The sequence below is a fragment of the Aquitalea pelogenes genome (assembly GCF_001515305.1).
Lineage (GTDB): Bacteria > Pseudomonadota > Gammaproteobacteria > Burkholderiales > Chromobacteriaceae > Aquitalea > Aquitalea pelogenes.
On the sequence record NZ_LNQV01000028.1, the window covers coordinates 1 to 53,921 of the forward strand.

Consider the following 53,921-nt stretch of genomic DNA (forward strand, 5'->3'; position numbering starts at 1 on the left):
TCGCTGGCCAGCAGAATGCAGTTATCCGGCAGGTCGGACAGGGTGGTGGCTTGCAGGCTGGGGTCGATCTTGCCCAGCACGCGGCGGCCCACGTCACGCAGGTCGGCAGCGCGGGCGGCCAGCAGCTGGTTGCCCAGCGCAGCCAGACGGTCGGCCAGTCGCTCCACTGCCTGATGCCAGGACCAGGCCACGCCGTGGCCTTCCACCATCAACTGGCAGGACAGGGTGATCAGGTCGGTATCGCTCAGCAGTTCGGCCTGGGCCTTGAAAATGGCGGCTTCGGCATTGCCCAGGCGCTGGGCGGTGTCTTCGGCCAGCTTGGCCAGTTCGGCGCGGGTATCTGCCAGCGCGGCATGCAGTTTGTCACCGGCTTCGGCCAGGGCCAGCGGGTGGTCGGGAATGGCGGGCAGGCCGTGGGTCAGCACATGCACCTGACCGATGGCCAGGCCGGGGCTGGCGCTGATGCCGGCCACTTCCAGCGGGTGGCCCGGCGGCTGCCAGTTGTTTTCGCTACGCTGGGCCTGCGCTTTTTGTGCGGCCAGTGCGGCGTCGGTCTGTTCCTGCGCGGTCAGGCGGGTCATCACCCCTTGCAGCGCTTGCAGCAGGGCGGCAGCATCGCTGCCTTCGGCGGACACCACCAGGCGGTCGCCGCGTTGCAGGCCCAGTTGCAGCAGGGAAATCATGTTCTTGGCGTCAGCCACATGGTGGCCGTGACGCGCTTGCACCTGTGCCGCGTACTGGCGGGCGGTTTCACCCACGCGGTGGCCGGGCGGGCATGCAGGCCATTGGGGTAGTCCACCTGCCATTCAAACTGTTCGGCCAGATCACCAGCGGCTTGCTGCGGCGCAGCCGGTGCGGCAGCGGTATCGGACAGGGCGGCAATCAGGTCTTGCGGGTTGCTGGTGGCAAACAGCTGCTGCAGGCGGGGTTCGTCTTGCAGCAAGCGGGTAAGCCTGCGCAGCAGCTGGATGTGTTCGTCCGACTGGGCAGCAATGGCAAACAGCAGGTGGGTGGTTTGTCCCGGATTCCACTCCAGGCCCTGCGGAATCTGCAGGATGGCAATGCCGGTGCGCTTGATCAGGTGGCGGTCTTCCACCATGCCATGCGGAATGGAGACGCCATGACCCAGAAAGGTATTGGCCACGGCTTCACGTGCCAGCAGGCTGTCGATATAGGCGGCGTCGATACAGCCAGCGTTGGCCAGCAACTGGCCGGCCTGGCGGATGGCCTCTTCCTTGCTGGCCGGAGCGGTGGCAAGGCAAATCAGTTCCGGATGGATCAGATCGTGCGACATCGGGAGTGGTCTCCTGGTACTGTTATTTTGCTGCATTGCACCCAAAAAGGGGCTGTGCTGGCTATTGTCTGGCGTTGCGTTGATGGCATTGAAAACGATTACATAATTGCTGTCAATATTGATTGTTGACTATCTGGATCAAATTTTGCTCAAGTCAACAAGATGCATTGAAACCAAAGGCTTGCAATGGTTTTGGACTTGATGCACGATCACGACAATCTGACTGAAAACGATTGCAAAATGACGGTAGGCATCAAGGATGTAGCCCGCGCCGCAGGGGTATCGGTGGCAACGGTATCGCGTGCATTGGGCGGTGGCCCGGTCAGCGAGGAGCTGCGCAAGAAAGTGGAAGCAGCGGTGGCTGCCACCGGCTATCTGCCCAATCTGTCGGCGCGACGCTTGCGCTCGCAGCACAGCCACACCATCGGGCTGATTGTGTCCGATATCCGCAACCCCTTTTTCACGGCGGTCAGCCGCGCGGTAGAGGACGCCGCCTATGCGGTGGGGATGCGGGTGATTCTGTGCAATACCGACGAAAACCCGCAAAAAGAAGCCATGTACCTGCGGCTGATGCAGGAAGAACGGGTGACCGGGGTCATTTTTGCCCCCACCCGTGCCACCGCGCAAAAGCTGGACCCGCACCAGCTGGGCTTCCCGGTGGTACTGATAGACCGCGCGGCCCCGCCCGGCCAGACCGATGCCGTGGTGCTGGACAATGCCGAAGCCGCCAGCCTGCTGGTGGAACATTTGCTGGCGCAGGGCTATCGCCGTATCGGCGGTCTGTTCGGTAACACCAGTACCACCGGCGCCGAGCGCCACGCTGGCGTGGTGGCCGCCATGCAGCAGCATGGTTTGCAGGCGGAGGCGCGCTTTATTGCCCCCACGCCGGAGGCCGCAGAGCAGGCCGTGCGTGACTGGCTGCGCGAACCGGTTCAACCGGAAGCACTGATTGCCAGTAATGGCCTGGTATTGCTGGGCATGTTGCGCGGCGCGCGTGCGGCGGGCGTCAGCATTCCGGCGCAGCTGGCACTGGCCGGTTTTGACAATGACAACTGGACCGAGCTGGCCGGTCCCGGCCTGACGGTGATTGAACAGCCGGTGTACGACATTGGCCGCACCGCCATGAAGATGCTGCTGGAGCGACTGGAAGACCCGGCCCGCAGCGCACGCAAGGTGGTGCTGTCCGGACGCTTGATTGCCCGTGGTTCCACTGCGCAACCCATCGCGGCACATGCCGGGCAGCAGGGTGCCGAACCGCGCTGATCACAGGCCGTATCTGTCGCTACAAAGGACGTCAGCTGACGTCCTTTTTTCTTGCCGTCAGCGGCTGCCGGTGTGAACTGCTTGTCGTTCTGTCGCGGCAAAATGCCGTTCCAGTCCATCCAGCAGCAGCCGGGTCTTGGTGGGGTGCAAGCTGCGATTGGGCACCAGCGCATAAGTTTTCAACGGCGGCAGGGTCCAGTCGCCAAGTATGCTTTGCAACTGTCCGGCCGCCAGCGCCGCAGCGGCAAAATTGCGCGACACCAGGCATACACCGCGCCCGGCAATGGCCGCTTGCAAGCGCAGCCCGGCATTGGCTGTTTGCAGGTGCAAGCCCTGTTGCAGTGTGAATTCAGTGCCATCCGCATGCAGCAAGCGCCAGGGCAGGGCGCTGGCTGCACCCAGCAGCGGCCAACCTTGCAGTTCAGAAGGATGTTGTGGCCGGCCACGTGAGGCCAGCAAGGACGGTGCGGCAAACAGGCCCTGTTGCAAGGTGTACAGGCGCTTGCCCAGCAGGCTGGAATCCGGCAGCGGGTGGCTGGTCATGACGAAACTCAGGTCATGCCCGCTGCTGAGCGGGTCTGTCTGATTGCTGATGACATCCACCTCGATGTGCAAGTCAGGATGTGCCTGCATGATGTCGCACAGCACCGGGCTCAGGTGCAGGCTGGCGAACTCGTAAGGCGCGGCAATGCGCAAGGTGCCGCTGAGTGGTGCCTCGGCCAGGCCTTGCAGGTGGTCGGCCACATCTTCCAGCCGGGCAAACAGCGGGCTGATTTCCTCCAGTAAATGAAAGCCGGCCTCGGTGAGTCGCAGGCGACGGGTGCTGCGTTCCAGCAAGCGTGATCCCAGTTTCTGTTCCAGTCGAGTCAAGGCGGTGCTGACTGTTGATTTGGGCAGTTGCAGTCGTTCTGCCGCCCGACTGAAACTGCCCAGCTGCGCGACACAACTGAATAGATACCAGTCATTCCAATCATTTGTACGTGGCATTGAATAATGATTTCAATTTTGACGGTTTATTCAAAATAGCATGGTCTTTATAGTCAGCGCGATCCATCCCAGTCCAAAGCCTCCAGTCGAATGAATGCCTATCCCGTGCTGTTGCAAGCCCACCCCGAATGCGCCCCTGGCAGGTAAGACTGTTTGGCCTGACGCTGGGTCTGGTGACCGGGGCGGACTTTGTCGCCGTCAGCATGATGGGGGTGGCGGGAGGAGCCATTCAGGGTGGTGTGGCAGCGGCACCGCAAGAATACTTGTGGGCGCTTACCAGCTTTGCCGTGGGCGCGGTGCTGGTCAATCTGTTGCTGGGCCGCTTTGCCACCCTGATCAGTTACCGGCGTTATACCGAGTGGGCCTTGCTGCTGTTCATGGCGGGCAGTGTGGGCTGTGCGCTGGCGGAAGGAATCACCAGCCTGGCGGTGGCGCGCCTGTTTCAGGGCCTGGGTGGTGGCGGGCTGTTTACGGCCTCGCGCATCCTGCTGCAACTGGTGGCACAGCCCAGGGAGCGCAAGCCGCTGATGTATGGCTTCTTGCTTGGCTTGTTCAGCTTGTCCGGAATCTCCCCGTGGCTCTCGGCCCTGCTGGTGGAGGATTGGGGCTGGCAGGCCATTTTCTGGTTGCAGGCCGGTTTTGTCCCGCTGTTATTGCTACTGGTACAAATCAGCTATCCCCGGCATGCCGGTGCGCCCACCCGTGCCCAGGCCGGGGAACTGGACTGGTTGGCCGTGGCGGCGCTGGGGCTGGGGGCCTTGCTGGTATTGCATACGCTGGAAGATCTGCGCTTTTTGCGCTTTAGCGCCCGTCCCGGCATGTGGCTGGCCTTGCTGGCTGGTGTAGCCTTGCTGTTGCTGGCCTGGCGACGCCTCCATACCCACCCGGACCCCTGGTTGCAACTGCATGCCGTATTGCGACGGCGTTATCTGATGGGGCTGGCTTTTTATGCGCTTTATTACCTGTGCAACGGGATTTGGTCTTACCTGTTGTCAGCCATGCTGCAACACGGGCTGGGTTTCGACTTTGTCACCACCGGCTGGGCCATGAGCATGGGCAGCCTGGTGACGGTGGTGATGGCCTTGTCCTATTTGTATGCCAGTCGCTGGCTGACACGGCGTGACCATGTGCTGGCGCTGGGTTTTGGCCTGCTATTGCTCTGCTGTATGTGGCTGTCACACGTAGCCATGCCGGGCGCAGCGCTGGCCAGCGTACTGCCGGCCATTCTGTTGCACGGCCTGGTACCGGTGCTGTCAGTATTGCAGATTGCAGCCATGACCTATGCCGAGGTGCAGGCAGAGGATTTTGCCCATGCCTATCAGCTGAAAAACATCCTGCGTGAACTGGCCATGGCCATGGGAACCGGTTTGGCTGCCTTGCAGTTGCAAGCGGGAGAGGCAGTGGCCCGCATGAGCCTGCTGGACCGTCTGGACGCCCTCAGCCTGAGGCAATGGGGAATGGGGCTGGACCTGTCTGATCTTGCGCGTTTGTCAGCTCAGGTGACGCAGCAGGCGGTACTGATTGCCTGCGACCATGCCTTGCTGAGTTTGGCCATGTTGGCAGGACTGGCCATGGTGATGGCGCTGTGGCAAAGGGATTTGCGCTGATGCAGGGCAGTAAATGCAAACACCCCGCCAAGGCGGGGTGTTTGCGTGGAGATCAGGGGCGAATCGGCCCGGTCAGGCGGGTAAGGGTGTCGTCCTTGACAAAGCGGTGGTGCCAGACTGCCGCTGCAGCATGGAAAATGGCCAGCCACAGCAAGAGGTTGCCCAGCGCTTCGTGAATTTCTTTCAGGTTGTGCGCGGTTTCCTTGCCCAGTGAGAAGAACACCGGCAGCGTGCTACCCAGGAAAACCACGTCCTTGCCATTGCCCTGCACAATGGCAATGCCCAGTATCGGCAGGGCCAGCATCAGTGCATACAGCAACCAGTGTGCCGCGTGAGCCAGCAGCATGGCGGCCGGCTGCGGTGCCGGGGTGATGTCAGGTACGCGGTTGGCCAGTCGCCACAGCAGGCGCGGCAGGAACAGCAACAGCACGATGATGCCAGCCTGGAAATGGCCGGACTTCAGGAAGTCACGCAGCGGGCTGCCCTTGGGTGCAATATCCTTGAATTCGATGAAAACCAGTGCGGCAATCACTGCCAGTGCACTCAGCCAGTGCAGGGCACGTGCCAGACGGCCATAACTGTGTTGTGAATTTTTCAGCATGATGCTTCCTTTGTTCTGTGGGCATGCCCGAATCAATCAGTTTGCATGTTACGCCGTATTTATTAAATCAGACTTAATCATCGTCAGCAGTAGGGTGATGTAATGACTGGGCCTGGCGGATCACCGCGCATTTGTCTGCGGCTTGCCAGCCTTCGGGTTTCAGAATCTTGCCATCGGCACGACGCACCACCTTGCCATCAATCTGTTTGCGCAGATTGGCCTGATGAATGGCCTCGGTCATGGCTTCCAGCGGCATGCCCTGCGACAGCAGCAGCCCGGTCAGCACATTCAGCACGTCCACGCCTTCTGCAGTCAGCTCTGCCATGCGGCGTACTTGTTCCTGCTGGTCGCAGCCGGCCAGCTGTTTGAATTCCTGCAAGGCGTGCAGGAATTCAGCCATTTCTTCGTGCAGCATGGTTTCCCACATGGCCAGGGTGTTTGCTTGCAGTCCGGGTTGATCTGCGGCGGGAAGGTCGAAACGCTGCATGAATTCACGGCGGATGGCGTAGAGGTTGGTCATCTTGTTGTGTCTGTAATTTTAAAAATATCTATATATTGTGTTTTTTGTCCGGATTTGGCAATGAAAAAGCCCGCAAGGCGGGCGTCAGATTGTTGGCAAACTCGCTCTCGCTTTCTGAAAAGAAAGCGAGGCTCCCATCTTCAATTGGCAAGGCAAGGGCGGGGGGATTGGGAATAGATGGGAAGGCTGAGAAATCAATAACTTAGTCTGAAGGCCCGGCTTTGCCGGGTCCTGTGCAATCGAACCAGATTACTTTGTCAGCAGCCTGACGCCCGCAAAGCGGGCGTTAGCATTGTGGCGAGTCCCATGCGGCCTGCAGCAAGTGAAGCCGGTGCCGGGAGGATGAATTAGCCGTGCAGGGTAGCCAGCACCTCGAAATAGTCCGGGAAGGTTTTGGCAACGCATTTGGGGTCGTTGATGACGACCGGCACACCCAGCAGGGAAACCAGCGAGAAGCACATGGCCATGCGGTGATCGTCGTAAGTGTCGATCTCGGCGTCGGCCAGCAGCTGTGCAGGCGGGGTGATGCGGATGTAATCCTGACCTTCTTCAACGGTGGCTCCCAGCTTGCGCAGCTCGGTGGCCATGGCCGACAGCCGGTCGGTTTCCTTCACGCGCCAGCTTTCGATATTGCGCAAGGTGGTGGTGCCATCGGCAGCCAGTGCGGCCACGGCAATGGTCATCGCGGCGTCCGGAATGTGGTTCAGGTCGGCATCAATGGCCTTGAGCTTGCCAGTGGCTTTTGCCTCGATCCAGTTATCGCCCATGGTAATGGCCACGCCCATCTGGCGCAGGGTATCGGCAAACTTCACATCGCCCTGGATGCTCTGATTACCCACGCCTTCCACCCGTACCGGGCCACCCGCCAGCGCACCCGCAGCAAGGAAGTAGGACGCGCTGGAGGCATCACCTTCTACATGCACTTCACCCGGAGAAATATAGTGCTGGCCGCCCGGAATGACAAAACGCTGCCAGCCCTGGCGTTCCACCTGCACGCCAAAGCGTGCCATCAGGTTGAGGGTGATCTCGATATAGGGTTTGGAAATCAGCTCGCCTACCACCTCGATGGTGGTGGTTTCACCGGTCAGCGGCAGCGCCATCAAGAGGGCGGTCAGAAACTGGCTGGAGACATTGCCCTTCACCGGAATGACTTCCCCGGCGCGCAGGCTGGCCGGACGAATGGTCAGCGGCGGATAGCCCGGCTGCCCTGGTAGCTGATATCGGCACCGGCAATGCGCAGTGCATCCACCAGGTCGCCAATCGGGCGTTCGTGCATGCGGGCCACGCCGGACAGCTGATAATGGCCTTGCATCAGTGCCAGTGCTGCGGTCAGCGGCCGAAAAGCCGTGCCGGCATTGCCCAGGAACAGGTCGGCACTCTTGACCGGAAACTCGCCGCCCACGCCTTGCACGCGGAAGTCACGGCTGTCGCCGATCTGTTCCACCTGCACGCCCAGCAAGCCCAGGGCTGCCAGCATGTGGCGGATGTCATCCGAATCCAGCAGGTCGCGCACCAGCGTGCTGCCACTGGACAGTGCGGCCAGCAGCAAGGTGCGGTTGGAGATGCTTTTGGAGCCGGGGAGCTTGATGGTGCCGGCAAGGTGCGGTGTCGGAGTGAGGCGGAGCTGTTCCATGGCGGTGCGTCGTGTCTCTGTAGTGTCTGGGTAAGTTGTCCGGGTCTTGTCATCACGCACCCTGCCTGCAGGCAGTAGTGTGCGTTGCAGCCCACCACTCTAAAGGGCAGCGGGGTAACGTGCAAACTACAATCATGGCCGTTGGCGGCATTTTTTATCTATTCCGGCTAGAAAATCCGCCCGAAACCGTTCCTGAGTCGGGGGGGCTGCGGTAAAATCAGCATTTTGGCCATGCGCGCCTGTCGCGGCCTGCCTTGCGGATGCAAACCAAACCCATGTCTGTTCCTGTCATTACCATTGACGGCCCCTCTGCTTCCGGCAAGGGAACTGTCGCCGCCATCGTCGCCCAACGCCTGGGTTTCCACTATCTTGATTCCGGTTCCCTGTACCGCCTGCTTGCCCTGCATGCGCGCAAGCTGGGAGTGAACTGGGACGATGAAACCGCGCTGGCCCGCCTGGCTGCCGGTTTGCCTGCCGCATTCGAGCAAGGCGTGGTGTTGCTGGATGGCAACGATGTCAGTGCGGAAATTCGTGCCGAGGAAATAGGCATTGGCGCTTCCAAGGTGGCTGCGCTGCCGGCAGTACGTGCCGCCCTGTTGCAGCGCCAGCGTGATTTTGGCGTGGCGCCGGGCCTGGTGACGGACGGTCGCGACATGGGTTCGGTGGTGTTCCCGCAAGCCGCCGTCAAGATTTTCCTGACCGCCAGCGCGGACGAACGTGCAAGGCGCCGCTATAAGCAGTTGATCGGCAAGGGAGAATCTGCTAACCTCCCGCAGATTAAGCAGGACATTATCGATCGGGACACGCGTGACGCGGCCCGGCCGGTAGCGCCGCTGCGACAAGAGCCGGACGCCTTTCTGCTCGACACCACGGAGCTCACCATCGACCAGGCGGTTGATACAGTGCTTCGCCACTTCGGGCAGTACCAGGCCTCCGGCATATGATTTTTTAAAGGGGCAATTCCTGCTGCATTGCAAGATGCGCCCTGTGTTCAACCCTAACCCCGCACGCCGCAAGGTGTGCACCGAGAGTAAGCTTGATGACTACCCTCTCCATGGAAAACTTTGCCCAGCTGTTCGAAGAAAGCCTGACCCTTCACGACATGCGCGTGGGCGAGGTGATCACTGCCGAAGTCGTTGCAGTTGATTCCAACTTCGTAACTGTAAATGCCGGCCTGAAGTCCGAATCCCTGATTCCGGCCGAAGAATTCAAGAACGACGAAGGCGTTGTTGAAGTTGCTGTTGGCGACTTCGTGACTGTTGCCATCGACGCACTGGAAAACGGTTTTGGCGAAACCAAGCTGTCCCGTGAAAAAGCCAAGCGTCTGGCTGCATGGGTTGAGCTGGAAGAAGCGCTGGAAACCGGCAAGATCCTGTCCGGCCTGATCTCTGGCAAGGTCAAGGGTGGCCTGACCGTTATGGTCAACGGCATCCGCGCCTTCCTGCCGGGTTCCCTGGTTGACGTACGTCCGGTGAAAGACACCACCCCGTACGAAAACAAGAACATCGAATTCAAGGTTATCAAGCTGGATCGCAAGCGCAACAACGTGGTTGTTTCGCGTCGTTCCGTTCTGGAAGAAACCCTGGGCGAAGAGCGCAAGGCTCTGCTGGAAACCCTGAAAGAGGGCGCCGTTATCAAGGGTATCGTCAAGAACATCACCGACTACGGTGCGTTTGTTGACCTGGGCGGCATCGACGGCCTGCTGCACATCACCGACCTGGCATGGCGTCGTGTGAAGCACCCGTCCGAAGTTCTGGCTGTTGGCGACGAAGTAGAAGCCAAGGTCCTGAAGTTCGACCAGGAGAAGAACCGTGTATCCCTGGGTCTGAAGCAACTGGGCGAAGATCCGTGGGTTGGTCTGTCCCGTCGCTACCCGGCCAGCACCCGTCTGTTCGGCAAGGTAACCAACCTGACCGACTACGGCGCGTTCGTTGAAATCGAACAAGGCATCGAAGGCCTGGTACACGTGTCCGAAATGGACTGGACCAACAAGAACGTACACCCGTCCAAGGTAGTTCAGGTTGGTGACGAAGTTGAAGTCATGATCCTGGAAATCGACGAAGACCGTCGTCGTATCTCCCTGGGCATGAAGCAGTGCCTGGCCAACCCGTGGAACGAGTTTGCCGACAACTTCCACAAGGGCGACAAGCTGAAGGGCGCGATCAAGTCCATCACCGACTTCGGTGTGTTCGTTGGTCTGCCGGGCGGCATCGACGGCCTGGTTCACCTGTCCGACCTGTCCTGGAACGAAGCTGGCGAAGAAGCCGTACGCAAGTTCAAGAAGGGTGACGAAGTTGAAGCCGTTGTTCTGTCCATCGACGTGGAAAAAGAACGCATCTCCCTGGGCATCAAGCAACTGGAAGGTGATCCGTTCAACAACTACGTTGCCATGAACGACAAGGGCGCCATCGTCAAGGGTACCGTGAAGACTGTTGATGCCAAGGGCGCTGTTGTGGCTCTGGACATGGACGTTGAAGGTTACCTGCGCGCTTCCGAGCTGTCCCGTGACCGCGTGGAAGATGCCCGTACCCTGCTGAAGGATGGCGACGAAGTGGAAGCCGTGATCATTGCCGTGGATCGCAAGTCCCGCAATATCAGCCTGTCCATCAAGGCCAAGGATGCTCAGGAAGACAGCACCGCCATGAAGAACCTGTCGGTTGACAGCGCTTCTGCCGGTACGACCAACCTGGGTGCTCTGCTGAAGGCCAAGCTGTCCGGCTCCAACGAGTAATTGCATCATGACCAAGTCTGAGCTGATCGCACGGCTGGCAGAACGTCTTGCCGAGCGCAATTCTCAGTTGGTCTACAAAGATGCTGAGCTGGCCGTCAAAACCATTCTGGATGCGATGGCCAGCAACCTGGCACAGGGTAGCCGTATTGAAATCCGTGGCTTTGGTAGCTTCGACCTGAACTACCGTCCGCCCCGCGTAGGGCGGAACCCGAAATCAGGTAGCAGTGTCTCGGTTCCTGAGAAATATGTGCCGCATTTCAAGGCCGGCAAGGAATTGCGCGAACGGGTAGATCTGTCCCTCCTGGAGCAGACCCAGGCCTGAACGCCATGACCGCTGGTCTCGCAAGCCGAAACAAAGCGCCGCTTCTGCGGCGCTTTTTCTTTGTTTGACCATCCTCTTGCTTGGGTTGCAGCACACTATCGTTTAAACTTGCACTCCGGTCACCCCTTCCGAGTAAAAAGCATGCGCTACATCGTGCGTATCATCGAATTGGCCCTGCTGGTTTTTCTGATTGCCGTCACCGTGCAGAACAGCCACATGGTCGAATTCAAGCTGTTTTTCGGCCAATCCTGGTCGGCACCGCTTATCGTGTTCCTGCTGGTGTTCTTTATTGCCGGTGCAGCTGTCGGTTTGCTGGCTACTTTTTCCTACTATCTGCGCATGCGCAAAGAGCTTTCCCTGCTCAAGAAAGAGCTGCGCAGTCGCCCCCCTTCCAGCAAGGTTGCAGTTGATCCCAGCGATGCGCTGGCTGATTGATTAGGCCTGCCTCTACTGACGCCGCGGTGCGCATGGCACGCGGCGCAGAATCTTACCCCTGTTGAAGGAAGCTTTCTTTGGAACTGGATCTGTGGTGGCTGTTGCTGCTCCCGGCATTTTTCGGGCTGGGCTGGCTGGCAGCACGGGTGGATATGCGCACCGTATTGAAACAGGCAAAGTCGGTCCCTACCGGCTTTTTCCGTGGTCTGGATGCCCTGGTGGATGACAAGACCGATATTGCAGCACAGTCTTTGGCCGAGGTGTCCCGGCAGCAGGGCTCTGCACCGGAATTACAGCTGACCCTGGGCAAGTTGTACCGCAAGCGTGGTGAAAACGACCGTGCCATCCGCTTGCACCAGCGCATGCTGGAGTCGTCTGATTTGCCCGCCGAACAGCGCGACATCGTGCGTAACGAACTGGCGCAGGATTTTCGCAAGGCCGGCCTTGTGGACCGGGCCGAAGAAATCTTGCTGAAATTGTTGAACGGCAATATGACCCTGGCGGCGCGCCGTCAACTGCTGGATATCTACCAGCAGGACAGGGACTGGTACAAGGCGATTGAAACCGCCAGGGAACTACGCAGCGATGCGCATTCCTTCCAGCATGAAGTGGCGCAGTTTTATTGTGAGTTGGCACAGGGCGAGTTGTACCGCTCCAATTACCTTGCCGCCCGTGAACTGGTGGCCGAGGCCATGCAGGTCAATCGCAAATGTGTGCGTGCCAGCCTGATTCTGGGCGATATCGAGTTTGCCGAAGGCAAAATCGAGGCTGCGATTGCGGCATGGCAACATATTGAAAAACAGAATGCGGAATACTTGTCGATGGCAGCAGAGCGTCTGTTTGATGCTTATGAAAAGCTGGACAAGCCGCAGGAAGGCATAGCGCTGTTGCAGGGTTACCAGAAAACCTTCCCGCAGCTGGAAATGACCGACTTGCTGTACCAGAAACTGTCGGCCTACGAAGGTGAAGAGCGCGCGCTGGAAGTGGCACGCCAGGCCGTGCATGCCCGCCCCAGCCTGATGGGTGTCTATCGCTTGATCGAAGCACAGATGGACGAGCTGTCACCAGAGGGGCGCATGGACGCCGAAGTGGCGCGCGCCCTGATTCAGAAGCATGCAGCGCGGCTGACCGTACACCGCTGCAAATGTTGCAATTTCCGTTCGCGGGCCTTCTTCTGGCATTGCCCCGCCTGCGGCGAGTGGGAAAGCTTCACGCCCAACCGCTCGGAAACCCATTGAGAAAATATTCAGGAGAAAGAATGAATCCGCTAATTGCCGCCGGTATGGATCTGGAACCGGCATCTCCTGTGGTAGTGGCGCTGGATTTTGCCGATGCGCCGTCGGCCCTTGAATTTGCAGCCCGTCTGGACCCGCAGCAATGCAGGCTCAAAGTAGGCAAGGAGCTGTTTACCGCTTCGGGCCGCAATCTGGTGGAAAGCCTGGCTGCCCGTGGTTTCCAGGTATTTCTTGATTTGAAATTCCACGACATTCCCAATACCGTGGCGCACGCTTGCAAGGTAGCGGCGGATGCCGGTGTCTGGATGGTGAATGTGCATGCTTCCGGCGGTCGCCGCATGATGGAAGCTGCCCGTGAAGAGCTGGCCCATTACAGCCAGCGTCCGCTGCTGATTGCCGTGACGGTGCTGACCAGCATGGAAGCAGCCGATCTGGTGGATATCGGCATCACCGCTTCGCCGCAGGAGCACGTATTGCGCCTGGCTACGCTGACCCGTGATTGTGGTCTGGATGGCGTGGTGTGCTCGGCACAGGAAGCGCCCATGCTCAAGTCGGCACTGGGACAGGAATTCAAGCTGATCACCCCGGGCATCCGCCTGGCCGACAGCGCCGCTGATGACCAGCGCCGGGTGATGACGCCGGTAGCCGCCTTGCAGGCCGGGGCTGATTATCTGGTGATCGGCCGCCCGATCACCCGTGCGGATGCGCCGCTGGAAGTACTGCGCAAGATCAATGCCGATATCGCTAACTACCGGGCTACGCTGTCATGAAAATTACCGTTGTTGGTTCCGGCTACGTTGGCCTGGTCACCGGGACTTGCCTCGCTGAAATGGGCAACCATGTTTTGTGCCTGGACGTTGACCCGGTCAAGATTGCCACCTTGCAACAAGGTGGCATTCCCATCTACGAGCCCGGCCTGGAAGACATGGTCAAGCGCAATGCGGCAGCCGGTCGCTTGTCCTTTACCACCGATGTAGCCGAGTCGGTTGCGTTTGGCGAGATCCAGTTCATTGCTGTGGGTACTCCTCCTGACGAAGATGGTTCAGCCGACTTGCAATATGTGCTGGCCGCTGCACGCAATATTGCTCTGCACATGTCCGAACCCAAGGTGGTGGTGGACAAATCCACCGTGCCAGTGGGTACCGCTGACAAGGTAAAGGCACAGATGGCTGCTACTTTGGCTGAGCGTGGGGTCGACATTGCATTCAGCGTGGTTTCCAACCCGGAATTCCTCAAGGAAGGTGCGGCCATTGATGACTTCATGCGGCCGGATCGCATTGTGCTGGGGGTTGAGGATGAGCGTGCGATCGAACTGATGCGCCGTCTGTATGCACCGTTTCACCGCAATCATGATCGTATTCTGGTAATGGATGTCCGTTCGGCCGAACTGACCAAATACGCGGCCAATGCCATGCTGGCAACCCGTATTTCTTTCATGAACGAACTGGCAAATCTGGCGGAATCGTTGGGTGCGGATATCGAACAAGTTCGTCTGGGCATGGGTTCAGATCCGCGTATCGGCTACCACTTCCTGTACCCCGGTGCCGGCTATGGCGGCTCTTGTTTTCCCAAGGATGTCAAAGCCCTGGTGGCCAGTGGTCGCGAACAAGGCCATGCCATGCGTGTGCTCAATGCTGTGGAAGAAGCCAATGAAGCGCAAAAACGCCGCTTGGTTGACAAGCTGGTCAAGCGCTTTGGCGAAGACCTGGGCGGGCGGCATTTTGCCCTGTGGGGCCTGGCATTCAAGCCAAATACCGATGATATGCGCGAAGCTTCCAGCCGGGTGATCGTTGCTGAACTCACGCGACGTGGTGCCACCGTGGCTGCCTTCGACCCGGTAGCGGCCGTTGAGGCACAACGCGTGATGGGCGACAACCCGTCATTGAGCTTTGCTCCTGACATGATTTCTGCGCTGCACGGTGCTGATGCCTTGTTGATCGTGACCGAATGGAAGATGTTCCGTACACCGGATTTTGACGCCATCAAGGCCAGCCTCAAGCAGCCGGTGATTCTGGATGGCCGGAATATGTATGACCCCGCCTGGCTGCGCGAGCTGGGCTTCGACTATCAGGCGATAGGACGCTGAAGAGCATGAATCTGTTGCAACAACTTGGACTGGATAGCAGCAAGCTGGCTGCTGACCTTGCTGGTGCCCGCGTATTGGTGGTGGGGGACGTGATGCTGGACCGTTACTGGTTTGGCGATGTGTCACGCATTTCACCGGAAGCGCCGGTGCCGGTGGCGCGTATCGGCCGCATGGAAGAGCGTGCCGGTGGCGCTGCCAATGTGGCGCGTAATATCGCAAGCCTGGGTGGCAAGGCTTCCATTTTGTCCGTGGTGGGCGATGACGAGGCGGCCACTGCACTGGAACGGCTGATGAAGGACGATGGCATCACCACGCTGTTCAAACGGGATGCGGCCATCTCCACCACCATCAAGCTACGGGTGGTGGCGCGCCAGCAGCAGTTGATCCGGCTGGATTTTGAAGATGCACCCAGCCATGAAATCCTGGCTGACAAGCTGGAGCAATACCAGTCGGTACTGGCCAGCCACGACGTGGTCATCCTGTCCGATTACGGCAAGGGTGGCCTCACCCATGTGGCGCGCATGATCGAACTGGCACGTGCTGCCGGCAAACCGGTGCTGATCGACCCCAAGGGCGATGACTATGCCAAGTATGCCGGTGCTACCTTGCTGACCCCCAATCGCAGCGAGTTCAAGGAAGTGGCAGGCAGCTGGCAGAACGAAGAGCAGCTGATTGCCAAGGCGCAGGCACTACGCAGCCAGTTGCAGCTGGATGCACTGCTGGTGACCCGCAGCGAAGAAGGCATGACTTTGTTCCGCGCTGATGGCGCCTTGCACCAGCCTACTTTCGCCCGCGAAGTATTCGATGTCTCCGGTGCCGGCGATACGGTCATCGGCACCCTCGGCCTGGCCATGGCCGCCGGTCTGTCCCTGCCGACCGCCATGAGCCTGGCCAATGCTGCTGCCGGCATCGTGGTGGGCAAGCTGGGTACCGCTGTTTGTACCCAGCAGGAGCTGTTTGCCAGCTGATTGGCACGACACCGCATCATGCAGCCGGATGACAGGAGTGATCCCTGCCGGCTGCGAACAGAAAAAGGATGAATCATGACTATCGTGGTGACCGGCGCAGCCGGCTTTATTGGTTCCAATATCGTCAAGGCGCTCAATGAGCGTGGCATTACCGACATCATTGCGGTAGACAATCTCACCTCGGGTGACAAGTTCCGCAATCTGGTGGACTGCGAAATCTCCCATTACCTGGACAAGCATGATTTCCTGAATCTGCTGCTGGAAGGCGAGTACGAGGGCGAGATCAGCGCCATCCTGCATCAGGGGGCCTGTTCCGACACCATGAATCACGACGGCAAGTACATGATGGACAACAACTATCAGTACACGCTGGCCCTGTTCGATTACTGTCAGCACGAGGAAATCCAGTTCCTGTTTGCCTCCAGTGCGGCCACTTATGGCAAGGGCACCATCTTCAAGGAAGAACGCCAGTACGAAGGCCCGCTCAATGTCTACGGCTATTCCAAGTTCCTGTTCGACCAGGTGCTGCGCCAGCGCATGAAAGAAGGCCTGTCGGCCCAGGCGGTGGGATTCCGCTATTTCAATGTCTACGGCCCACAAGAGCAGCACAAGGGACGCATGGCCTCGGTAGCCTTCCACAACTTCAACCAGTACCGCGAACACGGCAAGGTCAAGCTGTTCGGCAGCAATGACGGCTGGGGCAATGGCATGCAAAGCCGGGACTTTGTTTCGGTGGAAGATGTGGTCAAGGTCAACCTGTATTTCCTGGACAATCCGGGCAAGAGTGGCATCTTCAACCTGGGTTCCGGTCGCGCCCAACCGTTCAATGATGTTGCGGTGTCCACCGTCAATGCCTGCCGCCGCCACGAAGGCAAGCCAGCCCTGAGCCTGGACGAACTGGTAGCCCAGGGCATCATCGAGTACATCGACTTCCCGGAAGCACTGAAGGGTAAATACCAGAGCTTTACCCAGGCCGATATCGGCAAGCTGCGCGATGCCGGTTACAGCGCGCCCATGCTGACGGTAGAGCAGGGCGTTGATCGTTACGTAGACTGGCTGATCAGCCGCTAAGGCTTGTTCACCCGGCCAAAACCGCCATGCCATGCGCTGGCGGTTTTTTCATGCCCGCTGCGAGCAGGCTGGAAATGGTTATTTGATTAGAAATAACGGTTCGACTGGAAGGTGGCTGCAGGCCGTATAATGGCGCTCTCGCAAGGAGACCCACTGTGTACAAGTATCTGGAAGATTTCGTCGGTCACACTCCGCTGGTACGGCTCAAGCGCATGCCGGGTGACAGCAGCAATATCGTGTTGCTCAAGCTGGAAGGCAACAACCCGGCCGGATCGGTCAAGGACAGGCCTGCACTGTCGATGATCCGTCGGGCCGAGGCGCGCGGCGATATCAAACCGGGTGACACCCTGATCGAGCCGACCAGTGGCAACACCGGTATTGCACTTGCCATGGCAGCGGCGATGATGGGCTACAAGATGATCCTGCTGATGCCCGAGGGTTCCAGTGCCGAGCGGGTGCAAACCATGCGCGCCTATGGTGCCGAAGTCATCCTGACGCCCAAGGAAGCCTCCATGCCCGGTGCCATTGACGAGGCGCACCGCATGCAGCGCGCCGGGCTGGGCGTCATCCTCGACCAGTTTGCCAATCCGGATAACCCGCTGGCACATTACGAGAGCACCGGTCCGGAAATCTGGGCCGATACTCAGGGGCAGGTCACGCACTTTGTCTCCAGCATGGGCACCACCGGTACCATCATGGGTAACAGCCGCTTTCTCAAGGAAAAGAATCCGGCCATCCAGATCATCGGCGTGCAGCCGGAAACCGGCAGCCAGATTCCCGGCATCCGCAAATGGGAAGATGAATACCTGCCCAGGATCTGCGATTTCAGCCGTATCGATCAGCTGATTCATGTGTCGCAGCAAGAGGCAGAAGACACCGCGCGGCGACTGGCTCGCGAAGAAGGCATTCTGGCCGGCCCGTCCTCTGGCGGGGCGCTGGCAGTAGCGCTGCGGCTGAACCAGCAACTGGAAAATGCAGTCATCGTTTCCATCGTCTGCGATCGGGGCGATCGCTACCTGTCAACCGGGCTGTTTCCGCTGTAAGGCGAACATCTCCACAAAAAAAGCCGTTTCCATCGGGAAACGGCTTTTTTTCTGCGTGGTGGTTTAGCGATGAATATCGTGGGTCACGCAGGGGTTGGCGGCATCCGGCATGTCCAGCCAGCCAGGGCGCTGCAAGCTGTTGCGGATGTCCTGATAGCCGCTGTGCCAGTGCTGGCGCATGGTTTGCATGCCAAACTGGTAGTCCTTGTAGTGATCGTCGTAAACCTTGTCCTGATAGATCAGATGGATGATATTCAGCCGCTGGCTACCGGCGGCCCGCCGCGCAGCCTGGAATATTTCCTTGTCGTGATGCTCGGCCGGAACCAGCTTCATCAGCTCGGACAGCATTTCGCGAACGTGCAGTTCATGGCGCAGCACATCGGTCGTCATCCGGGTGCGACTGGAGTACTGAATGTCTTTCTGCCGCATGGCCACTTCCTTCATGTTGCAGGGCAGACCGCCACGCGCGCTCCACAGGTCCACCTGGAATGCCAGGATATTGCTGTGCTCGTCGGCATCAATCAGCTGCCCCAGCGGGGTATTGGATACCACGCCGCCATCCCAGTAGAACTCGCCGTCGATTTCCACCGCGGGAAATCCTGGCGGTAGCGCACCCGAGGCCATGAAGTGTTCTGCGCGCAGCGTGTGCCGCGTATTGTCGAAACACACAAAGTTGCCGGAACGTACATTGACCGCGCCTACTGACACCCGCATCTGTCGGCTGTCATTCAGCCGGTCAAAATCCACCAGTTGCTCCAGCGTTTGCTTGAGCGGGCTGGTGTCGTAAAAGCTGACCTCTGCCGGACTGCAATTCGGGTGAAAACGCCAGGGCAGGCGCGGACGATAAAAACCGTTCTGACCTTCCAGCAGCGAGCGCCAGGCTTCCCAGCCGGCCAGCATGTGTTGCATCGGGTCTGGCCATTGGCTGGTATCCAGATGACTCAGTGGCGTTGAGGGCAGCAATGGTGGCTGGCAGATGGTTTCCCAGAAGCGCCGGAGCTGATCCACCCGTTTGTCTGGCGGATTGCCGGCAATGATGGCGGCGTTAAGTGCGCCAATGGAGATGCCCGCAACCCAGTTGGGATGCAGGTCGGCCTCTGCCAGGCCCTGGTAAACCCCGGGCTGATAAGAACCAAGAGCGCCGCCCCCTTGCAGCAGCAGGGCCACTACCTGGTATTGATGACCTCGGGGCAGGCTGTGACTGCGATAAAGCGGAAGATGTGCTTGGCGGGAAACACCCATGCCATGACTCCTGTGTCGATTTGCGTACGGTTCCGGGGCGGTGGTGCTGCAATGCAAGACCAGCCTGCACCGGATGGTGCAGGCTGGCGATGTGACCCAGCGCTTGTTGCTGCTGGGGCCGGACTTACTGCATGTACCAGCCGTGGCTCACCACAAAGGACTGGCCGGTCAGTGCCGCGCTGGGGAAGGCCGCCAGGTACAGCGCGGTTTGCGCGATATCGTCCACCGTGGTGAACACCCCATCGACAGTGTCACCCAGCATCACGTGCTTGATGACTTCCTCTTCGGAGATGCCCAGGGTCCTGGCTTGTTCCGGAATCTGCTTTTCCACCAGCGGGGTACGGACAAAGCCGGGGCAGATGACGTGCGAGCGCACATTGTATTCCGCCCCTTCCTTGGCCAGCACCTTGCTCAGGCCCAGCAGCGCATGTTTGGCGGCGACATAGGCCGACTTGAGTTTGGAGCCTTCGTGCGAGTGCACCGAGCCCATGTAAATGACAGTGCCGCCGCGCTTGTCCTTGTACATGTGGGAGAGGGCGGCCTTGGTGGTGAGGAAGGCACCGTCCACATGAATGGCTTGCAGGCGTTTCCAGTCGGCAAAGCTGAAGTCCACCAGCGGGCTGATGATCTGGATGCCGGCGTTGGAAATGAGAATGTCCAGCTGGCCAAAGGCATCCACTACCGCCTGGGTGCCTGCATTGACGGCCTCTTCATTGGTGACATCCATCGCCACGCCCATGGCCTTGCCGCCTGCGGCTTCAATTTCCTTTGCCGTGGCCTGTGCCGCTGCCAGATTGATGTCGGCAATGGCAACCGCAGCCCCTTCACGGGCGAAGGTTTCGGCGATGGCACGGCCAATACCGCTGGCGGCACCGGTAATCAGGGCAACTTTTCCTTGCAGCTTCATGAGACTTCTCCTGTTTCAGGCCAGATAATCAAATTCGACTTTACCAAGACCCAGTGTCAGGTCGGCAACGTAATGCTTGGCACCCAGTATCTCCAGTACCGGCAAATCATGCACCGGGGCCAGGGCATGGGGGAAGAGTGACAGTGCGGCAGGGCCAGTCCAGGCACCGTATACTTGCACATCCAGCATGGGGAAGCTGACCAGCTCGCAAATGCGCGCGCTGCCGTCAACATGCGGGATGATTTTCAGCAAATAGTTGGGTGTGGTGCGCAGGCTTTCGGCAATGGCTTCCCCATCCAGTTCCCGGTGTTTGTAACCCATGCTGCCGGTGGCGATGCGTACCGGGCCGTAATCCAGCTCGCCTACCAGGGTGTCGGTATGCACTTTCAGGCGGGGATGGGCCATTTTCTTGGGAAAGCCCCACAGCTCACGTCCACCGGCCGTAGGTGGGTGATCATTCAGATACATGGCATGGGTGTAGTTGCCGCGCTGGCCCTGGTACAGGACCGGAATCACCTGCCCGCTTTCGGTGTAGTCACCAAAACCGGTGGAATCCGGCATGCGGATGAACTCGAAATTGACCACTGGTTCGGCCATTTGCAGCGGGGCCGGAATCACTGCACGCAGCTTGTCCGGGTCGGTGCGGTAACTGATGATGAAGAATTCCCGCTGGTAAAAGCGATAAGGGCCAGGAGGGAAGGCCGGGCTGCTGATGGGCATGGCAAACGCCTGCTGGCGAATCTGTTCGATTTCCATTGAGGTCCCCATAGTGGTTGTGGGCGGATGAGGGCATGGTTCGCAGCTGAACCGTTGGCAAGAATGGGGTGGATGCGCAGTGTCTGCCAGATGACAGAGCTGGTAGAAGGTATGGGATTCTTAGCGGAACTGATGCCGGCAGGCGTTGGCCATGCGCATGAGCGGATTGCTGTGGAATCGGGTTATCATGCTGGCTTCACTGTCAGATGGCCGGCACGCCGCATGGTCATCCAGCGTGGGCTGCTGCCTGCGCCATAACGCCAAGAACACAAGCACACACTATGTCTCAGCACACCTTTTCTCCCGATGGAACGGCGCTGACCAGCCCCAAGGCCTGGTATCAGGCTGCCAGTGAGAAGCCCGGTTTCATTCACGATGCCGCCCAGGCTGCCGCGATCGAACAGCTGGATGCATTGTGGCATCAACTGTTGGAATTCAAGGACAAGCGCAACCGCTTTCTCGGACGCAGCCTGCGCAGCCCGGATGTGCCGCGCGGCCTGTATTTCTGGGGTGGGGTGGGGCGCGGCAAGAGCTTTCTGATGGATGCCTTCTATGCCTGCGTGCCTTACCGTCGCAAGCGTCGTATCCATTTTCACAATTTCATGGCTGAGGTGCATCGCGAGCTGCGCCAGCTGGCCGGTAGCAAAGACCCTTTGCTGGCCTATGCCGACAAGATTGCCCGCGAGACCCGTCTGCTGTGTTTTGACGAATTCCATGTCAGCGACATTGCCGATGCGATGATGCTGGGCCGCCTGCTCAGTGCCTTGTTCGAGCGTGGCGTGGTGCTGGTCACCACCTCCAACTATCCGCCGGACGGCTTGTATCCCAATGGCCTGCAACGGCAGAACTTCCTGCCAACCATCGAACTGATCAAGCGCGAGCTGGATGTGCTGAACGTGGATGGTGGCAATGATTACCGCCTGCGCGAGCTGACACGTGAGCCCTTGTTCATGGTGCCGGACGACGCGGCTGCCGAGGCGCGCATGGAAGGCATGTTCACCCGCTTGAGTAGTGAAGAATTGATTGCCAAGCAGGAAATCGAAGTGCTGGGGCGGCAGATTCCGGTGAAAAAACTGGCACCGGGCATTATCTGGTTCGACTTTCTGGCCATTTGCGACGTCCGCGTGCGCAGACCGACTATCTGGAAATCGCCACCGAATTCCACACCGTGTTCATCAGCGGCATTCCCAAACTGGCGGCCAAGGATGCCTCCATTGCCCGCCGCTTTACCTGGCTGGTGGATGTGTTCTACGACAACCGGGTGAAGCTGATTGCCTCGGCTGCGGTGCCAATCGACGATATTTACACCGACGGCGTGCAGGCCAGCGAGTTTTTCCGCACGGCCAGCCGACTGACCGAGATGCAGTCCAAGAGTTATCTGGAACTGCCGCACCAGAGTGCCGGCCAGACCCACGACCAGCCGCCGCCGGGCGTGGTGATCTGACGCTTGTTTCGCTGTGTAACGGCCAGACGTTGTCTGGCCGTTTTGCTGTCAGGCTTGGGGAATATCGTCGATCAGGGCAATCAGGTCGGTGACACCGACGTCCTCGCCCAGCTGGGACAGCAAGGTGGTGGCCTGGCCACGGTGGTGAGTCTGGTGGTTGAAGAAGTGCAGCAGCAGGGCATTAAAATTCTTGCGCTGTGCGATGCCACGGGTGTTGTGATAGGCTAGGGGCTGATCAAGATCGCTGTCCTCAAGCTCGCTGCATAGCCGGATGATGACTTCGTCCAGCAGCTGTCGTCGCGCCGCCAGTGCTGGCAACTGGTCAAACAGCAGGCCGTTCAGGGAGGTGGGTGCCGCGATAGCCTGTAGTGGCTGCAAGGCGGCAAAACCGGCCGGATGCTGGCCAAAGCGTTGCAGCCACAAGGTGTCGGCCACCACGATGTGATTGAGGGTGCCGAACAGCGAGCCAAAAAACGCGCCGTTGTCCTGCTGCAAGACCGCTGCGGGCAAGCGGGCTGCTGTCTGGTAAAGCCTGTCATTCATCCACTGGTTGTAGCGCGCTTGCAGGGCAAGCTGTTCGAGTCGGTTCATGGTCCCCTCCTGAAAACAGCACGATAACGCAGCATTTGCCGGAATGACAGGCAAAACAAAAGCGGCCATCTGGCCGCTTTTTGCACAGCATTCAAACAGGCGATCAGGCGCGCTTTTTGAATTCGCCGGTGCGGGTGTCGATTTCGATCTTTTCGCCAGTGTTGACGAAGGCCGGAACCTGAACTTCGAAGGTGGTGCCTACCAGCTTGGCCGGCTTCAGAACCTTGCCCGAAGTGTCGCCGCGTACGGCCGGTTCGGTGTATTCCACTTCGCGGATCACGGTGGTCGGCAGTTCCACGGAGATGGCCTTGCCATCGTAGAAGGTTACCTGGCAAACATCTTCCATGCCGTCAACGATGTAGTTGATGGTGTCGCCCAGGTTGTCGGCTTCTACTTCGTACTGGTTGAATTCGCTGTCCATGAATACATACATCGGGTCAGCAAAGTAGGAGTAGGTGCAATCCTTGCGGTCCAGAACCACGACGTCGAACTTGTCGTCAGCGCGGTAAACGGCTTCAGAGCCGGCGCCGGTCAGCAGGTTCTTCATCTTCATCTTCACGACGGAAGCGTTACGGCCGGATTTGCTGAATTCGGCTTTTTGCACGACCATCGGGTCGTTGCCTACCATGAATACGTTGCCAGCGCGGAGTTCTTGTGCGGTTTTCATTACGTGTAAAGTCCCAAACTCTTGATTGAACTCGGAAAACGGTTTCCGAAAAACGGGCTATTTTAGCCGGTTTTGTATGAATTGCACCAGCCGCATCCCCAAGTCGCCGTGTTGCAGCAGTTTGTCGGGCCAGTGGCGACTGTGCCGGTGCCATTGCGGCAGCTGTTTTTCCAGTTGTTGCCAGGCGGCCACCATGCCCTGGCCGTGGTTCCAGGCATGGCTGACGGCACGCAGGCCGTGGCGGTCTCTGCATCCAGCGTGGCGCAATAGTGTGACAAAAAGGCATCAAGCTTCACCATGTGCGCAGCGTCGTCTTGCGGGTAGATGTGCCAGATGAAAGGCCGTCCGGCCCATTGCGCCCGCACGAAGCTGTCTTCGCCGCGCACGAAGTTGACATCACAAGACCACAAGCTCAGGTCGTAACTGTCCTGATCGGTCATCGGCAGCACATGCACGGTGAGTGAACCTTGGCTGACATGCTGGCCCGCCTTTAACGGCTGGCCCATCACGGCTTCCACGTCAGCCAGCACCTTGCCTTCCGGCACCATGCAGTGCACCGGCAGCGTGCTGTGCGTCCAGTAGTCCAGCAATTCGCGGGCCGCCGGGTTTTCGTAGGCAAACAGGCTGACGCGCCATTCTTCCGGCTGTTTTTCCGGGATATCGAACATCTGCCAGAAGGCGCGCTGTGCCAGACTGTCCTGTTGCCACTGCTGGCGGGTTTCGATCAGACCGTCCTCGCACAGCAGGCCGCCGGTGCGATCGGTAAAGCCCGGAAAGAAGAAATGCTTGGTCAGCGGCAGACGCGGGTGGGGCGAGGCCATGCCATGGCAGCCTTCCACCCAGTCTTCGGCCGACAGGTATTCCAGATTAATCCAGACCGGTTTGACGTCAGCCCGTGCCATGGCTTGTTCCACGGCGTCGGGCAGCCGGCAGCCAAATGCTTCTATCACCACCTGTGCCGGTTGGTAGTCGACAAATGCGTCATCCGCGCGCCACTGGCATACGCGGATGCCGTCCAGCTCCTGGCAGGCCAGGCCTGGTTCCAGCAGCGGGGCAATGCGGCCGAAGCTGGCCAGGTCGTCCACCCACAGCCGTACCTCGTAGCCAAAGTCGTGCGACAGTCGGCGTGCCAGCCGCCAGGCGACGCCGATGTCGCCGTAGTTGTCGATGACGGTACAGAAAATGTCCCAGCTGAGGGTGGAGGAGTCGGGCATGGTGCAGGCATCCGGGAAAAAGCTGGCGCAGCATAGCACGGCAAGGTGACAGTGTGAGGAAGATGCCGGGCTCTCTGCGGTACATGCTTGCTAACAACATGTAACTAACACTGTTTGATAAAACAGTTAAAATGAAAGTTGCTGTCAAAAAGAAGAATGTCATGAGCGCTACTGATCAGAGTACTGGGAAATCTCCTTCATCCCGCCAGCCGCGACGCTGGCGGCGCTGGCTGGCCGGCATTGTCGCCGTGCTGCTGTTGCTGTGGGGGTTTCTGGCGGGTATTGTGCCGGGCATCGTCCAGAGTCAGGCGGCCAAATGGACGGCAGGAATCGGCCGCAAACTGAGCCTAGGGGAGGTTTCGATCAATCCCTGGCGCATGGCAGTGGAAATCCGCCAGCTCAAGTTGGCCGAGGGCAAGGGCAGCCCCTTGTTTGCCGCAGACCGGGTGTATGTGAATCTGGACCCGACTGCCTTGCTGCTGGGGCGCTGGCAGTTGTCGGAATTCAGCGTCGATGCTCCGCAGGTATGGGTGCAGCGTGACACCCAGGGCCAGTGGAACTGGGCGCGCTTCATCAGTGATGCCAGTGGCCCGGCCCAGCCCAAAAAAGACGATGGCTCACCGACCAAATTCCTGCTGCAGGCGCTGAACATCCGCAATGGCCAGCTCATGTTCCAGGACCAGCTGGCCGGTACTGACAGCTTCAAGGTGTCACCGCTGAATCTGGCGCTGACCGATCTTTCCACCTTGCCCGAAGCCGGTGGCTATCGCCTGCATGCCGCGTTGGGCGACGGCACCCAGCTGGACTGGAAAGGCAGCCTGCAATTGCAGCCCTTGCAATCCAGTGGTGAGGCCAGCATCCGCGGTTTTACCCTGGCCAGCATCTGGGAATACGTCAAACCGCATTTCAATATTGCCAGGCCGCAAGGCACGCTATCGGTACAGGCCAGCTATCAGTTTGATCTGAAAGGCAAGACGCCACAGTTGCAGATCAGCCCCTTCAACGCCGAACTCAAGGGCTTGCAGATGCAGGCTCCGGGTACGCAGCATCGTTTTGTCCTGCCTTTGTTGCAGCTCAAAGGGGGGCGTTTTGACCTGCAACATAGCCAGTTGAGCCTGCAACAGATTGCGCTGGATGGTGGCAGCCTGGAAGCACAGCGCATGGCGGATGGCAGCCTGGACTGGCTGGCAGCCCTGCCGGCCAGCCCGGCTGCGGGTTCCACATCCACCGCAAGCAGCAAAGCAGCCCCTTCGCCGTGGCAGGTGAAGGTGGAAGACATCAAGCTGGCCAACTGGCAATACCGCTTTGGCGATGCCGGTTTTGCCACTCCGCTGCAAGTGGCAGCCCGCCTGCCGCTATTGCACGCCCGCTTTGAACTCGACCCTAAACGCGGTTTTGCGGTGGACAAGCTGGCGGGTGAACTGGCCGACATCACACTGGGTAATGCCGCGCAGCCCGCACAGATTGCCCTGGCCAGGCTGGTGTTGCAGCCTTCCCGCATTGTGCAGCAGGGGCAGTTGATTGAACCGGGTAGCGTGGATGTTCAGGGCCTGCGCGTGGCGGTGGAGCGCAACAAGCAGGGGCAGCTGAACCTGGCGAAGCTGTTTGCGCCGGGCAAGGAGAGCAAGGCCGCCAGGGAAGTCAAGACAGCAGGCAAGGCCGATGCGGACAAAAAACAGCCCGGCTGGCAGCTGCACTATCCCTTGCTGAATCTGAATGACGGCCAGATCAGCTGGACCGACCAGACCCTGGCGCGGCCGGTCAGTGCCACGCTGCGCGATGTCACGGCCAGGCTGGAGGCAAAAGAGGCGCAGCAATTGGCGCTGGACGTGGGTGGCAAGCTGGAATCCGGCCAGTTTACTGCCGCATTGCAGCTGGACCCTGCCACCACCGCCATCAAGGGCCGGGTGAATGCCCAGTCGCTGCCGCTGGCTCCGTTTGCACCCTATGGCCTGACCGGTACACCCTTGCGCATGAGCGGTGGTCAGCTTAATGCCGAGCTGAATGTCGAGTCTGCCAGTCAGGGCTGGAAAGTGGCGGGTACCGCGGGCATCAGCAAGCTGGCCATCATGGAACCAGGCGAGAAACTGCCGCTGCTGGCTGGAACAATCTCAAGGTTAATGGCATCAAGGCGCAAGGCAATGCCAGCCTGCCGCTGAGTGTGGCGGTGCAGGACATCCAGCTGGAAGCCTTGTCGGCCCGGCTGATTCTGGATGCCAAGCGCCAGCTCAACTGGCAGCGCATTTTTGCCGCCAAGTCTGCCGCTAATCCGCCATCGGCCACGCCAGTCACGCCAGCGAAGGCTGGTGCGATTCCGCCAGTGGATATTCGCAGCATCCACCTGAACCGCAGCAAGGTGCAGTTTGCCGACCAGAGCATGAACCCGAACTTTGCCACCCAGATGCACCATCTGCGCGGTTCGATTCAGGGCCTGTCCACCCGTCCGGGCCGTACTGGCACCATTACCCTGGATGGTGATGTCGATCAGTACGGTGATGTGCGGGTGCGTGGCGCGCTGGCCCCGATGGCGGTAACCGACAATACCGATGTCACGCTGTCTTTCCGCAATATTCCGCTCAACAACCTCAACCCCTATGCCACCACCTTTGCCGGCTGGCGCATCAATGACGGCCGCCTGACGGTGGATCTGCATTATCTGCTGGACCACCGCCAGATGAAGGGCCAGAACCGGGTGGTGATCAACACCATCCAGCTGGGCGATGAGGTGCCGGACTACAAGGGCACGCACCTGCCGCTGCGGCTGGCCGTGGCCTTGCTGGAGGATAGCGACGGCAAGATCGATCTGGACCTGCCGGTATCCGGCAGCCTGGACGACCCCCAGTTCAGCTATGGCCAGATTGTGTGGAAGGCACTGGTGAATGTGGTGACCAAGGTGGTCACCGCCCCGTTCCGCGCGCTGGGTGCACTGCTGGGGGGCGATGGCTTTGACAATGTGTTCTTCATTCCGGGCGAAGCCAATGTCGCCCCGCCGGAGCGGGAAAAACTGGAGAAGTAGCGGGCTTGATGAGCAAGCGTCCCAAGATGCATTGCAGCTTGCCGGCAGCTACGATCCCGAGCTGGACAGCAAGGAACTGGCGCGGGCACGCGTGGACAGCGCCATCCTGCAAGCCGCCGGACGCAGCCTGTTGCCGGGCGAACCGCTGCCGGTGCCGGACATGGCCGACCCGGCCATGCTGGACGCCATCAAGACGGTCTACGCGCGCGAACTGGGGCGTCTGAAGCTGATGTCGCGTACTTTGAATCCGGGTGGGCCATCCGGAGCTGCGTTGGCCAAACTGTTGCGTGGCGAACTGATGGCTGCGCAAAAAGTGGATGTCGCTGCCTTGCAGGCACTGGCACGTCAGCGGGCGGAAAATGCCCGCAAGGTAATGATGCGCAATGACAACACTCTGGCCGATCGCATCACGCTTGGCGACCCGGCCAAAACCCGCGCCGAACGGGACGGTGTGCCGCTGGGGATCAAGTTGTCCAGCAAGTAGCGCATAAAACGGCTTGATGTCCATCAATAAACGGCGTAACTACATATGGTGTAGTACGCCGTTTTCTTTTGCCAGATGTTGTGAGTTTCTCGCAGCATCCACCATCGGCAGGATATCGGCAAGCGGGTGTGCAATGCCAGCCGAACAGGCGTAAAGTCATGGATTGCCAAAGTGGCAAGGCTGCAGAAGTCAGGAAAATTCTCAAAAATTTCAGGAAATCGAGGGGCCGGAATGAAGCGTGAAAACAGTGCCGTCATGCTGGAGCAGGATATCTCGCGCGAGGTATTGCTGGAAAAGTATGCCAAGGGTGATGAACAGAGCGTCAGCGAGGTCAGACTGCGGGTAGCCCGTGCCCTGGCGGCGCTGGAGCAGGACCCGGCCCGCTTCGAGCCGCTGTTTTTCCAGGCACTGGACAATGGCTTCATTCCCGGTGGCCGCATCAATTCCGCTGCCGGTACCGAGCTGCGCGCCACGCTGATCAACTGCTTTGTGCAGCCGGTGGGCGATTCGGTCTCCGAACCTTCCAATGGCAAGGCCGGTATTTACGAAGCCTTGCTGCAGGCCGCCGAAACCATGCGTCGTGGCGGTGGTGTGGGCTACAACTTCTCACGCATCCGGCCCAAGGGGGCACGGGTAAAAGGCACCAATAGCCGCGCCTCCGGGCCGGTATCGTACATGCGGGTGTTTGACCGCAGCTGCGAGACGGTGGAATCCGCCGGTGCCCGTCGCGGTGCGCAAATGGGTGTGCTCGATGTCAGCCATCCGGACGTGGAAGACTTCATCCACGCCAAGGACAAGGGCGACCTGCGCAACTTCAATATTTCGGTTGGTGTATCCGACGATTTCATGCGCGCGGTGGAAGCCGACGCCGAGTGGGAGCTGACTCACAGCGTGGAACCGGCCACCGACGCCTTCCCCGGCCACTACCAGCGTGCCGACGGCCTATGGGTGTACCGCAAGGTGTCTGCCCGTGCGCTGTGGCAGCAGATCATGGAATCCACCTATGACCACGCCGAGCCGGGCGTGCTGTTCATGTCCAAGATCAATCAGGACAACAACCTGTCCTATTGCGAGGTGATTGAATCCACCAACCCCTGCGGCGAACAACCGTTGCCGGATTACGGCTGCTGCGACCTGGGTTCGGTCAATCTCACCAAATACGTGCGTCAACCGTTTGGAGCCAAGCCCAGCTTTGATTTCAAGGCCTTCGAGAACGTGGTGCGCATGTCCATCCGCATGCTGGACAATGTGCTGGACCTGACCGTATGGCCGTTGAAAGAGCAGGAGCGCGAAGCGCAGTCCAAACGCCGCGTCGGTCTGGGTTTTACCGGCCTGGGCGATGCGCTGATCATGCTGAAAATCCGCTACGACAGCGAAGAGGGCCGCCGCTTTGCCGCCCGTATTTCCGAGGCCATGCGCGATGCCGCTTATGATGCCTCGGTGGATCTGGCCATCGAAAAGGGCGCCTTCCCGCTGTTCGATGCCGACAAATACCTGGCCGAACCGCACTGCGCCAGCCGCCTGCCGGACAGCATCAAGGCCCGTATCCGCAAGCATGGCATCCGCAATTCGCACCTGCTGTCGATTGCCCCTACCGGCACCATTTCGCTGGCGTTTGCCGATAACGCCAGCAATGGCATCGAACCGCCGTTCTCCTGGTTCTACACCCGTAAAAAGCGCATGGCCGATGGCACGACCCAGGAATACCTGGTGGAAGACCATGCTTATCGCGTGTACCGCATGCAGGGTGGCGACACCCAGGCGCTGCCGGACTACTTTGTCTCGGCACTGGAAATGAGTGCGCTGGACCATATGCGCATGGTGGCTGCCGTGGCCCCGTTTATCGACACCGCCATCTCCAAGACGGTGAACGTGCCGGCGGATTATCCGTTTGCCGATTTCGAAAGCCTGTATCTGGAAGCCTGGCGCAATGGCCTGAAGGGCATTACCACTTACCGGCCCAACAGCGTGCTCGGTTCAGTACTGTCGGTGGAACCGGCCAAGGAAAGCGCCAAGGAAGCCCCGCAGGACCTGTCCGCCAGCCAGGATGGCGACCCGGACCGCCGCATCACCCTGAACACCGCGCCCAGCCCGGCGCTGGCCAGTCTGAAATGGCCGAACCGGCCCAAGCTGAAAGAGGGCAACCCGTCCTGGACCTATATGGTGGAAGGCCCGGCCGGTGACTTTGCCGTGGTGGTGGGGCATGTGGAAAATGGCCGCATCACGCCGTTTGAGTGCTGGGTGAATGCCACCGAAGAACAGCGTGGCCTGGGCGCGATTGCCAAGACCCTTTCGATGGACATGCGCTGCCGCGACCACGCCTGGCTGTCGGCCAAGCTGGAAGCCTTGTCGCATACCAATGGCGACAAGCGCTATGTGTTCGAGCTGGGCGAACGCACCGTCTATGCCACTTCCGCTGCCGCCGCGCTGGGGCAGGTGGTACGTCATCGCGTGGAACAGCTGGGCGCACTGACTGCTGACCAGCACGAACCCACCCCGGTGATGGATGCGCTGTTTGCCCGCAAGGAACCGAAATCCGGCACCGATGGCACCATGAGCTGGTCGGTGGATGTGGCCAACCCGCAAACCGGTGACGATTTCGTGCTCTTCCTGAAAGAACTGGTATTGCCCAATGGCCAGCGCCGCCCGTACTCGGTGTGGCTGGCCGGTAATTACCCGCGTGAACTGGATGGCCTGTGCAAGATGCTGTCGCTGGACATGCGGGTGATCGATCCGGCCTGGATCGGCATGAAGCTGCGTAAGCTGTTGAGCTATGCCGAGCCGCAAGGTGACTTCTTTGCCCGCATTCCGGGGCAGGAAAAATCGCAAAGCTGGCCGTCCACCGTGGCCTATATGGCGCAGCTGATGATTCACCGCTACGCCATGTTGGGGGTACTGACCCAGGATGGGGTGCCACTGGAGGAAATGGGGGTGATGGTGCCGGAGCAGAGCGATCTGTTCAGCCCGGAAACTGCCGCCCAGCCTGCACTCAAACCCTTGTCCGGCAAGCCCTGCCCGGAATGCGGCAATCATGCGCTGATCAAGAAGGATGGTTGTGAATTCTGCACCGCCTGCGGCCATGTGGGGGCTTGTGGTTAAGGCGTAGTGCTTGCGGGTGGGTCGGTCTGTAAGCTGACCTGCCTGCTGGCTTGAGCCTCAGCCATCGTCCTGGTAGCGGTTTTCCGGCAGTCCGCAGTGACCAGTGCGAATGGCCAGTACCGCACCATCCTGTGGGCCGGGCTGGCTCAGGCCGAAGCGGGCGGAAGTAATCAGCAGGGTATCCAGCTGTTTGCCACCATCGGCATTGCCGAAGGTACAACTGGTCGGGTTGCGTACCGGCAGCGGGATGATGCGGTCGGTTTTGCCTGTCGGTGTGGTACGCACGATGCAGCCTCCGCCAAAGCGGGCCGTCCACAGACAGCCATCCTCATCCATGGCCGAGCCATCGGGAATGCCCGGCCCGCCTTGTTGCAACACCCGGCGCTGGCTGATGTCGCCGGATGCCGCGTCGTAGTCCCACACCCAGATGGCATTGCGCTGGCTGTCGCCAGCATAAAAGCAGCGCTGGTCGGGCGACCAGGCCATGGTATTGGGACAGCCGAATTCGGCTGCGCTCAAGGCGATGGCTTGCTCCCCGCTGGTACGCCACAGGCGACCGGCAAAGCGGGAGATGGCGCGTGGCTGGCCATTGTCGTCCAGATTGTTTTCCATGCTGGCCACCCAGAAGCGTCCGGCCGGATCGCACTTGCCTTCATTCAGCCGCAGCTCTGGGTCCGTTTCCGGCCGGGTGAGCCAGTGCAACAGCCCTTGCGTGGGCGTCCACAGCGCGGTGCCGCTGGCGAAGGCCACCACCGCCATGTCACCCTGCCGGTTCAGCGCCAGTGCGGCAGGCAGTTCGGCAGTGGGAAAGCTGTCGGTGCGGCCATCCGGCGAGCGGCGGCGTATGGCCTGTGCCGTCATGTCCACCGACCACAAGCAGCCGTGTACCGCATCCCAGAACGGGCTTTCGCCTACCTGGTCGCGTTGTCTGCCCCAGATGGCAATCTTCATGGTTTTGGCTCGGAAAAATAGTGCGGAAACAGGGCTTGCGCCTGCTCCAGAAAAGAGAATATCCGCCGCAGATGCAACTGCAGGCAGGCTTCCGCTGCCATGCCATCGCTGCCGGTAATGCTGTCGCGTATGGCCTGGTGCTGGGCAATCACCATGGCCAGATCCTCCACCGAGGCCACTGTCAGTTGCCGGAAACGGTCCATATGCACCTTGACGCGGGCAATCTCCTCGATCACCGGGCCGCAGCCGGCAAACAGGGCGATATGGCGGTGAAAATCCTCGTCCGACTGATAAAAGCGTTCCAGATCGCCCACTTGCAGATAAGTACGTTGCAGAGTGATTTCCTTGTCCAGCTGCATCAGCAGGACGTGGCGATCCGCAATGGCCATGACTTTGCGCAACATGGCAGTTTCCAGTGCTTCGCGCATGAATTGCGACTTTTCCAGATCGCTGCGGCGTAGCGTTAGTACACGGCTGCCCCGCTGCGGCATGACTTCCAGCAGACCCTGTTCCGCCAGCCTGGCCATCGCCTCCCGCACCGGGGTGCGGCTGACGCCCAGAGTGGCGGAAAGCGAGGCTTCGGAAATCAGCTGGCCCGGTTCCAGTTCAAAGCGACAAATCCGCTCCAGCAGCAACTGGTATAGCTGGCGCGCCAGCGGCTGGCGCGGATCCGGCACAAAGGGTTTGGGCGTAGCCAAGGCTGCAGGCTTGCTCATTACACTCGCAGACCTTGCATGAACTGACGGCGCAGCAGCACAAACAGCAATAAGGTGGGCAGCGAGGCCAGCACGGCGGCGGTCAGCATGATATTGGGCCCGCTTTGCGCATAACTGCCCTGGAATACCAGCAAGGCATTCATGATGGAACGGGTGTCCGGGCTATTGCCCAGCACCGAGGAAAACAGCATGTCGTTCCAGATCCAGGTGAATTGCAACAGGAACACCGCCGACATCGGGCCGCGCAGATTGGGCAGGATGATGCGCCAGAACAGTGTGAATTCCGACGCGCCATCCAGCCGTGCCGCCTGGTCGATTTCCAGGCTGAGGTTCTGCATGTAATTGCGCAATACCAGCACCGGGAAGGGAATGCAGATAGCGGTATACAGCAGGCACATGCCCAGATGCGTATCCAGCAGCTCAGCCCACTGGAAGCCGAAGAACAGTGGAATCAGGTACATCTGGAAGGGAAACACCGTGCCGGCAAACAGCAGCAGGAACCACAGATTACGATGCCGGAATTGCATGCGTGCCAGCGGATAAGCGGCCATGGCGGCCAGCAGCACCGCCAGCGAGGCACCCACCGCGGCATACAAGCTGGAGTTGAGCATGGCCTGCGCCATATCGCCCTGTTCCCAGGCCATGCGGATATTCTCCAGCAAGGGGGACACACCCTCGGGCAGGGACAACGGAGGCGAGGCGGCATACTCGGCGGTGGATTTGAAGATGGCCAGCAAGACATAGCTGAAGGGCAGCAGCCACAGCAAGGCGATGGCTAATCCGCACAGGGCCTTGCCCCAGCGTGGCGGAGATGCCGGAGGCGGCAGGGCCAGCCAATTGGCTTGTTGCGATGTCAGGTTTTGCATCAGCGGACCATCCTGTCTACACGGGCTTGCAATAAGGTCTGGAGCCAGGTGACGGCCAGCACCACGCCACCAATCACCACGGCGGTGGCGGCAGCAAAGGCCCAGCTGTTTTTCTGGAAGGCTTCGAAGTACATGAACACCGCCAGCGACAGGGTGCGCTGCTGCGGATAGTTCGCTCCCATCACCCACAGCAGGTCAAACACGGTAAAGCCGGCCAGTACTGACAGAATCACCACCATCAGCAAGGTGGGGGCGAGCAAGGGCAGGGTGATGTGGCGGAACACCTGCCAGGGCCGGGCACCATCCATGCGGGCAGCATCCAGCGGATCGCGCGGTAGCGCCGCCAGCCCCAGCAACAGCAAGACCATCACCAACCCGCAGCTTTGCCAGACAAAGGTCAGGATGATGGCTGGCGTGACTAGCTGTTCTTCAAACAGCCAGCCGGTTTCCACCGGCATGCTGGTGAACTGTCCCAGCATCTGGTTGAGCATACCTTGTGGTGCGTACACGTAGTACCACATCACACCCACCGCCGTCGGGGCCAGAATGCGCGGCAGAAAAATAATGGATTTGAACCATTCCTGACCGGGCATCTGGCGGAACAGCAGCGCCAGTCCCAATCCTGCCGTGAGGGGAAACAGCACCGACGCGACCACCCACAGCGCGGTATTGCCCAGCGCATCGTCAAAGTAGGGGCTGGACCACAACTGGTGATAGTTTTCCCAGCCGGCAAACTCGTCCCGGCCCTCAAACAATTGCCATTGGGTAAAACTGAGCCAGATGTTGTACAGCACCGGCAGTAACAGCAGGGCTGTCACCAGCAGCAGGGCAGGTGCCATGAAGCGCAGTGCCAGGCGGAACTGACGCCCTTGTCGGGCGCGTTCGCGTGCCTTGATTTGTGCCAGTCCGATGCGGGCCAGCAGTTGTTGATCGTGCTGCAAGAGCGGGTTCATGCCGGTCTCCGTTCAAGTGCGGGTGGCTGGTCTGTGGCCAGGCGATGGATCAGGACTTCTTGCGCTTGCTCCAATAAGCCGCATTCAGGCTTTGCATGCGCTGCATGACGTTCTGGGTGGTGTTCATGTCCGGTTTGAGCATGAAACGGTTGAATTCCGCTACCATCTCGCCTTGCAATGCGGTGGGCACGCCTTCCCACCAGCGCAGAAACATGGCATGCCGCGTTTGGGCCAGTTGGGCATTCACCTGGCTGACAATGGCATTGGGGGCAGCAATCTTGTTGTTGCCGATATAGTTGCCAGATGCCTTGCCCCAGGTTTGCGCACCCTGGTTGGAAACCCAGAAGCGCAGCGTCTTCATTACATCGGGATTGGCTGCTCCCTTACGGGAAACCACAATCGGTGCGCCTTCCACAATAATGGCCGGCTGCTGCACACCAGGCGCATTGGGCAGGATGAATACGCCCAGCTCCTTGAGTGGGAAGCCCGCCTTGCCCAGCAGGCCGACTGCCCAATCGCCGAACAAATACATCACCCCCTTGCCCCGGACAAAGTCGTTGATTTCTTCATTGGAACGCGGGTCGGAAAACCAGCCTTTGGCATACATGTCGGCCCATATGCTGAATACCTTGCGCACCGCCGGGCTGTCATAGGCCACGCTGCCATTGTTCAGGCCGACATAGGCCTTGGGGTCGGTGCGCAGCAGCAGTTCCTGAAACCAGATGAAGCCGCGCCAGCCATCCTGGGTGGTGGCCAGAAACGGCGTTTGGCCGGCAGCTTTAATACGAGCAGCCACGGTTTGCAGTTCGGCCCAGTTGCTGGGCGGTTTCAAGCCCAGACGGGCAAATACGCGCTTGTCGTACAACACCACCCAGCGCGACAGCTGCAAAGGAACGGCATAGGGCTGCCCCCCCACGCTGAACAGCTCCTTGACGCCAGGCTGAAAGCGGCCATCGGCTTCCATCTCTTTCCACAGTGCGTCCAGTGGTGCCAGCTGACCGGTGGCTGCCAGCGTATTCAGCGATGCGCCGGTCCACCAGGTAAACAGCTCCGGTGTGCGGCCAGAGGCGACCGAGGCCTGAATGAAGGTCTTGTATTGCTCCGCATTGGCATAAGGTGAAATTTTCAGGCTGATGCCATCGGTGCGCGCGGCATTGGCCACGGCCTGCAATGGTGCACTCCAGAAGCCCTTGTCATTGAACAGTTGTACTTCTTTGGCCTGGATGGCAGTGCTGAACAGGCAGCCAGCTAGCAGGGCAAAACGGAGCAGGGCTGGGCGTATCATGGTGTATTGGTCTCCTGACGCTGCGGCTGATCAGCACGTAGCGATATGCCGCTATCGGCATCGAACAGGTGCAGGTTTTCAGTACGGACGGTAAAGCGCAGGGTCTGGCCATCGGCAACCGGACGTGGGGGCAGTTGGCGGGCAATCAGCGGCCCGCTGGCAGATTCGGCAAACAGCAGGGTTTCATTGCCCAGCATTTCCGACAGCGTGATGGTGGCGGCAAAGGTTTCTGCCGCTGGTGGTGTTTCATCCGGCCAATGCGGCAGGATGTCTTCCGGACGCAAGCCGGCACAGACGCGCTGTCCATGCGTCAATGCCGTGCCAAAGCGTGTCCGGTCCAGTGGTATGCGCAGCGCCGGCGAGGCAAAGAAGAAGTGTTCCCCCTCCTGCTGCAGTGTGCCGTGGAAGAAGTTCATTTGCGGTGTACCGATGAAGCTGGCAACAAAGTGATTGGCCGGATTCCGGAATACATCCAGCGGGCTGCCTTGCTGCACGATGGCTCCGTCTTTCATCACCACCATGATGTCGGCCAGGGTCATGGCTTCTACCTGATCGTGGGTCACATAAACGGTGGTGACCTTGAGCCGATGTTGCAGACGCTTGATTTCCACCCGCATCTGGTTGCGCAGCTTGGCATCCAGATTGGATAGCGGTTCATCAAACAGAAACACCTTGGGCTCGCGCACGATGGCCCGTCCCATGGCCACCCGCTGGCGCTGGCCACCGGATAGTTCGGCCGGCTTGCGGTTCAGGTAAGGTGCCAGCTCCAGTGTTTTTACCGCGGCATCAATCCGGTCTTGCCGCTCGGCGGCAGAGATGCCCGCCAGCTTCAGCGAAAAAGCCAGGTTTTCCTGCACCGTCATGTGCGGATAAAGCGCATAGGACTGGAACACCATTGCCACGCTACGTTCCTGGGGCGGCAGTTCATTAGCCAGTTTGCCGTCAATCAGCAACTGGCCATGGCTGATGCTTTCCAGTCCGGCAATCATGCGTAGGGTAGTGGACTTGCCGCAACCGGAAGGGCCGACCAGCACCACGAAGGCTCCATCGGGTATATCGAGATTGATGCCGCGCACCACCACCTGCTGTTCGTATACCTTGACCAGGTCGCGCAGGCAGACTTCAGCCATGGTGCACCCCCACCTGCTTTTGGTGCGGGTCGGCCCAGCGCCGCTCCGGCAAAATGCCATACCAGCCAGGTCGGCCGGGGTCGCGGTCATAGGCATAGCCACCCACGCTGCGGTAGTACTCGGCATACTGTGCCAGCTTGTCACGGCACACTTCGACCCCCAGACCCGGCCCGGACGGCAAGGTAATGGCTCCGTTCTGATAGCTGAATTTGCCGCCCACCAGAATATCGTCGCTCAGGTGATGGTAATGGGCATCGGCCGCGAAATTGAGATTGGGCAAGGCAGCGCCCAGATGCAGCATGGAAGCCAGCTGGATGCCCAGTTCGCCGGAAGAGTGAATGGCGGCGGAGTGCTGGAAGGTTTCCAGCACGGTGCCAGCCTTGTAAGCCTGACGCAGTCCGCCCCAGAAGGTGGTATCCAGCAGGATGACATCCACCAGGCTGTGGCGCATGCATTGCGCCAGCTGTTCAAAATTGACCACCACCATATTGGTGGCGGTGGGAATGGGCTGGCGTTCGCGCACGCGGCGCATGCCTTCCAGCCCCCAGGTGGGGTCTTCCAGATAATCATTCGGCAGATGCGCGATGGCGCGACCGACGCGCAGGCTTTCTTCCACCGACCAGGTGGCGTTAGGGTCCAGTCGCAGCCGGTCGCCGGGCAGGGCGGCGGCCAGCGCTTCCATGACCGCGATATCATGGTCGGGGGCAAAGTGTCCGCCCTTGAGCTTGTGAACCCGGAAGCCATGGCGCTGCTTCAGCTCCAGCGCATGGCGAACCATGTCCTCGGGCATGGTTTCACCACCGTGGCCATCATGTTCGTAGCGGTAGAACAGGTAAGCGGCAAAATCGACCTGCTCGCGCAGCGCACCGCCAAGGAAATCACAAGCACGCACGCCCAGCTGCTTTCCAGCCAGATCCATACAGGCCATTTCGATGGCGGCATGCAGTTGCAGACGGTTGTTGTACAGGCTGGCCGTGGGATTCATGATTTTCCAGCGCAGTTGTTCAAACTGCAGCGGATCATGACCCTTCAGGTAAGGCAGCAAGGCCTTGACGGCCGCTTCGGCACTTTCGCCGCCACCGCCCAGTTCGCCCCAGCCGGACAAACCGTTATCGTCGACCACCTCCACCACGGTGCGGACAAAGCGCTGCCAGTGCACGCCGGCGGAATGTCTGAGCGGAGCTTCCAGAGGAACGGCAACCGTTGTTGCCTTGATATCTACAATGGCCATATTTCAGTCCTGTAAGGGTGAGCCGCCAATACGGGCAAGCAGACCACCATCAATGCGGATGACTTCTCCGGTAATGAAGGCGGCACGCTCAGACAGCAAAAAGGCCACCAGCTCGGCAACTTCGCTGGCATGGCCTGCGCGGCCCAGGGGGTGCATGCTGTCGATTTCTGTACGCAGGGCGGCAGGGGATGGGGAGCTGGCGATGGCATCGCGCAGCATGGGGGTGTCGATGGAGCCCGGGGCGATGGCATTGGAGCGCACGCCCTGGCTGGCAAAATCCACGGCAATGGATTTGCTCAGGCCGATCAGCCCATGCTTGGATGCCGTATAGGCAGCCACATTGCGCTGCGAGGCCAGGCCTTGCACCGATGCCATGAACACCAGGGCACCACGGCTGGCGATCAGCTGGGGCAACAAGGCCTGGGCCAGCAGGAAGGCTGCGCCCAGATTGGTCGCCATGACTTCATCCCAGCATTGCTGCGAGGTGTCCAGTGCCGAGCCATAACGTTGGATACCCGCGTTATGGGACAAGCCATGGGCACCGCCAAGTTCTTGCGCCGCTACCGCCGCCGCATTGGCTGTTGCTCGGTCGGCAACCGAACCGATGACCAGTCGATGGGGAAGGTTGCGCGGCAAGGCCTCGGCCATGCGCGCCAGCCCTTTGGCGTCGATATCCACCAATACCAGTGGCTGACCATCTGCCGCCAGTCGCATCGCGACCGCTTGCCCAATGCCGTTGGCAGCCCCACTGACCACTACGCTCATTACCATCTCCCGCTTGGATTTGAGCGCTACCATACTAGTGGCCGAAAAGCTGGGTAACCGGTCAAAGGGTCAGCAGTGGCTTGGGTTCTTGATGGTCTTGGCCAGAAATGACAAACCAGCCAGGGTGCATGGTTGTTTACTGATGTCCCATTGGCGCTAGGACGGAAGGGATGCAGCCATGGCGAGCCATACCCTGCACCAGGCATGGTCTGACACTTGGGCCAGGGAGGCACTTCCCGACGAGCGTCTACAGTTTCACAGCGATCTGCGGACGAGTCGAATCAAAGAAAGGGGTGAAAGGGGCGGTGGAAAAGTCCGACAGCTTTAAGACAGAGGCGAGCATCAGTCGCCTCCGGGCTCAAACCAGTTTGTTGTTACGGGCAAAGTCAGTCAGGTCCACCACGTTCGAAATACCCAGTTTTTCGAAAATGTTCACCTTATATGTGCTGACCGTCTTGTTGCTGATGAACAGCCGGTCGGCAATGTCCTTGTTCGACAAACCCTGGGCAAGGTGTTGCAGGACGGCAAGTTCACGGTCAGACAGTTTTTCGATACGACTGTCGATCTGGTTTTCGTCATTAAGCTTGGCGCCGGACACCACGTCGCGGGGAAAGAAACTGTAACCGGCCATGATGGCATCCGACGCCGACAGGATGGCGTTGAGGTCTTTGCTTTTGCTGACAAAACCGTCTGCACCGGCCTGCATCGATCTTGAGGCATACACCATTTCATCCTGCGCCGACAAGACCAGCAACTTGATGGCGGGATGTTGATTCTTGATGCGCTTGATCAGTTCCAGTCCGCTGATGCGGGGAATGTTCAAGTCGATGATGATGAGATCGGCTTTATGTTCTCTGACCAATTCGATGACAGACTGGCCATTGTCGGTTTCCCCGATGACCGCATACCGGCCGGATTTTTCCAGAACGGAACGGACAGCCAGGCAAATGGCCGGATGATCATCGACAATGATGACGCTTTTCATGATTAATCTCCGGAAATGATCAGGATTGGAAGTTTTTATTCGTTATGGGACTGTTGGAGAGTAAATGGGTTTGTTGAAAAATTTCATAAGATAAATCTAGTATTCAATCAGAAATTTCCCATCATCAATCAGTGCTGAGGCAAAGATAATATAAAACTTATAAAAGCAATGTAGCACATTTCAGGTGAATTTCATGTCAGGGTTATTCAATGCCGGACGTCATCGTCCGCTGCAGATTCTTGTAGCCGAGGACCATCCGGCGCAGCGTCAGGTCATCGTTTCCATGCTGGATAAGCATGGTGCATGCTTGGTGGATGAGGTGGGGGATGGCCTGCAGGCACTTTCATTGCTGAAAGCCAATAAGTACGACCTGATGATCTGCGACCTTGGCATGCCTGGGCTGGATGGCATTCAGTTGATGCGTCACCTCAGCCAGCTGGATGATCTGCCGCAGTTGATTTTTTGCAGTTCTCATACCGAGGACATCCTGCAAAGCGTGCAGCGGTTTGGCGTTCACTACCATCTCCCAGTACTGGCTTGTCTGGAAAAGCCGTTTTCGGCGAGCGAACTATCCACCCTGTTACAGCAATGTGTACGGCAACTGTCGGATGACACGGCTTCGAAGGCGATGGAAAGCATGGTGTTTTCCCGTCAGGAACTGGAAGATGCGATGCAGGCTGGCCAGATCAAACCCTGGTATCAGCCCAAGATCGATCCGCAAACGCTTGAGGTGCTTTCAGTTGAAGCACTTGCCCGCTGGGAGCATCCGGTACATGGCGTGCTGACGCCCGATGTGTTCCTGCAGCAGGTGGATGTGTTGAATCTGAGCGAGAAACTGCTTTGCACCATTTTGCGCCAGGCTGCACGGGATTGCTGTGCCTGGGATATCAAGTTTCCGCAGAAAAGGCTGGGTGTGGCAGTCAATATCAATGTCCGCGAATTTGATAAACCCGATATGCCTGAAAAATTGAATTCCATCATTCAATCCATGCATTTGTCACCAGGTCGCATTACCCTTGAATTGACAGAAACCCAGCCGCTGAATAACTTGAGTTTGTCATTGGAAAATGCCATTCGCTTGCGGGTGATGGGTTTTAATCTGGCACTGGATGATTTTGGCGCCGGATATTCCGGCTTTCATCATTTGCGTGAAATTCCGGCCAATTCGGTCAAGATTGACCGCTTGCTGGTGCATCAGGCAGCAGGAGACCCGGCAGCAGAAAAGCTGCTGGGTTTTGCCGTGCGCATGTTGCAAAGCCAGAATGTGTCGGTGGTGGTGGAGGGCGTCAGCCGACCTCAGGATTTCGAGCTGGTGAAACAATTGCAAGTGGATCTGGTGCAGGGGTTCCTGCTGGCGGAGCCGATGTCGCGAAGTCGCTTGGACTCCTTCATGATGACACCGGCTGGCACGGCCAACTAGACGCGGCGTAGCGACCACAGCGCCAGTCCAATCAGGCTGATACTGCAGCGCTGTCAGTTGTCCTGTGCATGCTGGTACACCTGCCAGCCAAGCCCAGCTGCTGGCTGTTGCCGGTAATTCATACAGCGGTGGCCACCAGTCGGTGACTATTACTCCGACTGCACATGGCCACTAGGCAGAGGTAAAAGAACTGATGCCCGGTTTTTGCCTGGCAATGGTGGGCAGTCCGGCATACGACAGCGATCCGCCAATGCACATCATCACACCACCCAGAAAAGCATCAGGCAGAAATAATGTTGACAATATCAACAACTAACCATATTGTTGATATTGTCAATCAAATAATCATGCGCTTGTTTGTCCGGACAAGACATGCCTGCAAGGAGTTGCCCTTGGCTGAATCAATCCCATCACGCGAACGCGGCCTGCTGTGGTTGCTGGCGCTAACCCAGTTCACCATCATCATGGACTTCATGGTGATGATGCCGCTTGGGCCGCAGATCATGCACGCCTTTGCCATCAGCCCGGCGGCATTTGCCACTGCGGTCTCGGCTTACTCATGGTGTTCCGGCCTGTCCGGCCTGTTTGCCGCCACCTATATCGACCGCTTTGACCGCCGCCGCCTGCTGTTGGTGATATACGGCCTGTTTGCCGTTTCCAACCTGGTGTGTGCGATGGCAGGTAATTTCCACATGCTGCTGGTGGCCCGTGCGTTTGCCGGTTTGAGTGGTGGTGTGCTCGGCTCCATCATCATGGCCATTGTCAGTGACATCATTCCGGTTTCCCGCCGTGGCGCAGCCACCGGTACCATCATGACGGCCTTTTCGCTGGCCGCGATTGCCGGGGTGCCGGCCGGCATCGTGCTGGGTGCTCATCTGGGTTGGTCTTCGCCGTTTTACCTGCTCGCGGTATTGTCGGTGCTGATCTGGCTGGCCGCGCTGGCGCTGGTGCCTTCCCTTCGGCAGTTCTTGCCAAGTACGCCGCCGTCTTTGCGGCAGGTGTTGCCTGATTTGTGGCATTTGCTAAGCAATCCACAGCACTTGCGGGCCTTTGGTCTGACCTTTGTGATCCTGGTATCGAACATGATGATCGTACCGTTTGTTTCACCGGTTCTGGTGGCGAATCATGGTATTGCGCCGGAGCAGATCGCCTGGATTTACATGGCAGGCGGGGCGGCCACTTTCTTCACATCCCGCCGTATCGGCAAGCTGGCCGACCGCTATGGCAAGCACCGGCTTTTTCGTATCTTTGCGTTGCTTTACATCGTGCCGGTGCTGTTTCTTACCCACCTGCCTGCTATTCCGCTGATTGCGATTGTGATTGTTTTTTCCGTGTTCATGGTGGTGTCTTCCGGACGTATGATTCCCATGCAGGCCTTGTTGACCACGGTGCCACCAGCAGGCCATCGTGGAGCATTTCTCAGTGCCAATAGTGCCATTCAGTCTTTTGGTAATGGCTGCGGAGCATGGTTGGGTGGAATGTTGTTAAGTCATGGTGCCGGTGGCCAGATTCTGGGTTATGGCCTGAATGGCTGGTGTTCTGTGGCACTGGTGGGCGTGGCCTTGTGGTGGGTGGGGCGCGTCCAGGGGCAAGTGACGCCCGAGCTGGCGAAGGCGCACTCCTGAAGGCAAGGGGGCGTGGCCAGGTAATGCGATATGACTGGTGGATGAGAAAATGTAATGGTGTTGTGCTGGTTGAAGTTTTGCTGCCGACGTTAGAATGACGACCTGATCTGATACGCAGCCATCAGCCGATTGAGGAAACGGCGTGGCATACAAGGCGTTGCGGATGTGATGGTTTGAATTCGGGGCATAATCATAACAAGCATGCAAAACAAGAATGGCAGGGCACCATTGGCACGACCATGGTTAAGCGGCAGCAGCAACTTGCTGCTTGGGGCAGGGCTGGGTGCGTTGTGCTTGCCACTGTGGGCAGCGGAAGTCAGCAATGGTATTACCACCATCAAACCGCAGCTGGGTGAGGCCACGTCGCAGGATGTCGGCGCTGCCAACCTGTCCGTGCGCGGCTGGCTGGGCCTTGGTACGGTAATCCGCGCGGCCAACCCGGACCCGGTACTGGTCAAGGGGGCGTCCATGAATACCCTGAACGATGGTGATCAGAACTATCGTGCCGGGGATGCCGTTTCCACTGCGATCGAAAGCTATGTACAGGCCGACCTGCAATACCAAGGCCTGGGGCTGCGGCTGGCCGGCAAGGCCTGGTATGACTACACCCAGGCACAGCAATCGGTGCTGCATGGCAATGTAAGCAACCATTACCAGTCTGGCGCTCCGCTGAGTGATGAGGGCTTCGTGCCTTTGGGCCGATTTGGCAATGTGGTGCTGGATGATGCCTATGTATATGGCACCACTGCGCTTGCCGGCTATCCCCTGCAGTTGCGTGCCGGGCGGCAAACCATTCCCTGGGGGAGTCCCACTGCCGGGGGCATGCTGTCCCAGGTCAATGCCACCGATTACGCAGCACTCAGTCGCGCCAGTTCGGTGGCGGCCGAGACGGGTATTCCGGACTGGGCCGTCTACGGCAAGCTGAACCTCAGCGAGCGGCTGACCCTGGATGCCTTTTACCAGTTTGCTTTTGCTCCCAATGTCTATCCCGGTTGCGGTACCTTTTATTCTACTGGCGATTATGTGCAGCCAGGGTGCAATCAGCTCACCCTGAACGGTGCCTTGTTGTCTGCCATTGCCCACCGCAGCATCAGCACCAGCGATGCGCAGTCCCTGACGAATGCGCTGGACTATTTCAGCCGCGCTCCAGACCGCCTTCCATCCGGTGGGCAATATGGTGCCGGCCTGCAATATCTGCTCAATGGCGTGGGCAGGTTTGGTTTTTATGCGGCCAATATCGACAGCAAGGTGGGTTATACCGGTGTGCAACACAATACTGCGGGCGTGCTGACCCCCTTGCTGGCCAATACTGGCCAGGCGCAGGCTACCGGACTGAGCAGCCAGTATTACCGCAGCTATCCGGCTAATCTGCATTTGTTTGTGCTGAACTTTGCCAGCCGTCTGCCGGACCAGACCGGACTGTATGCCGAGCTTGGCTATATACCGGACCAGCCACTGGCCTGGAACGGCGCTGATTTTCTCAACGGCCTGTTGCTGGGGCGTGGCCCGCTGGCGCGCTTGTACAAACTGCCGGCAGGTGCCAGCGCGGACGGCTATGACCGCTATCAGGTGATGAACCTCAGCCTCGGCGCGGAGCGTCTGCTGGGCAAATGGGCTGGTGGTGATTTCAAGCTGGCGGCTGAACTTGGTTTCAAACATGTATTCTCCCTGCCGGACCCGGCCGTGATGCGCTATGGCCGTGCGGGCTGGGGCATGGCTGCCAGTCAGGCTTATGCCACTTGCAGTGGCGATGCCACCACCTGCCGGCTGGACGGCTTCATCACCAGCAATGCCTGGGCCGCCCGGCTGCGGCTGGAGGCCCGCTATGCCACCGGCTGGCCGGATATCACGCTCACCCCCGCACTGACCCTGGGGCAGGATGTGCGTGGCTATTCCTATGATGGCCAATATTCTCAGGGGCGGTTTACCACCATGTTCAGCCTGGCGCTGAATGTGCGGCGAGACTACCAGCTGGACCTGAGCTATCTGAAAACCGGCGGTGGTGATTACAATCTGCTGCGTGACCGCAGCCTGGTTTCCCTGGGGCTGGGCATGCGCTTGTAAGCCGCACGTCCTGTTTGCCAGTACCGGGGCAGCCCCTTACACTGGCGGCGCAGTTTTCCCCGCCCACCCATGCCAATACCCCAGTCGACATGAACCAACAACTCGCGCTCAACAAGATCAATCAGGCCATGCAGCATCTGCAACAGGGAAAGGCTGCCATGGCGCGTGACAGTTTGAGTCGCGTCCTGAAGGCCTTCCCCGACAGCCCGGAAGTGCATTTCCTGCTGGGTCTTGCCCTGGTGCAACTGGTGCAGCCCAAGGGAGCACTCGCCCATTTCAACAGTGCCATCGCGCTGGCACCGGACCTGGCCGAAGCCTATGTCAATCGTGGCATCCTGTTGAAAAACCAGCAGCAGTTGACCAAGGCCTTGCAGGATCTGGACCGTGCCATTGCTTTGCGTCCTGGCATGGCGGAGGCCTACAGCAACCGTGGCAATGTGCGGGTATTGCTGGACCAGCCCGAGCAGGCTGGCGCGGACTTTGCCATGGCGATACGGCTGGACCCGCACAATGCCGATGCGCTGGTGAATATGGCGGCATTGCTTGCAAGTAGCGGCGATTACATGCAGGCACTTCCTTTGCTGGAGCGTGCTGTTGCCATCAACCCGCAATTGACAGAGGCACAGATCAATCTTGCTAATGTGGAATATCGTCTGGGGAAGGAGCAGCAAGCCATGCAGCGGCTCAATGCCGTGTTGCAAAGCCAGCCGTCCAATGTTCGTGCCTTGGGTGCCAAATCGCATCTGCTGGCAGAAGTCGGGGATGTCGCGGGTGCCCGTGCCTTGCTGGACAAAGCCTTGTCACACGCCCCGGCAGATGCGCTGGCCCGCTATGACAGATCGCTGCTCCTGCTGCTGCAAGGCGACTATGCCCATGGCTGGCAGGACTACGAAGCGCGCAAGCTGGACAAGCAGCTAAGCCAGCGTGCCGGTTTACAGCGCTTTTCCCAGCCGGAATGGCAAGGCGAGGACCTCTCGGGCAAGACGCTGCTTTTGCATCAGGAACAGGGCCTGGGCGATGCCATCCAGATGCTGCGTTACCTGCCGCAGTTGCGGGCGCAAGGCGCTCGGGTGCTGATCCTGCTTAATGCTGCGCTGGTACCGCTGGCCAGCCAGCTGTTGCCGTCCGGTCAGGTGTTTACCCAAGGTGAGGCACTGCCGCACTTTGACTTGCACTGCCCGGTGATGTCGCTGCCCTTGCGCATGGCCACCACGCTGGACAAAATTCCGGCGGCGCAGGGCTATCTGGCGGTGGATGAAGCTTGCCAGCAGCATTGGGCGGGCTTGCTGGGAGAGAAGAAACGCTTGCGGGTCGGGCTGGCATGGTCCGGTTCGGCCAAGCATCTGAATGACCGCAAGCGCAGCCTGACGCTGGCTGCGCTATCCGGTCTGCTGCAACAGGCTGTCGAGTGGCACAGCCTGCAACGCGAATACCGCGAAGATGCAGACGAGCGGGCTGCCTCCGGCATCATCGACCATGCGGCGCAACTGCTCACCATGCAGGACACCGCCGGGCTGATCAGCCAGCAGGACCTGGTCATCAGCGTGGATACCTCGGTGGCGCACCTAGCCGCAGCTTTGGGCAAACCGTGCTGGCTGCTGCTGCCGTTCAACCCGGATTTCCGCTGGGGGCTGGGCCGTAGCGATAGCCCGTGGTATACCAGCATGCGCTTGTTCCGTCAGCCGCAGCCCGGTGACTGGGCCAGTGTGCTGGATGAAGTTGCCGGCTTGTTGGCACAGCAGGTGGCTGACTGAAGTCTGTCAGTCGTCGCGGGTGAGCACTTCCAGCACTTCGATTTCAAACAGCAAATTGGAGTGCGGCGGAATGCGCGTGCCGATCTGCCGCTCGCCATAAGCCAGCGCCGCCGGAACCCACAGCTTGCGCTTGCCGCCCACTTTCATGCCCATCAGGCCGATATCCCAGCCCTTGATCACCCGGCCGGTGCCGATCACGCACTGGAAGGGGCGTCCCTTGTCATGCGAGGAGTCAAACTTGCTGCCATCTTCCAGCCAGCCGGTGTAGTGGGTGGTAATCAGTGCGCCGCGCACCACTTCCTTGCCGTCACCAATGTGCAAGTCTTCGATTTTCAGTTGCTGGTCCATCTGTTCCGTTACCGCTTCAGTTGCATGTCAGGCGGCATTTTAGCCGCCCTGTGGCAGCGGGAGAAGCAAGATGCACTAGCCGGGCTGGCCATCGCTACGCGCTTGCAGATACAGCCGGACAAAACGCAGGCTCCAACCCAGCAGCAACAGCAGGCAGGCGCAGGCGCTCAATACATACAGGCGGGCTGACCAAGTAGCGGGCAGGCAGTCGGTGGCCACGCGCAGCAAGGCCATGCCGTGCACCGCCAGATACAGCCGCCACAGCCAGGCAGGTGCTTGCAGCGGCTGACCGGCATGGCCCAGCGACACGCGGGACACAAAGGCAATCACCATGCTGATGAAAAATCCGGTGGTGATGGCATGCAGCGGTGCCAGCCCCAGCGACACCGGCAGCAGCCCGGCCAGGCTATACAGCAAGAAAGCCAGCGGCAGCCAGGCAAATGCAAGATGCAGCATGCACAGCAGACGATTCTGCCCGGTACGCCAGCCCTGCCAGCGCCGACAGATATAAACCAGCAACAGGCAGAAGGGCAGGTCAGCCGGCACGGTCGTCAGCCCTGCAATCGACAGCAGGCCGTGCAGCCAGCTGCCGCTCAGCATGGCCCACAGCAGCCAGTCCGGCTTCCAGGCCGGAATGTTTGGCATGGCGCTGAGGGTGAAAAACGGCAGCATGCGGTGGCAGACGGTAAGGAACACCGGCAGCAGAAAGCCCCACAAGGCCAGGTCACGCATCAGCAGCCAGCCGCTGGCATTGCCGCTGCACAGCCAGTACAAGCCAGCCAGCAAACCGGCAAAACCCAGTACAAAGCCGCACAGCACCATCCATGCATGCAGCCGGTTTGCCTGCTGGCTACGCCATATCAATTGGCCAAACGTCAGTGTCAACCCGGCAAAACCGGCGCTATACAGCAGCTGCCCGGCCAGCAAGCAAGCACGGCCCAGACCAAGGCCGACCAGCCACAACAGCAATCCGCCGGCCAGCAAGGCCGGTACGCCCAGGTAACGGGGGCGGGATGGCGCAGGCACGCCCAGCCAACGCGGCCCGGCGGTAAAAATGAAGCCGGTCATGAATAGCGGAAAAATGCCATACAGCATCAGGAAGGCATGGGCCATCACCGCCGGGACAGCAGGCAGGATGGGGTGGCTGCCCAGGCGCGAGGCCAGCTCGGCAAACCAGGCAGCAAACAGCAACAGCGCCAGCAGCATGCCAAACAGAAAGGCAATGCGGTGCGGTGCGCGCAGCAAAGGGTGGGGGAGTGGCTGGGTGTTCATGGCGGGCTCGATGCAGGTGGTGATGGCCGAGTATCGCCAGCAGGCGGGCAGGATGGGAATGATTCGCGTCAAGACAATCGGCCTTGCCTGTCAGGCCGACAGGCATGTTGCACTGGCCGGTGGTGGCCAACCGCTGCCTTGCACCCTCGGGCAAGCAGGCGCAAGGCAGCAGTTTCCTGTTGTCAGCCCTTATTGCTTGAACAACACGGCGATCAGGTCTGACTGGGTAATCATGCCGCACAACTGGCCGGCGGCATCGATCACCGGCATGTGGTGCATGCCGCCATCGGAAAAGGCCAGTGCCAGTTCGCTGATGGGCTGGGTGGCCTGCAGGCTGCGCACCGGTTGGCTCATGATGTCGGCCACCTTGCCATCCAGCCGCGCTGCCTGCGGGATGGCACTGGCTTGATGGTGGGGCAGGAAGAAGTCATGCAGTGACACCATGCCTTGCAGCTGCCCGGCGGCATCGGTCACTGGCAGGGCTTTTACCTTGTGATGGGCCAGCTTGTCCCAGGCTTGCTGCAAGCTGGCATCGGCCGGATGGACACTACATCGCGCGACATGATGTCGGCACAGCGGATGGCACCAAAGCGGCGCTTTTGTGCCTGTTGTTCTGCTGCGGTGAAAATGGCGGCCAGGTCGTCCTCGCTCACATCCAGCACTTCGCCAAAATCGGCCAGAGCCTGGTGCAGGTCCTGCTGGTTGAAGGCACGGCGTTCGCTGGGCAGCGGGTCCTGCGTGTGGTGCGGATTGGCGTTGTCTGCCGGCAGATGCGGATAACGGCGCTGCACGGCATTGTTGAACAGCAAGGCCACGCCCAGGAGCAGCAGGGAATTGGCCAGAACCGGCCACAGCACAAACTGGAAGCCCATGGCCTGGATGGCCGGGCCGCCCAGTACGGCGGTAATGGCGACGGCACCGCCGGGCGGGTGCAGGCAGCGCAGCTGGAACATGGCGGCAATGGCCAGGGCACCGGCCATGCTGGCTGCAAGTCCGGGGTCGGCAATGGTGTGGGCGCAGGCTACGCCGATGACGGCGGAAACCAGATTGCCCAGCAACATGGACCAGGGCTGGGCCAGCGGACTGGAAGGAACTGCAAACAACAGCACGGCGGAAGCGCCCATCGGGGCGATGAACCAGGGGCTGGAGCCACCCAGCGCGGCACGGCTGATCAACTCGGTCAGCAGCAGGCCAATACCGGCACCGACACAGCCATAAAGCCGTTCACGGCGGCCCGCCAGTAACTGGGCAGGCAGAAAGCCACGCAGCCAGTGCCGCGTGCGTGGGGTTTGGGGTGAAGAAGTCATGACAGATACAGAGGTGGGGTGGGAGGATATTATATCGCGTAGCGATATTTTCATGCGCAGAACCGCCGGTGCGGGCTGTCTTGCTCAGGCTTGCAGCTTTTGCTGTACGTTCAGCAGCAAGTCCAGCGACTGGGCACCGCCCAGGTCTTTCAGCAGCAGCAGCTCCTCGCGGTGCAGGGCGGCCAGCTTGGCCACCAGCTCCTGCCCCTTGGGCAACAGGCTGATTTCTACCTGGCGGCCATCCTGGCGGCCCGGGGTTTTCTTTACCAGGTCCTGCTCCTCGCAGCGTTTGATCAGCCCCACCACGCTGTGATGATGCGATTGCAGCCGCTCGGCCAGTTCCGCCACCGTGGCCCAGTCGCGGCCCGGGTAGCCCTGCACCTGCAATAACAGCAGGTATTGCAAGGGCGTGATGCCGTGCTCTTGCGCCAGTTCTTCACTGAAACGCAAAAACTGGCGCAGGCGGTAACGAAAGTCGGCCAGGCGTTCGAAATCCTGTTTGCTGAGTAGCGGAGCGGTCATGGTGGGCAACAGCGGGGAGAAAACACAAGTCTGCTCACCATATCACAACAGCCCGCCACTGCCGAATTGCGCGGCAAAGCAAACCGGGGACGCATAGGCAAGCGGCATCTCCTCTTGCTGCTGCAGGAATAATTGCAAGGCACGGGCAGCGCTGAGCGTGGCATCGGCTTCGGCATGCAGCAGGATGATGTGTTGCCGTCTGGCCATGTGTGCCAGCCATTCCCAGCGCTGCGGATTATTGTGCAGCACGGCCCAGTAGATTTCGCAAAACTGGCTCCAGCGTTCTTCGCGCCAGTGCATCCAGTCGCTCAGGCCCGGTGCGGGCGACAATGCCGGCACATGACGCAAGCGGCGCACAACATCGGCTGGCAGGCCGGCAGCCGGTTCGCTGCCGATCAGGAAGGCCGGTGTGGAGTCAGGCTGGTAGCTTTGCAGGGATTGCAGGGTGATATGCATGATGACTGGCTCCGTTTACAACAAGGGCAGCAGCAAGAGTGCCACTACAAACAGCCATACCAGCGCACCGATGGCGAAGATGGTATAGGCCAGCGACAGGGTATGCACCGAGTCATCGTGCTCGAACCAGGCATCCAGGCCGTGGTATAGCAGGCCTGCCGATGCCGCCAGCCCCAGCAGTGCGCACAGCACATTCAGCGCCGGGTAGGGCAGCAGCAAGGACACGGCAGACAGCCAGATGGGCAGCGGCACCAGCGCTGCCAGCCGGTAGCAGTCGGCAAAGGCCGGGCGGCTGCTGGCATGTACCGACTGGCGGATGACCCAGGCCATCAGGCTGACGGCCAGCCAGCTGGTCAGCAGCAGGATCAGGCTGGCTTGCTGCCAGTTTTGCAGCGGCACGCCGGGAGCATAGCTGTCGGCATGATAAGTGGCGGTGTACAGCACCATGCCGCCGGCAAACAGGGATGCAGGCAGCACGATCTTCACAAAGCTGTTCAGCACGGATGGATGACGCTGGCCTAGCTGGTCCCAGCCATGGCGTGATGAGTAAATCATCTGGAGCGGGTGTTGCAGGTTCATGGCGATCTCCTTGGCAGCGACAGGCTGCCATCCAAATATATATCGCAATACGATATAAATCCACAGCAAAATGCACACATGGCGGAGCATGCTGGAGTGGGGAGTGGGGAGTGGGGCTCGCCCTGGCTCAGGCGGCGGGCTGTGCCGGCGGCTGTCCTGGTCGCAGGCAGATGGCCAGCACTTGCCGGTAGCGCAGCCACAGCCTGAGTGCATGCCAGGCTGCCATTACAGCCAGCAGCAGGCTGAGCATGGCCAGTGCGCTCTGCCAATGGGCTGGCCAAGTACACCAGGCCAATGCTGTCAGCAGCCACAGCGCATGCAGGCCGGTCAGCCACCGCACGGCTTGTTCGGAGAGGAAACCATGCGTGGCGGGCAGTACGCCGCGCGGGGGCTGCATGCGTTGCAGATGCAGCCAGGCCAGAAACGGGACAATTTTACCCAGCATGCCCAGCACGCAAGCCAGCCCCAGGCCACCCAGCCACAGCACGCCACAGTACAGCGGCAGGCTGGTGTTGGCAGGCCAGCAAGGGGCGGCGAGGGCGCATGAAAGTCCTGACAGCAAAGCCAGCATGGCCAGCAGCCAGCTCAGCCACAGGGGGTCTTGCCGACGGCGACAGCGGCGCAGCTGCTGCAGGGTGAGGCTGGCAAATGCGGCGGCGGGAAGAGCTGCCAGTGTCAGCCAGTTGTTTATTTTGTCCTGCTGCCACAGCAGCAACAGGCTGAGTGCCAGCAGCAGCACCGACTGGCCGGGCAGCAGCCAGCGGCTGGCGGCAGGGTAGGGCGGAGACACCAGAAACATGGGGATTACGGTCTGGCTGACGGCCAACAACAAGGCCAGCAACCAGCCAAGGCTTGCCCACAGCACATGGCTGTGCAGCAATGGCAGGAAAGGCAGCTGGAGTTGGCCACCCAGTGTCAGTACCAGTAACAGGCCCAGGCTCAGCGCCACGCCCAGCCCGCCCAGGGCCAGACGCAACCCCTGGCTGGTGGCATCACGCGCCGGGCTGCGCCACAGGCCGGGCAGCGTATGCAGCAGCAGTGCCAGTCCGGCGCTGTAAGCCAGTAGCGCGCCGGCAGTCAGCCATGTCGCGGCAAAGCCATGACTGAAGCCCCAGCACAGACAGGCGACACCGGCCTGCCACGCGGGGAAGATACGCCACCACAAGGCACGCGGGCTAGGTGTACCTACCCCGGCGGCCACCGCCAGCAGTTGTAATACGGCACCGAACATGGTGTTGCCCAGCACGCCCAGCGCCAGCAAGTGGGTGAGGGTGACAATCAGCGGATCGAAGCGGTTGGCAAGGACAGCGTTGCCCAGCAGCAGGGTGAGCCCGGTGATCAGCAGCCAGGAGAGGCTGGCAGTAAAAAAGCTGCCCGGCAACCAGGGCGGCGGGGCAGCTTCGTAAGACAGCCAGGCCTGGCTCATGGCCGGCTCAGGATCAGGATGACGCCGCCGTCACCGGACAGTTCGAAACGGAAGTCCAGCCCCTGTTGCTGTAACAGCGGCAGCAGCGGGCTGGGATGGTGCGGCAGGATGTAGGCCGCTTGCTGGCCCGGTGCCAGCCCGTCCGCTTCGTCCAGGATGATTTCCATCGGCAGTGGCGGCGGCAGCTGGCGCAGGTCGCGCGGGCTCATGCGGCGGCTCCGGCGGCAACCAGATCGGCAAAGCCGGTAATGTGCTGGCTGCACATGGGGTAAAGAATGTTTTCTTCTTTCATGTTGTGCTGCTGCATCAGGATAAGCAGCGTGTCGGCACAGCCCAGATAGTCGCCAGCCTGTTCGGATGACAACAGCTGCGCCATGTCCAGCATCAGTGCGCGCATCTGGCTGTGTTCGTTACGCATCACCATCGTGGGGCCCATCTGGCTGCCGGTAGCGGCTTCGAAGGCGGGAAACAGGCTGTCTTCTTCCAGCGCAAAATGTTGCAGCATGCCGTTGTGGAAGGCTTGAAACACGGCCCGGGCCCTGGGCCAGTCGCCCTGGCGTACCGCTGTTTCGGCGATGGCGAAGTCGGTATCGCACAGGCGATGTTGTTCGGTCAGTTGCTGGATGGCATTCATGGTGCTTTGCCTTGGCTGAGGTTGATGGTGAGCAGTATTGCCTGTTTGCGGCTGCGGCCTGAATGACCCGTATCAAGAAATCACTGCTTGCTGGCGCAAGGCCTGCAACTGTTGATGCAGGGTGACCACGCTACCGATGATGAGCAGTGCCGGGCTGGCAATCTGCTGGTCGGCAATCAGCTGCGCCAGCGTAGCCAGCTGGCCGCACACACAGCGCTGGGCGGTGCTGCAGGCCCTTTCCACGATGGCCACCGGCGTGGCCGGGTCGCGGCCATGGGCCAGCAGCTGGCTGGCGATATGGGCCGCCTCGCCCAGCCCCATATACACCACCAGGGTCTGCTCCGGCGTGCTGTGCTGTGTCCAGTCCAGTGCGCTTTCCCCCTGACGGCGGTGGCCGTGACCAGGCTGCAACCCTG

Annotated in this window: 48 protein-coding genes and 4 pseudogenes; 20 read left to right on the forward strand and 32 right to left on the reverse strand. The window is 59.9% G+C overall.

The window, feature by feature from the left end:
• Window positions 1–758: phosphoenolpyruvate-utilizing N-terminal domain-containing protein (locus AWT75_RS22930; protein ID WP_239689579.1), on the reverse strand; the 758-nt coding region annotated here is incomplete at its 3' end.
• A complete protein-coding gene (locus AWT75_RS22935; protein WP_062789433.1) occupies window positions 680–1,294 on the reverse strand; it encodes a PTS sugar transporter subunit IIA in 615 nt (204 codons plus the stop codon). The genes AWT75_RS22930 and AWT75_RS22935, both read right to left, overlap by 79 nt.
• Before the next feature lie 240 nt (window positions 1,295–1,534).
• On the opposite strand from AWT75_RS22935, the gene AWT75_RS12850 reads away from it, so the two are divergent.
• Window positions 1,535–2,557 (forward strand): LacI family DNA-binding transcriptional regulator, encoded by a 1,023-nt coding sequence (locus AWT75_RS12850; protein WP_062789499.1) that lies wholly within the window; start codon window positions 1,535–1,537, stop codon window positions 2,555–2,557.
• Window positions 2,558–2,614: 57 nt separating this feature from the next.
• Here AWT75_RS12850 and AWT75_RS12855 read toward each other — a convergent pair whose 3' ends face one another.
• Window positions 2,615–3,544, reverse strand: coding sequence for a LysR family transcriptional regulator (locus AWT75_RS12855; RefSeq protein ID WP_082696091.1), 930 nt, complete (start codon window positions 3,542–3,544; stop codon window positions 2,615–2,617).
• Window positions 3,545–3,672: 128 nt separating this feature from the next.
• On the opposite strand from AWT75_RS12855, the gene AWT75_RS12860 reads away from it, so the two are divergent.
• The gene (locus AWT75_RS12860) at window positions 3,673–5,151 is read left to right on the forward strand and encodes an MFS transporter (protein WP_062789437.1); all 1,479 of its coding nucleotides are present in this window, start codon (window positions 3,673–3,675) and stop codon (window positions 5,149–5,151) included.
• A gap of 52 nt (window positions 5,152–5,203) precedes the next feature.
• Here AWT75_RS12860 and AWT75_RS12865 read toward each other — a convergent pair whose 3' ends face one another.
• The 3 genes and pseudogenes from AWT75_RS12865 to aroA form a co-directional block, all read right to left on the reverse strand.
• On the reverse strand, window positions 5,204–5,752 hold the full coding sequence (locus tag AWT75_RS12865) for a cytochrome b (protein ID WP_045846196.1): 549 nt from the start codon (window positions 5,750–5,752) through the stop codon (window positions 5,204–5,206).
• A 73-nt stretch (window positions 5,753–5,825) separates the two neighbouring features.
• Window positions 5,826–6,272: a pyrophosphohydrolase domain-containing protein gene (locus AWT75_RS12870; protein ID WP_062789439.1), complete on the reverse strand. Its 447-nt coding sequence runs from the start codon at window positions 6,270–6,272 to the stop codon at window positions 5,826–5,828.
• A 347-nt stretch (window positions 6,273–6,619) separates the two neighbouring features.
• A pseudogene (gene aroA / locus AWT75_RS12875) lies at window positions 6,620–7,905 on the reverse strand (3-phosphoshikimate 1-carboxyvinyltransferase).
• 275 nt (window positions 7,906–8,180) lie between these two features.
• Here aroA and cmk point away from each other — a divergent pair.
• From cmk to cysM, 10 genes are all read left to right on the forward strand, one after another.
• Window positions 8,181–8,849, forward strand: coding sequence for a (d)CMP kinase (gene cmk / locus AWT75_RS12880; protein ID WP_062789501.1), 669 nt, complete (start codon window positions 8,181–8,183; stop codon window positions 8,847–8,849).
• Between the two features lie 110 nt (window positions 8,850–8,959).
• On the forward strand, window positions 8,960–10,636 hold the full coding sequence (gene rpsA, locus AWT75_RS12885) for a 30S ribosomal protein S1 (RefSeq protein ID WP_045846199.1): 1,677 nt from the start codon (window positions 8,960–8,962) through the stop codon (window positions 10,634–10,636).
• Between the two features lie 7 nt (window positions 10,637–10,643).
• Entirely contained in the window at window positions 10,644–10,958 is a 315-nt protein-coding gene (locus tag AWT75_RS12890) for an integration host factor subunit beta (RefSeq protein ID WP_045846200.1), read from the forward strand.
• A gap of 141 nt (window positions 10,959–11,099) precedes the next feature.
• Window positions 11,100–11,393, forward strand: a complete 294-nt coding sequence (locus tag AWT75_RS12895) for a LapA family protein (RefSeq protein ID WP_062789441.1) — start codon at window positions 11,100–11,102, stop codon at window positions 11,391–11,393.
• A 77-nt stretch (window positions 11,394–11,470) separates the two neighbouring features.
• Window positions 11,471–12,631 carry a lipopolysaccharide assembly protein LapB gene (gene lapB / locus AWT75_RS12900; RefSeq protein WP_062789443.1) on the forward strand — a complete coding sequence of 387 codons (1,161 nt, stop codon included), beginning with the start codon at window positions 11,471–11,473 and terminating at the stop codon, window positions 12,629–12,631.
• Window positions 12,632–12,651: 20 nt separating this feature from the next.
• Window positions 12,652–13,398, forward strand: coding sequence for an orotidine-5'-phosphate decarboxylase (gene pyrF / locus AWT75_RS12905; RefSeq protein ID WP_062789445.1), 747 nt, complete (start codon window positions 12,652–12,654; stop codon window positions 13,396–13,398).
• Window positions 13,395–14,714, forward strand: a complete 1,320-nt coding sequence (locus AWT75_RS12910; protein ID WP_045846204.1) for a UDP-glucose dehydrogenase family protein — start codon at window positions 13,395–13,397, stop codon at window positions 14,712–14,714. The genes pyrF and AWT75_RS12910 overlap by 4 nt, the downstream gene beginning before the upstream one ends.
• A gap of 5 nt (window positions 14,715–14,719) precedes the next feature.
• Window positions 14,720–15,682, forward strand: a complete 963-nt coding sequence (gene rfaE1, locus AWT75_RS12915) for a D-glycero-beta-D-manno-heptose-7-phosphate kinase (protein WP_045846287.1) — start codon at window positions 14,720–14,722, stop codon at window positions 15,680–15,682.
• Window positions 15,683–15,757: 75 nt separating this feature from the next.
• Entirely contained in the window at window positions 15,758–16,753 is a 996-nt protein-coding gene (gene rfaD / locus AWT75_RS12920) for an ADP-glyceromanno-heptose 6-epimerase (RefSeq protein WP_062789447.1), read from the forward strand.
• Window positions 16,754–16,908: 155 nt separating this feature from the next.
• The gene (gene cysM, locus AWT75_RS12925) at window positions 16,909–17,796 is read left to right on the forward strand and encodes a cysteine synthase CysM (RefSeq protein WP_045846206.1); all 888 of its coding nucleotides are present in this window, start codon (window positions 16,909–16,911) and stop codon (window positions 17,794–17,796) included.
• A gap of 63 nt (window positions 17,797–17,859) precedes the next feature.
• Here the strand turns inward: cysM and AWT75_RS12930 are convergent, their stop codons facing one another.
• From AWT75_RS12930 to AWT75_RS12940, 3 genes are all read right to left on the reverse strand, one after another.
• Window positions 17,860–19,038: a DUF3734 domain-containing protein gene (locus AWT75_RS12930; RefSeq protein ID WP_062789449.1), complete on the reverse strand. Its 1,179-nt coding sequence runs from the start codon at window positions 19,036–19,038 to the stop codon at window positions 17,860–17,862.
• 124 nt (window positions 19,039–19,162) lie between these two features.
• On the reverse strand, window positions 19,163–19,945 hold the full coding sequence (locus AWT75_RS12935) for a 3-hydroxybutyrate dehydrogenase (RefSeq protein ID WP_045846207.1): 783 nt from the start codon (window positions 19,943–19,945) through the stop codon (window positions 19,163–19,165).
• 15 nt (window positions 19,946–19,960) lie between these two features.
• The gene (locus tag AWT75_RS12940) at window positions 19,961–20,701 is read right to left on the reverse strand and encodes an acetoacetate decarboxylase (protein ID WP_062789451.1); all 741 of its coding nucleotides are present in this window, start codon (window positions 20,699–20,701) and stop codon (window positions 19,961–19,963) included.
• Window positions 20,702–20,982: 281 nt separating this feature from the next.
• On the opposite strand from AWT75_RS12940, the pseudogene zapE reads away from it, so the two are divergent.
• A pseudogene (gene zapE / locus AWT75_RS12950) lies at window positions 20,983–22,145 on the forward strand (cell division protein ZapE).
• A 48-nt stretch (window positions 22,146–22,193) separates the two neighbouring features.
• On the opposite strand, the gene AWT75_RS12955 reads toward zapE, so the two are convergent.
• The 3 genes and pseudogenes from AWT75_RS12955 to earP form a co-directional block, all read right to left on the reverse strand.
• On the reverse strand, window positions 22,194–22,736 hold the full coding sequence (locus AWT75_RS12955; protein ID WP_062789455.1) for a DinB family protein: 543 nt from the start codon (window positions 22,734–22,736) through the stop codon (window positions 22,194–22,196).
• 103 nt (window positions 22,737–22,839) lie between these two features.
• A complete protein-coding gene (gene efp, locus AWT75_RS12960) occupies window positions 22,840–23,403 on the reverse strand; it encodes an elongation factor P (protein WP_045846211.1) in 564 nt (187 codons plus the stop codon).
• A 57-nt stretch (window positions 23,404–23,460) separates the two neighbouring features.
• Window positions 23,461–24,617 (reverse strand): annotated as a pseudogene (gene earP / locus AWT75_RS12965) (elongation factor P maturation arginine rhamnosyltransferase EarP).
• 161 nt (window positions 24,618–24,778) lie between these two features.
• Between earP and AWT75_RS12970 the strand changes: the two are divergent.
• From AWT75_RS12970 to AWT75_RS12985, 3 genes and pseudogenes are all read left to right on the forward strand, one after another.
• Window positions 24,779–27,633, forward strand: a pseudogene (locus AWT75_RS12970) (DUF748 domain-containing protein).
• Between the two features lie 31 nt (window positions 27,634–27,664).
• On the forward strand, window positions 27,665–28,117 hold the full coding sequence (locus AWT75_RS12980) for a hypothetical protein (protein WP_062789461.1): 453 nt from the start codon (window positions 27,665–27,667) through the stop codon (window positions 28,115–28,117).
• Between the two features lie 231 nt (window positions 28,118–28,348).
• The gene (locus AWT75_RS12985) at window positions 28,349–31,216 is read left to right on the forward strand and encodes an adenosylcobalamin-dependent ribonucleoside-diphosphate reductase (protein WP_062789463.1); all 2,868 of its coding nucleotides are present in this window, start codon (window positions 28,349–28,351) and stop codon (window positions 31,214–31,216) included.
• Between the two features lie 57 nt (window positions 31,217–31,273).
• Here AWT75_RS12985 and AWT75_RS12990 read toward each other — a convergent pair whose 3' ends face one another.
• From AWT75_RS12990 to AWT75_RS13030, 9 genes are all read right to left on the reverse strand, one after another.
• Window positions 31,274–32,167: an SMP-30/gluconolactonase/LRE family protein gene (locus AWT75_RS12990; protein ID WP_062789465.1), complete on the reverse strand. Its 894-nt coding sequence runs from the start codon at window positions 32,165–32,167 to the stop codon at window positions 31,274–31,276.
• A complete protein-coding gene (locus AWT75_RS12995) occupies window positions 32,164–32,883 on the reverse strand; it encodes a GntR family transcriptional regulator (RefSeq protein WP_062789467.1) in 720 nt (239 codons plus the stop codon). Before AWT75_RS12995 ends, AWT75_RS12990 begins: the two co-directional genes overlap by 4 nt.
• Entirely contained in the window at window positions 32,883–33,749 is an 867-nt protein-coding gene (locus AWT75_RS13000) for a carbohydrate ABC transporter permease (RefSeq protein ID WP_062789469.1), read from the reverse strand. Before AWT75_RS13000 ends, AWT75_RS12995 begins: the two co-directional genes overlap by 1 nt.
• Window positions 33,749–34,702, reverse strand: a complete 954-nt coding sequence (locus AWT75_RS13005) for a carbohydrate ABC transporter permease (protein WP_062789471.1) — start codon at window positions 34,700–34,702, stop codon at window positions 33,749–33,751. The genes AWT75_RS13000 and AWT75_RS13005 overlap by 1 nt, the downstream gene beginning before the upstream one ends.
• A 49-nt stretch (window positions 34,703–34,751) precedes the next feature.
• Window positions 34,752–35,987: an ABC transporter substrate-binding protein gene (locus AWT75_RS13010; protein ID WP_062789473.1), complete on the reverse strand. Its 1,236-nt coding sequence runs from the start codon at window positions 35,985–35,987 to the stop codon at window positions 34,752–34,754.
• Window positions 35,984–37,117 carry an ABC transporter ATP-binding protein gene (locus AWT75_RS13015; protein WP_062789475.1) on the reverse strand — a complete coding sequence of 378 codons (1,134 nt, stop codon included), beginning with the start codon at window positions 37,115–37,117 and terminating at the stop codon, window positions 35,984–35,986. The genes AWT75_RS13010 and AWT75_RS13015 overlap by 4 nt, the downstream gene beginning before the upstream one ends.
• Entirely contained in the window at window positions 37,110–38,348 is a 1,239-nt protein-coding gene (locus AWT75_RS13020; RefSeq protein WP_062789477.1) for an enolase C-terminal domain-like protein, read from the reverse strand. Before AWT75_RS13020 ends, AWT75_RS13015 begins: the two co-directional genes overlap by 8 nt.
• 3 nt (window positions 38,349–38,351) lie before the next feature.
• The gene (locus AWT75_RS13025) at window positions 38,352–39,113 is read right to left on the reverse strand and encodes an SDR family NAD(P)-dependent oxidoreductase (protein WP_204377046.1); all 762 of its coding nucleotides are present in this window, start codon (window positions 39,111–39,113) and stop codon (window positions 38,352–38,354) included.
• A gap of 358 nt (window positions 39,114–39,471) precedes the next feature.
• Window positions 39,472–40,098: a response regulator transcription factor gene (locus AWT75_RS13030; protein WP_045846221.1), complete on the reverse strand. Its 627-nt coding sequence runs from the start codon at window positions 40,096–40,098 to the stop codon at window positions 39,472–39,474.
• Window positions 40,099–40,291: 193 nt separating this feature from the next.
• On the opposite strand from AWT75_RS13030, the gene AWT75_RS13035 reads away from it, so the two are divergent.
• From AWT75_RS13035 to AWT75_RS13050, 4 genes are all read left to right on the forward strand, one after another.
• A complete protein-coding gene (locus tag AWT75_RS13035) occupies window positions 40,292–41,518 on the forward strand; it encodes an EAL domain-containing response regulator (RefSeq protein ID WP_153013329.1) in 1,227 nt (408 codons plus the stop codon).
• Window positions 41,519–41,910: 392 nt separating this feature from the next.
• The gene (locus AWT75_RS13040) at window positions 41,911–43,143 is read left to right on the forward strand and encodes an MFS transporter (RefSeq protein WP_045846223.1); all 1,233 of its coding nucleotides are present in this window, start codon (window positions 41,911–41,913) and stop codon (window positions 43,141–43,143) included.
• 201 nt (window positions 43,144–43,344) lie between these two features.
• Complete coding sequence (locus tag AWT75_RS13045) at window positions 43,345–45,207, forward strand: DUF1302 domain-containing protein (protein ID WP_062789485.1); 1,863 nt, start codon at window positions 43,345–43,347, stop codon at window positions 45,205–45,207.
• Between the two features lie 89 nt (window positions 45,208–45,296).
• Complete coding sequence (locus AWT75_RS13050; RefSeq protein WP_062789487.1) at window positions 45,297–46,961, forward strand: tetratricopeptide repeat protein; 1,665 nt, start codon at window positions 45,297–45,299, stop codon at window positions 46,959–46,961.
• 6 nt (window positions 46,962–46,967) lie between these two features.
• Here AWT75_RS13050 and AWT75_RS13055 read toward each other — a convergent pair whose 3' ends face one another.
• From AWT75_RS13055 to AWT75_RS13100, 11 genes are all read right to left on the reverse strand, one after another.
• On the reverse strand, window positions 46,968–47,309 hold the full coding sequence (locus tag AWT75_RS13055) for an FKBP-type peptidyl-prolyl cis-trans isomerase (protein WP_045846224.1): 342 nt from the start codon (window positions 47,307–47,309) through the stop codon (window positions 46,968–46,970).
• A gap of 75 nt (window positions 47,310–47,384) precedes the next feature.
• Window positions 47,385–48,653 (reverse strand): NnrS family protein, encoded by a 1,269-nt coding sequence (locus AWT75_RS13060; protein WP_239689581.1) that lies wholly within the window; start codon window positions 48,651–48,653, stop codon window positions 47,385–47,387.
• Window positions 48,654–48,770: 117 nt separating this feature from the next.
• On the reverse strand, window positions 48,771–49,106 hold the full coding sequence (locus tag AWT75_RS22945; RefSeq protein ID WP_239689582.1) for a CBS domain-containing protein: 336 nt from the start codon (window positions 49,104–49,106) through the stop codon (window positions 48,771–48,773).
• The gene (locus AWT75_RS13065) at window positions 49,067–49,888 is read right to left on the reverse strand and encodes an HPP family protein (protein WP_239689583.1); all 822 of its coding nucleotides are present in this window, start codon (window positions 49,886–49,888) and stop codon (window positions 49,067–49,069) included. The genes AWT75_RS22945 and AWT75_RS13065 overlap by 40 nt, the downstream gene beginning before the upstream one ends.
• A gap of 84 nt (window positions 49,889–49,972) precedes the next feature.
• Entirely contained in the window at window positions 49,973–50,410 is a 438-nt protein-coding gene (locus tag AWT75_RS13070; RefSeq protein WP_045846226.1) for a MarR family winged helix-turn-helix transcriptional regulator, read from the reverse strand.
• A gap of 42 nt (window positions 50,411–50,452) precedes the next feature.
• Window positions 50,453–50,866 carry a DUF488 family protein, N3 subclade gene (locus AWT75_RS13075; protein ID WP_062789489.1) on the reverse strand — a complete coding sequence of 138 codons (414 nt, stop codon included), beginning with the start codon at window positions 50,864–50,866 and terminating at the stop codon, window positions 50,453–50,455.
• Between the two features lie 15 nt (window positions 50,867–50,881).
• Complete coding sequence (locus tag AWT75_RS13080; RefSeq protein WP_045846228.1) at window positions 50,882–51,445, reverse strand: YIP1 family protein; 564 nt, start codon at window positions 51,443–51,445, stop codon at window positions 50,882–50,884.
• Window positions 51,446–51,572: 127 nt separating this feature from the next.
• Complete coding sequence (locus AWT75_RS13085) at window positions 51,573–52,871, reverse strand: hypothetical protein (protein WP_062789491.1); 1,299 nt, start codon at window positions 52,869–52,871, stop codon at window positions 51,573–51,575.
• Entirely contained in the window at window positions 52,868–53,080 is a 213-nt protein-coding gene (locus tag AWT75_RS13090) for a DUF2249 domain-containing protein (protein WP_062789493.1), read from the reverse strand. Before AWT75_RS13090 ends, AWT75_RS13085 begins: the two co-directional genes overlap by 4 nt.
• Window positions 53,077–53,505: a hemerythrin domain-containing protein gene (locus AWT75_RS13095; protein ID WP_062789495.1), complete on the reverse strand. Its 429-nt coding sequence runs from the start codon at window positions 53,503–53,505 to the stop codon at window positions 53,077–53,079. Before AWT75_RS13095 ends, AWT75_RS13090 begins: the two co-directional genes overlap by 4 nt.
• Window positions 53,506–53,577: 72 nt before the next feature.
• A partial coding sequence (locus AWT75_RS13100) for a uroporphyrinogen-III C-methyltransferase (protein WP_338021302.1) occupies window positions 53,578–53,921 on the reverse strand: 344 nt, incomplete at its 5' end.

Excerpts from the sequence above, each read along its gene's own strand:
- AWT75_RS13050 (WP_062789487.1), top strand. The coding sequence starts at position 45,297 with ATGAACCAACAACTCGCGCTCAACAAGATCAATCAGGCCATGCAGCAT.
- AWT75_RS12935 (WP_045846207.1), bottom strand. The coding sequence starts at position 19,945 with ATGAAGCTGCAAGGAAAAGTTGCCCTGATTACCGGTGCCGCCAGCGGT.
- AWT75_RS13025 (WP_204377046.1), bottom strand. The coding sequence starts at position 39,113 with ATGAGCGTAGTGGTCAGTGGGGCTGCCAACGGCATTGGGCAAGCGGTC.
- AWT75_RS12860 (WP_062789437.1), top strand. The coding sequence starts at position 3,673 with ATGCGCCCCTGGCAGGTAAGACTGTTTGGCCTGACGCTGGGTCTGGTG.
- AWT75_RS12985 (WP_062789463.1), top strand. The coding sequence starts at position 28,349 with ATGAAGCGTGAAAACAGTGCCGTCATGCTGGAGCAGGATATCTCGCGC.
- rfaD (WP_062789447.1), top strand. The coding sequence starts at position 15,758 with ATGACTATCGTGGTGACCGGCGCAGCCGGCTTTATTGGTTCCAATATC.
- AWT75_RS12855 (WP_082696091.1), bottom strand. The coding sequence starts at position 3,544 with ATGCCACGTACAAATGATTGGAATGACTGGTATCTATTCAGTTGTGTC.
- AWT75_RS13090 (WP_062789493.1), bottom strand. The coding sequence starts at position 53,080 with ATGAGCCCGCGCGACCTGCGCCAGCTGCCGCCGCCACTGCCGATGGAA.
- rpsA (WP_045846199.1), top strand. The coding sequence starts at position 8,960 with ATGGAAAACTTTGCCCAGCTGTTCGAAGAAAGCCTGACCCTTCACGAC.
- AWT75_RS12850 (WP_062789499.1), top strand. The coding sequence starts at position 1,535 with ATGACGGTAGGCATCAAGGATGTAGCCCGCGCCGCAGGGGTATCGGTG.
- AWT75_RS13080 (WP_045846228.1), bottom strand. The coding sequence starts at position 51,445 with ATGAACCTGCAACACCCGCTCCAGATGATTTACTCATCACGCCATGGC.
- AWT75_RS13015 (WP_062789475.1), bottom strand. The coding sequence starts at position 37,117 with ATGGCTGAAGTCTGCCTGCGCGACCTGGTCAAGGTATACGAACAGCAG.
- pyrF (WP_062789445.1), top strand. The coding sequence starts at position 12,652 with ATGAATCCGCTAATTGCCGCCGGTATGGATCTGGAACCGGCATCTCCT.
- AWT75_RS12890 (WP_045846200.1), top strand. The coding sequence starts at position 10,644 with ATGACCAAGTCTGAGCTGATCGCACGGCTGGCAGAACGTCTTGCCGAG.
- AWT75_RS13070 (WP_045846226.1), bottom strand. The coding sequence starts at position 50,410 with ATGACCGCTCCGCTACTCAGCAAACAGGATTTCGAACGCCTGGCCGAC.
- AWT75_RS13010 (WP_062789473.1), bottom strand. The coding sequence starts at position 35,987 with ATGATACGCCCAGCCCTGCTCCGTTTTGCCCTGCTAGCTGGCTGCCTG.
- AWT75_RS13035 (WP_153013329.1), top strand. The coding sequence starts at position 40,292 with ATGTCAGGGTTATTCAATGCCGGACGTCATCGTCCGCTGCAGATTCTT.
- AWT75_RS12865 (WP_045846196.1), bottom strand. The coding sequence starts at position 5,752 with ATGCTGAAAAATTCACAACACAGTTATGGCCGTCTGGCACGTGCCCTG.
- AWT75_RS12870 (WP_062789439.1), bottom strand. The coding sequence starts at position 6,272 with ATGACCAACCTCTACGCCATCCGCCGTGAATTCATGCAGCGTTTCGAC.
- AWT75_RS12910 (WP_045846204.1), top strand. The coding sequence starts at position 13,395 with ATGAAAATTACCGTTGTTGGTTCCGGCTACGTTGGCCTGGTCACCGGG.
- AWT75_RS13075 (WP_062789489.1), bottom strand. The coding sequence starts at position 50,866 with ATGCATATCACCCTGCAATCCCTGCAAAGCTACCAGCCTGACTCCACA.
- AWT75_RS12955 (WP_062789455.1), bottom strand. The coding sequence starts at position 22,736 with ATGAACCGACTCGAACAGCTTGCCCTGCAAGCGCGCTACAACCAGTGG.
- rfaE1 (WP_045846287.1), top strand. The coding sequence starts at position 14,720 with ATGAATCTGTTGCAACAACTTGGACTGGATAGCAGCAAGCTGGCTGCT.
- AWT75_RS13005 (WP_062789471.1), bottom strand. The coding sequence starts at position 34,702 with ATGAACCCGCTCTTGCAGCACGATCAACAACTGCTGGCCCGCATCGGA.
- AWT75_RS12895 (WP_062789441.1), top strand. The coding sequence starts at position 11,100 with ATGCGCTACATCGTGCGTATCATCGAATTGGCCCTGCTGGTTTTTCTG.
- AWT75_RS22935 (WP_062789433.1), bottom strand. The coding sequence starts at position 1,294 with ATGTCGCACGATCTGATCCATCCGGAACTGATTTGCCTTGCCACCGCT.
- AWT75_RS12930 (WP_062789449.1), bottom strand. The coding sequence starts at position 19,038 with ATGGGTGTTTCCCGCCAAGCACATCTTCCGCTTTATCGCAGTCACAGC.
- AWT75_RS13095 (WP_062789495.1), bottom strand. The coding sequence starts at position 53,505 with ATGAATGCCATCCAGCAACTGACCGAACAACATCGCCTGTGCGATACC.
- AWT75_RS13000 (WP_062789469.1), bottom strand. The coding sequence starts at position 33,749 with ATGCAAAACCTGACATCGCAACAAGCCAATTGGCTGGCCCTGCCGCCT.
- AWT75_RS13045 (WP_062789485.1), top strand. The coding sequence starts at position 43,345 with ATGCAAAACAAGAATGGCAGGGCACCATTGGCACGACCATGGTTAAGC.
- AWT75_RS13055 (WP_045846224.1), bottom strand. The coding sequence starts at position 47,309 with ATGGACCAGCAACTGAAAATCGAAGACTTGCACATTGGTGACGGCAAG.
- AWT75_RS12990 (WP_062789465.1), bottom strand. The coding sequence starts at position 32,167 with ATGAAGATTGCCATCTGGGGCAGACAACGCGACCAGGTAGGCGAAAGC.
- AWT75_RS13065 (WP_239689583.1), bottom strand. The coding sequence starts at position 49,888 with ATGACTTCTTCACCCCAAACCCCACGCACGCGGCACTGGCTGCGTGGC.
- AWT75_RS12940 (WP_062789451.1), bottom strand. The coding sequence starts at position 20,701 with ATGGAAATCGAACAGATTCGCCAGCAGGCGTTTGCCATGCCCATCAGC.
- cmk (WP_062789501.1), top strand. The coding sequence starts at position 8,181 with ATGTCTGTTCCTGTCATTACCATTGACGGCCCCTCTGCTTCCGGCAAG.
- efp (WP_045846211.1), bottom strand. The coding sequence starts at position 23,403 with ATGAAAACCGCACAAGAACTCCGCGCTGGCAACGTATTCATGGTAGGC.
- AWT75_RS13085 (WP_062789491.1), bottom strand. The coding sequence starts at position 52,871 with ATGAGCCAGGCCTGGCTGTCTTACGAAGCTGCCCCGCCGCCCTGGTTG.
- AWT75_RS13020 (WP_062789477.1), bottom strand. The coding sequence starts at position 38,348 with ATGGCCATTGTAGATATCAAGGCAACAACGGTTGCCGTTCCTCTGGAA.
- AWT75_RS12995 (WP_062789467.1), bottom strand. The coding sequence starts at position 32,883 with ATGAGCAAGCCTGCAGCCTTGGCTACGCCCAAACCCTTTGTGCCGGAT.
- AWT75_RS13030 (WP_045846221.1), bottom strand. The coding sequence starts at position 40,098 with ATGAAAAGCGTCATCATTGTCGATGATCATCCGGCCATTTGCCTGGCT.